The sequence below is a fragment of the Pradoshia sp. Z6_59 genome (assembly GCF_058267515.1).
The window spans coordinates 57672-115342 of sequence record NZ_JBZCPP010000004.1 but is presented as its reverse complement, the minus strand read 5'-3'; the positions used below and the strand labels follow the sequence as shown (position 1 = coordinate 115342).

The window sequence follows — 57671 nt, the reverse complement described above, 5'->3', positions numbered from 1 at the left end:
ACTTTTTCTTTCATGGAAAATAACAATTGTTCCAGCTGCAGAGGTTCTAAAGCAGATGGAGTACCTCCTCCAATAAAAACGGTGGATAATGGTTCATTTTGAGACAGATTATATAAATCCATCTCAGTCAATAACGTTTGGATATATTCATCCACCGGCTGGTTCTGAATAAAAAATTTATTAAAATCACAGTAGTGACATATTTGTGTACAAAATGGAATGTGGATATATAAACTTTTAACCAATTCCAACACCCCTTTCTAAGATCAAAAAAACGTTATATCTATCATAATAAAATAGAGGCCAGAACAAAAATGTCTGGCCTGCTTTTCTTACTATTTTATTTTTTTGAATTGGAATCATCCATCTTCAGAACTGCCATAAACGCTTCTTGTGGAACTTCTACAGAACCAACTTGTTTCATGCGTTTTTTACCTTCTTTTTGTTTCTCCAATAATTTACGTTTACGTGAAATATCTCCACCGTAACATTTTGCAAGTACATTCTTCCTCATTGCTTTAATCGAAGAACGTGCAATAATTTTATTGCCGATCGCTGCCTGTATAGGCACCTCAAATTGTTGTCGAGGAATAAGCTCCTTCAACTTTTCTACAATAATTTTTCCACGCTCATATGCAAAGTCTCTATGAACAATAAAGCTCAATGCATCAACGGTTTCACCGTTTAATAAGATGTCCATTTTAACCAGTTTGGATTCTTGGTAGCCAATTAACTCATAGTCAAAAGATGCATATCCTTTTGTATTGGATTTTAATTGGTCAAAGAAATCATAAACAATCTCGGATAATGGCAGTTCATAAATGATTGTTACGCGGTTCTCATCAGCATATTGCATATCGATGAAATTCCCACGCTTCATTTGACAAAGCTCCATAATCGCACCGACAAAATCATTTGGTGCCATCAAGGTAGCTTTTACATATGGCTCCTCAATACTTTCAATCTTTTGCGGGTCAGGCATGTTAGATGGATTATCGATATTAATCTCACTGCCATCTGTCATCTTAACCTTATAAATTACGCTTGGTGCCGTTGTAATCAAATCAATATTAAATTCACGTTCAATTCTTTCCTGGATAATTTCCATATGCAATAATCCAAGAAATCCGCAACGGAAACCAAATCCAAGCGCCTGAGAGGTTTCTGGTTCATATTGCAAGGAAGAATCGTTTAGCTCAAGTTTTTCAAGCGCTTCTCGTAAATCGTTAAATTTTGCTGTATCAATTGGATATAGACCGCAATAAACCATCGGATTCATACGACGATACCCCGGTAATGGTTCTGTTGCACCATTTTTGGCATTGGTGATTGTGTCCCCGACTTGTGTATCGCCGACATTTTTAATGGCAGCTGTCAGGAAGCCAACATCCCCTACCGTTAATTCATCGCATAGAGTTGCTTTTGGAGTATGGACACCAACTTCGAGAACTTCAAATTCTTTACCGGTCGCCATCATTCTGATTTTATCGCCCGGTTTAACTGTTCCCTCCATCACTCGAATGGATACGATAACTCCACGATATGCATCATAGATTGAATCAAAAATCAATGCTTTCAGAGGAGCTTCGGGATCTCCAGTTGGTGCAGGTACTTTTTCCGCAATTTGTTCGAGGATTTCTTCAATCCCGATACCAGCTTTAGCAGAGGCAAGAACAGCTTCAGATGCATCCAGCCCAATTACATCTTCAATTTCACCACGAACGCGTTCCGGGTCAGCACTAGGCAAATCTATTTTATTAATGATTGGCAAGATCTCCAGATCATTATCTAGTGCCAAATAAACATTGGCCAAAGTTTGCGCTTCGATTCCCTGTGCAGCATCGACCACTAGCACAGCACCTTCACACGCTGCCAAACTTCTGGATACTTCATACGTGAAATCCACGTGTCCCGGAGTATCAATTAAATGGAAAATATATTCCTCGCCGTCTTTCGCCTTATATTTCAATTGAACAGCATTCAATTTGATTGTTATTCCGCGCTCTCTTTCCAAATCCATGGAATCAAGAAGCTGGTCTTTCATCTCTCTGGAAGTAAGAGCATTCGTTTTTTCTAATATTCTGTCCGCTAATGTCGATTTCCCATGGTCAATATGGGCAATAATCGAAAAGTTACGGATTTTACTTTGTCGTTTTAGCCGTTCCTGATTATTCATTCTGTTCACTCCTGTTACTTTCAAAACACAGATATTACTGATTATAGCAGAAATAAATTCAAACCGTAAACGGTTTAGGAGAAATGAGGGAATTAAATATATAAATAAAGAAAGCTCGCGGAGTTTTATTCAGCTCCGTACGAGCTCGCTTGGATTATATTATTCATCTGAAATCATTCCTGCCATCCCTTTAAATAAACTTGTTAAGGTATCAGATATGCCTTTCCCTACACTGGATAAAACATTAAATGCCTTCCATTCTTCCATTTCCTTTTTCTTTTCCTCCAGGTCAGTTGTCGAAACCTGATTTCCAAGAACCGTAGCGTTAATGTCTCCGTCATCCTGTTGATCAATTGTAAAGGCTTCATACATTTTTGGATCATCATATCCCTGCATTTTTTTCATATTTTGATTGGCCAGCTGCATCCCCAGGATGACCCCGAAGAGAAGGAGGAAAAGAAGCATACTTATTTTTAAAATAAATTTACCCATCATGACATTCTCCTTTAATTATTTCTCAATCCCGAGCATTTCCCTGTACTGGCTCGGCATCCCAATAATGCTCAGCTAATGCATCAGCCAACACTTCCATGGAAGCATTTAATTCGTCCAATGTATTATCCACCCCACCAGCTTCAACTAACATAGCATTTCCGGATAAATCCTGATTAAACTTCCCATTCGTCCCCGCACCTCTTTTTTCAAAAACACCGCGACTTAAACCAGGATATTTTTCTGAAATTTTCTTGTGCATCTCCTCTGCCAGCTTTAAGTTCTGTTCATAGTTTGGGTTTTCTCCGCCAATAATGAAGCATAATCTAGCATACGCTTTTCCATTTATCGTAATAGTCGTCACTTTTTTTCGCTGAGAATCACGGTGAACATCAATAAAATATTTTATGTTTTTATCGTTAGCCATAACCTCTTGAACAAGACTTCGCGACTGACTGTATGAACTGCCGTATTGCAGCCCTTTCTTGTTCAATATGGCATTAACATCTGTTTTATCTACCTTTGTCCCAATACCTTTCGCTTCAAGCGACTTCTTTAGTTTTTCACCAACAAGCGTTACATTTGCTTTAGAATGGAAGGCTGAATTAATATCTGTCACACCTTTTAATAAAGGAAGATACGATTCCCTTGTATGTGAGAAATAGATATACATCACTTCTTCTTTCGTTTTCTGAGTACCAGCCTGGTCTGTTTTAACAGGTTCTTCTTCATCCACGATTTCCTCAGTCTCTGTATCTTTTTCCATAGCTTCCTCTGATGGAGGAGACTCAATTGGCATATTTGTGTAATTAGTACCCTCACCTGCCACTAAAATCTCCCCATCAAACAAGGAATATCCCGGTAGCTCATGTCCCAGTAGACTCCGTGGATCATTTAACGAGATATTTGTCAATGAGTGGAAAATCTGCCTCGAAACAGTCTCTGTCTCCTCTTCGGGGAATGATTGCAAAAAGTACTTATTCCCTTGTCCTAAATATTTATATAAAATTTTACCAGGAACTTGTCCGGTCGCTTCATTCACCGAATCTGAACTTGGTCGAAATTCTGGTTTAAGCGATGTCAATAATCCGGTTATTAAAAATATAAAAACCATCGTAACAAGTATGATTAGTATGAAACGAATAATGGTGGCTGCTTGAAGTGCAACTACGACAAAACTAGGTTTTTTTGCTTTCATGGTTCCACCCTTTCAGAAGCATTCTAGTAAATTGTATGCTTTGATAGAGTAACTAGAACCGTACTTGGAGATTAATGTGTGTAATAGCCTGTATTATCTTGATTTATAGCCTCATGCAGAGCTGCATTCATACCATTGGCTATCAAGTTTGCCATTTCCTCTATGAATACATCCACTTCCTTAGGCGTAACCATCAAATTATGTCCCAAAGGAGCGAGCACTTCACGGATTAACATTCTCTTTTCCTCATCGGATAGTGTACCTACAATACCAAGAAATGTCTTTTTGTGCTCTTCTTCCGGTAAGTCTTCTTCCGTTAATTTACGTTTCTTTCCAAATGTCATCCCAGCCGGAGCAAGAGCACGGCGAGGACGGTCCCCCTCTTTTAATTCACGTCCAAAATGCTTCAATATATAATCAATTGTATCAGAGGTAATCGATACAGCATCCACCACTGTTGGTACACCAATCGAGATAACTGGCACTCCCAATGTTTCCTTACTAAGTTCTTTCCGTTTATTGCCCACACCAGATCCAGGATGGATTCCGGTATCTGTAATTTGAATGGTAGTATTTACACGTTCAATAGAACGAGCTGCCAATGCATCAATAGCAATGATGAAATCAGGATGAATATTGTCTACGATTCCTTTAATAATATCGCTGGTTTCAATTCCCGTCACACCCATAACCCCTGGGGAGATGGCACTGACCGGACGAAAACCTTCAGAAACAGATTCAGGCTGAAATTTAAACAAATGCCTAGTTACGATTAAATTATCCGTTACCGTCGGACCAAGAGCATCCGGTGTTACATGCCAATTGCCCAATCCTACAACAAGACAATGTGCATCTTTTTTTAATCCAACCCTGTCTATTAAATAGGCCAGTTGTTTAGCAAACACAACCTCGACTTTTTTTTGCAGCTCAGAATCCTGCTCACGAATTCCTTGAACTTCCAGTGTTATGTAAAAACCAGGCTTTTTCCCTACCTGTTTTTCGCCTTCTTTCGTTATTTCAACATGCGATAATTTAATCCCATCCATCTCTCGCTCTTTAAAAATTACACCTTCGATATTCGATGTGTCCGGTGCGTCAGATAGCGGAATAGCCAGTTCCCTAGCCTCAATAGCCAAATCAGTCCTTATTTGATACTGACTCATATCTAAATCTTTATTCAAATGATTACCCCCATGAAATGATCTATAGGAGCTATTTTCCCCGTATTTCTTTCTTCTCATTCTTTTAATATGTAAAGAGCTTTGTTTAAACAGAAAAAACTACTTATCACTATGGTTTTTTTTGATTTGATGCATCTGAGTATTGCATAAAGACATACATTTTGATAGAATATCATATGTTGTGAATGTTATTTGATTAGAATATCGAGTTGACATAATCTCGGTTCTTCTGGAGGTGAAAAGAATGGCTAATATCAAATCAGCTATTAAACGCGTTAAAACTAACGAAACTGCTAGAGCTAACAATATTGCTCAAAAATCTGCTGTACGTACAAACGTTAAAAAAGTAGAATCTGCAATTGCTCTTAACGATGCTACTGCTGCTAACGAATCTATCGTTGCTGCTGTTAAAGGACTAGATAAAGCTGCAACTAAAGGCTTAATCAGCAAAAATGCTGCTGCTCGTAAAAAATCTCGTCTTATGAAAAAAGTAAACAAGTTGAACGCTTAATGAAACGTACCCTCTAGAGGGTCGTTTTTTTTTGTGATTTATTATGAGAATATAGATTATTTTATTGATAGGAAATCACTATAGAGATAATTACCAGTTGAATTTTCGGAGCGCGAAAGAAATTAGTACATAATAGAAAGCTGCAGGAGCAGCATCGCAGCTTCCATTTTAACTTTTATAAAGATTAACCCTGTATAACAACCTCACTTCTTCAGGCCAATAAAAAAAGGAGCCTGATAGCTCCTTCCGATAAAATCTCTATTTAACCTTCAACACTGTCTTCTACAGTATCTGTTTCCGGTTGCTTTGCCTGCATATATATAACTGTTGCACAAACTAGTAATAAGATTCCAATTAAGCTAAATTGCGTGGATATAGAAGCTGGTATTAATCCGAGACCTGATGATCCAGCAACAACCCCTAATGAAAATAACGCATAAAAATATCCATACGCCTTCCCGCGCATTCTTTCAGTAGTCGATTGAACCAGTAATGAATTTACGGCAGGAAATAAGAAAGCAAACCCAATCCCGTATAAAACCATTATAGAATAAAGAACTATTAGTTCACTCGATTGCCCTAGTAAAACTTGACTGACCCCCATACATGCCAATCCAATCGAAAAGCTAACCAAAGGCGGAATTCGATCAAAATATTTATTCGTCGGCAGAATAAAGATCGCAACAGCAACCAATCCAAATATACTCATTAACGTACCGCTTAATCTTGAAGTATAGCCTAACACATCAATGTGCAAGGGTAACAAATAGGCAAGCGCCCCTTGTGAAAACATTAAAAAGAATGCTCCAGTGTAGGCTTGGAGTATTCCTTTATTAAAGGTTAGTTTTTCCCTCTTCTCCGTCTTTTGCTGTTTCGAATCAGAATGAGTTCTCAAAAACAACAATGTTGCAAGCAATAGAATAATCCCGCACGCAGCAATGGTCGTAAAAACAAATGGCACAGATGTCCTGCTAGCCATAATACCGCCATATGCAGGACCGCAAATAGCTGCAATTCCAATAAATGAACCTGTCACAGCACTTTGGCTGCCTTGCTTCTTACTATCCATTTGGTTAGCTAAGTAGGTAAAAGCAGCAGGTACAATTAATCCACCAAGAAAGCCATGGAGGAAACGCACGATAATCAGTTCAGGTACATCATTTACAAAATTATAAAGCAGTAAAGAAACGCTCGTCATAAGCAAACCTGAACAAAGCACAATAAAAGATCCATATTTATCCGTAAAAATCCCGGACAATATGTTCCCAAAAGTATTGGTCAATGAATACATCCCCACAACAAACCCTGCAATCATTACACTTGCGCCAAGCGAAGTAGCATATGTACTCATAACTGGCAGCTGTGTAAATAAATCGATAAACGTAAACATGATAATGGCATATACAATCCACAGCTTCGGTAAGGGTTTTACATCGTACAATGATTGATGCTTTTTCAACCAAACATCAAAACAAAAATTACCGAATGGGATAAAAGCAACAAAAAAGGCTAATAAGGACCAGCCTATGTTCCACTGTATTCGAATCTGCGTATAAACAATCGCTGCTACATACCCCATAAATATACCGCCGTGTATTGAACCAGCAACAGTGACGGCAAAAGGTAAATCTCCCCAGTATTTAAGCGGCATGGCAATCCCCAATAATAAAAGCAGTGAGATACCATCCAGTATTCCCGTAATCCGTAGTATGGTAATGGGATGCAATCCCTTATACTTCCTTTTCAAAATGATTCCACTCCTCAACGATGCAACAAACTCTTCATTCAAATTATAATCTATTCTTTATACCAAATTGAATTAATTAGTAAACTTTCAGCTTCTAAAAGTGGACAAATTACGAACTTTCTATTTTATCCTCTTGCTTAGGGCAATATCCATTTTGGTTATTCTTATTCCTTCCTCTACATACATTTAATATAATAAGCCACCGAAAGGAGAAAAGAAATGCAAATACATGTTGTCAGACAAGGAGAAAGCATCTACTCCATTGCGCAGACCTTTAATACTACACCTGAACAGATTATCTCTTCAAATCAATTAGAAAATCCAAATGATTTGGTTATTGGTCAGGCACTTGTTATTCCGATTACAGGGAGCTATTACTTTGTGCAGCCAGGAGATAGCCTATATACGATTGGCCGGAAATTTGGAAGGACTGCTCAAGAAATTGCAGAAATAAATAATCTTTCTTTAAATACCCCATTAACTGTTGGATTAAGACTGTATATCCCCCCAATCCCTAAACGCGAGGCTGAATTTAATGCATACGTGGAACCAAGAGGAAATACTGTTTCTCCCAATCTGGAACGAGAAGCAAGAATTGCAGCACCTCACCTTACATACTTATCACCGTTCAGCTATCAAGTTCAACGCGACGGTACGCTGAAACCGCCTCTATTAGGTGAATTTCCGGCCATAGCCAGGAGCGCGAACAATGTACTGGTCATGGTTGTGACAAATTTAGAGAATGATGCATTCAGCAGCGATCTCGGCGCTCTGATCTTAAACAATACAGATATACAAAATAAATTGCTTTCCACAATTGAGGAAACAGCCAAAGCTCAAGGATTCAGAGATATTCATTTTGACTTTGAAAGCCTGCGAGGCGAGGATCGGGAGGCCTATACAAATTTCTTAAGAAAGGCAAAGGAGCGGTTTTCACCGCAGGGCTGGCAGGTTTCAATTGCGCTGGCTCCTAAAACAAGCGCCACTCAAACTGGCAAGTGGTATGAAGCACATGATTACAAAGCACAGGGGGCAGTTGTCGATTGGGTGCTCATTATGACTTATGAATGGGGTTACAGCGGCGGGCCGGCTCAGGCTGTATCCCCTATAGGACCAGTTCGCCAGGTGCTTACCTATGCGATCTCGGAGATTCCTTCACGTAAAATTATGATGGGGCAAAATCTGTATGGCTATGATTGGACACTCCCCTTCGTACAGGGCACTACGGCCAGAGCGGTATCCCCTCAACAGGCCATTGACCTGGCACGACGTAATAACGTGCCCATTCTTTATGATAATAATGCTCAGGCACCTTATTTTAGATACAGGGATGCCGAAGGAAGAGAACACGAGGTCTGGTTTGAGGATGCCCGCTCCATACAGGCAAAATTCAATCTCCTAAAGGAATTGAATCTTCGGGGGATGAGTTATTGGAAATTAGGATTATCGTTTCCACAGAACTGGCTCTTAATAGAAAACAACTTCACTACCATTAAAAGATAGCATTGCAAAAAAGGTATCATGTACTTGCCATGATACCTTTCGTTTGCCAGGTACTGTTATGATTTTAATATAAACAGCTCTAACAGAATTTCTTTGTCTCCGGCACCGCTCTTCATTTTATAGTCCAGCTCTGCCAATTCAGAGAGAGCACGCATTAATTTCATTTCTGTAAAATCATTCACACGCTTCAGTGCAAGTTTAACCGGATAAGGGCTCATTTTTAATTTAGATGCTATTTGCTGTGCATTGTAGCCTTGTCCTGATAGCTTTTTAACCTGAAGTATAATCCTGTATTGCCGTGCAATGGCTGCTAATATACGAATTGGTTCTTCCTTTAAAATCAAAAGCTCCTTATACAACTGGATAGCTCCCTTTTTTTGACCATTCATAATATAATCAACCAAATCAAATACATTCTGATCAAAGGTCTTGGGAACAAGTTTATTTACCATTGCCTTGTCAATTTCCTGTTCAACCGTCGCATACAAAGCGAGCTTTTCCAACTCATTTGCAGCCATCATTAAATGATTCCCCGTCAAGGATAACAAGGTTTCTACCGCCTCAGGTGTAATTTTCACTCCTAAAGATTTAGCGTTGGCAGTAATCCATTTGGATAATTCCTTTTCGTATAACGGTTTTGCTTCCAGCACTGCAGAATGTCTCTTTAATTCCTTCGTGATTTTCTTACGCTCGTCCAGCTTTGGATATGGGGCTATAAAGATGGCAATTGATGTTGGTGAAGGATTAGCCAGATAGCTTTCCAACCTTTTCAAATCATGCTCAACCTTTTCCTTTTTTCTTTCGGCTGTCAAAAATACGGGATTATGTAATATAACAACCCTGCGCTCCCCGATAAACGGTAAGGTTTCTAATTCCTCAATCGCCAGCTCTATAGGTGTTTCCTCCAGATCAATAGTAGCTAAATTAAACTCCGCTTCATCCTCCGAAAGAGCATGCTCGCAGATTAAAGCCTTTGTTTTTTTTATAAAATACTCTTCTTCACCAAATAAAAGATAGACAGGACTAAACCGTTTACTTTTAATTGTATTCCATAAATCCATTACCAATATAATCGCCTCTATTTATAAATTCCTTCTTTCATCCTAATCTTCGCCATCCATTTTGACAAGTCTTTCAAGAGGAACCGGAAAAAATAACCGGTTCCCAGAATCTATATCAACGCCTTCTTGCCGGACCCGGGATACCTAACAAGAAAGCGAAAAAGCGCTATAGATCAATTACCATTTAAATGACTCTTTCATGTACTGAAATGTTTATTTGGAAAATAGAAGGATAATAATTATATAAATTTGGAGATTGTGGATTTTTTTTACTAAATGTTCTATGATAAAAGAGGTCGGGGGGTGGATTAATGAACGAGTTTGAAAAGAATGTACAATCAAAGACAAATGACGTATCAGATTCCATCATGGGATTTGTTGTATCATTTGGTTTTTTCGCTACCATGTTTATTATTGCCATGGTCATCCAATTAATCGGTGCATAATTCATTTTTTCAAGCGGCCTCATGGCCGTTTTTCATTTCTTACACATACTATGGACTTTGAATAGAAATCGTTCCATCTTTTTTGTGAGTATACGTATATTGAATACTGCCCTGCAAATCTGTTCTATAAATAATAATATTTTCTTTATCAAGCAAATGAATGACTTCCTCATGCGGGTGGCCAAAACGATTATCTCTGCCCGATGAAATGACTGCTATTTTAGGATCTACCTTTCTTATAAATTCTACTTGGGAAGAGTTTCTGCTGCCATGGTGTCCCACTTTTAAAATATCAGCCCTTAGGTTCATTTCATTTTGCAAAAGCTTGTCTTCTCCGGGTTCACCTAAATCTCCAACAAATAACCAATCTAGCTGATTGATATGTGCTTTTATAACAATGGAAGACTCATTCTTTTCCTCGACTTTCTCTATCGGTGATAAAATGATAAATTTAGCATCACCTGCAGTCCACCCCATTCCTGCCTGTACTTCTTTAACGGGGATTTTCTGATCAATCGCTTCCTTTATTACTTCCGTCTCTCTAAACTCCTCACGCTGTTCAAATGGTATCAATATCTCACCTATCTTCAATTCTTTTACAATAGCTCTCGCACCTCCGACATGGTCCTGATCAGCATGTGTAAGGACTAGTTTATCAATGACTTTAATTCCTTTGCTTTTTAAAAATGGCAATATAGTATCTTTTCCAGGATCGAACTGGCTATCTTGTACTGTCCACTCCTCCTTTCCAAACAGAGTGGCTCCACCTGTATCAATAAGATATGTTCCATTATCACCAGGTAATTGAATGAACGTTGAATCCCCCTGCCCCACATCTATAAAGGTTATCTCTCCATTTCGCGAAATAAGCTGACTATTATATTGATAAAAGAGCATTAAAATCGTGATTAGACACGCATTAAACAGGCGTTTCGAGCGGATTTCTATTCCAATAAGAATAGAGATAAAACAAACCACAATACATACCATTACCAGTTTGGAGGGCTTCCCAAAAATAAGTGTGGAGACAGGCAAGGCAGACATAAGCTCTGTAGATTTCTCCAATAAGGAATAAATAAAATTGAGCATCCATAATCCTGGCTCAACAAATACATCAAGGATTATCAGCAAATAAACACCAATGGTTACAGGAAACAATAAATAAGTAAACAACGGTACATAAAGTAGGTTAGAAATAAAACTAATGAGGGAAATTTCATAAAAATGATAGATTATGATTGGCGTGGAGATGATTTGGCATATGGCTGTCATAATAAAAAGACTGAAAACAGGTGAATGTGGCGATTTTTGAAGGATTTTCGATGAAAGTATTAACCCATATGTCAGCAAAAAAGATAACTGAAAACCGATTTGGAAGATTTGATACGGATTAATAAGTAGAAACCCCATTAGACAAATCGTTATTGTTTTAAAAGCAGTCAACCGCAGTCCGATATATTGACCTAACATAAAGATGGAAGCCATCATACTTGCTCTGACAATCGAAGCAGACAATCCGGTGATAACTGCATAAAAAGGAAGTAGACAAGCTAGCAGCAAAAAGGTTTGCCTCCGAGTAAATCCTATTCTTAAAAAGCCATAAAATAAAATAGCTGCCACTAACGCAACTTGCATCCCTGACAAAGCTAAAATATGGACAATCCCCAGTTTCTTAAATTGGTTATACATATCCTCTGATATCCCACTTTGTTCACCAAATATGAGTGCTTTAGTAAAGCTGCCAGCCGTACCTGAGTATAAACGATCAATCCGCTTAATTTCCTGCTCCCTCATTTGAGCCAGTTTCACAAACAAATTGCGGCTTTCTTTGGATATATCTTCTTTATTTTCGATTTCCAAAATCCAATGCGCTCTATTAAACCTTAGATAGGACCCAAAATCAAATCCATTCTCGACCGTTGCACGAGTTGGTTTTGTCAGATTTCCGGTTACGCGAAAGGACTTTCCGGTTAGAATCATATTTTTTAATTCATTTGCCTCCTCTTCGTGGTTAATTCGATATGTAATCCATATTTTCTCGTTATCTGAGAGTTCAGCAAGACCGCTAACACGGTCCCCATTAATTTCTGGATAGAATGTAAAATGGATTAAAAGCTGAGTTTCAGCCCCGGTCAACTGACTGGTATTTGAACGATCCCAAAAAAAGCTATGGACACAAAATATTGAAAAGATCACATATAGGAGAATCGATTGTTTAATTGGAAATTTGTTTAGAATGTAACAAAATACGAGGAATAGTAAAAGAAGAAAGGTTTTATTTGAATAAATGGGTGCTGTAATCCCTAAAACAGCAATTACAGCACTATAAAATAAAAATCGGTTGCTCATATCAGTCAAATTGCGGAAATAAACTTGCTGCATCTTTTAGATAGCCAGCAAGATCAGAGTCAGAAGCTCCTCTTTCTTTTAGCTCATTAATAAGCTCCATGACAAAATTCATTTTCTTTTCATCATGGAAATCAACCCATTTTTCATCAACAATCACCTGTTTAACGCGCACGCCTGCCTGCTCGAATAATTCTTCAGCATATGGATGATTCTTATAGGCTTCGGCATAATAGATTGTTTTAATTCCTGCTTGAATTAAGGCTTTACAGCACTGCAAGCAAGGGAAATGAGTAACATAAATCTCAGCACCCTCAGTTGGTACGCCAAATTTAGCACATTGCAACAAGGCATTCATTTCAGCATGGATGGTTCGAACGCAATGGTTATCAATAACATAGCATCCTTCGTCCACACAATGCACACCCCCAGCAATTGATCCATTGTACCCGCCGGCAATAATGCGATTATCCCTTACGACTGTCGCTCCAACCATTAACCTTGTACATGTGCTTCTTAATGCAAGTAAGTGGCTCTGCGCCATAAAATACTGATCCCATGAAATACGTTCCATTTCTCTCTCCTCTTTCTAATTACAATGAACTTTCCTTCACTTTAACAAGAATTCGATCCTTCATTCAACTATTCTTTTCTTACTTAACAGTTATTAATTCCCTGAGCTTTTCAAATGTCTTATCTCCTATACCTGTAACTTCTTTCAAATCTTCAATTGTTTTAAACGATCCAAGTTCTTCCCGTTTTTGTAAAATCGCTGTCGCTTTACTCGGACCGATTCCCGGAAGTTCCTGCAGTTCTTCAGATGTTGCTTTATTTAAATTAATTGTACCATCCCCCTTGGCCGCCGAGACTGTATTCCCCGAACTTTCCCCAGCAGTCTGATTAGAGGCCTCTACCGCCTCACCCTTGTTTGGAATATAGATGACCATTTCATCCTCTACTAATTGCGCCATATTCACCTGCTTACTATCAGCACCTTCTTTCAATCCACCTGCTTTCTGAATGACATCCGTTACTCGATCCCCCTTTAAAAATTCATATACACCGGGTTTTTGAACGGCACCCTTCACATCAACCTTATAAGTAGCTGTCACCTCGGATTCCTCCAGCAGTTTTTCCGTATCCTCATTCTTTTTTTCTGTTACACTTTCTTCCGTCCAATTTATTTCACTTTGTTCCAATTGCCCTTCTTCAGATTGCATATTCCAAAAGAAGAGTGCAGCACAGGCTACACCTGCACCTGCTAACAGGATTCCATTTCGGCTGATAAACTGTACGATTTTCTCATTCATTTAATTTACGCTCCTCTTCATATTTGATATTTGCTTGCATAAATTTGTTATAAGGAATAGTGGATATCGTGATATTTATCCAATAAGGAGGATTTATAATGATTACCGGCATAATTGGCACAGGTAATATGGGAACCATCTTAATTCAAAGTTTAATTGGGTCTTCTGCTGTTGCAGCAAAGGATGTAATCATCATGAACAGGACTTTACACAAAGCTCAATCCCTGGCTGTTGAATTACCAGGGGTCCATGTAGCCCACACAAGTATTGAACTTGCAAAACAAGCGGATTTAATCTTTTTATGTGTAAAGCCGCATGAAATGTATCCATTGATTGAAATACTTGAACCTCATCTAAGTTCAGATAATTGTATTGTTTCCATCACAAGCCCGATCTCCATCAAGCAATTGGAAGCTGTCGTCCCCTGTTCATGCGCCAGATTTATTCCATCTATCACCAATCGCGCCTTGGCAGGCGCAACACTGCTGACATTCGGTGAATCCTGCAGTCCTTATTGGCAGAACCAACTTCAGCAGATGGCAGCAGCTATTTCAAAGCCGCTCGAAATCGACAACAAATATACCAGAGTATCCTCAGATATCGTTAGCTGCGGTCCGGCTTTTTTTAGTTATATTGCAAGGAACTTTATCGAAGCTGCAGTTAACCATACGGGAATAAGCACTGAAGAAGCCACCCAGCTAACTGAATCTATGCTGATTGGGCTCGGTGAATTATTACGTCAACAGCATTTTTCATTGCCTGCTTTGCAAGAAAAGGTGTGTGTGAAAGGCGGTATTACAGGTGAAGGGATCAAAGTGCTGGAAAGTGAATTAGGAGAGGTTTTTAGTCATGTTTTTCAGGCTACGCATCGAAAATTCGAAGAGGATTTAAAGGGAATTGAAAATCAATTTGGGGTTTCATATCATTAATTAATTCTAATCATATAATAAAAGTCCTTTACGAAAACAAAGGTATTTATGAAAACATTGTGTCAATTTACTAAAAAAACCAGGAACATGACGTTTCCTGGTTTTTTACATTATTTTCTTTTACAAACAAAGAAGATTCGATCGGCCTCATCAAGGGAATTTCCTCCGAAGTCACCCATCAGCTCCACAAGCTCAAATCCAATTTCATCAAGCCACGTTTTATACATATCGATTGGGTATGTACGTTGAAAATGGTCTTCATCAAATCGATTATATGCATCAAGTTCATGATCATATACAAAGAAAGTCAACTCATGTACGACACTGTGAGGAATCTCGGTTCCTTTCCATGCATTCCAGATAAAGGAGATATCATCTCCGTTATCCGCATAGGTTTGATCATTAAAAAAAGTGGACATTTTTTTCACAGAGTGAACATCAAAGATAAATAAACCATCCTCTTTCATATGGTTCAATACACCTTTAAAGGTATCCTTTACATCATTTTCATCAGCCAGATAATTTAAAGAGTCACAGAAGATGACAACGATATCATATAGATTCAGTCCTTCTAAAGCTCGCATGTCCTGGTGATAAAACGGGATGTCGTACTGATTCTCGTTTGCTTTTTGAATTGCCACAGCCAGCATTTCTTCCGATAAATCAACTCCGGTTGGCTGGAAGCCCGCTTCTTTTAAGCGGCGGGCAAGCTCACCAGTCCCACATCCAATATCAAGAATCGTTTTTTCATTCAATTGATATTTTCGGGCAATTTTTTTTACAAACTCAACCCATTCCTGATAGGGAGCATCTTTCATTAAGTAATCATAAACATAAGCAAAGTTTTGATAACTTACATTCATATATTAAGTTCCTGCAATGATACTTCTGGGGCATCTCCCCATAATCTTTCCAATTTATAGTATGAACGATCATCTTTATGGAAAATATGCGCTACAACATCGCCCATATCCACTAGAACCCAACGCGCTTCATCAAAGCCTTCCATTCGGCGGACTGTTGCTCCATTTTCTTCGACTTTTTCCTTCATTTCGCGTGCAATTGCTTGTACTTGTTTGTCTGAGTTACCGTGGCAAATAATGAAGTAATCAGAAATCAACGAAATTCCCTTCATATCCAATACGAGAATCTCTTCTGCTCTTTTGTCATCAGCTGCTTTTGCAGCTACTTCTAATAATTCTTTACCATTCATTTAATTGTTCCTCCCTATCTGCTTTGCAAGATCGTTATAGGCATGGAAGGTATCTGGATAGATTGTTTGATTTTTTTTAATCAAAAATGTGATTGTATTTCCCATTGCCTGGAGCACAGCTTTATCCAGGCTTAGTAAGGACAATGCTCTCACTTCATCTACTCCAGGGAAACTTCTCCCAGGCTCTATATAATCAGCCAAATAAATGATCTTATCAAGCATACTCATACCGACACAGCCCGAAGTATGGTTTTTGATTGCCGAAAGAATTTCCTCATCATAGAGATTTGCTTCTTTCTTAACTAAAACCGCTCCAACCGGTGCATGCCATAATTCAGTATTATATTCCAATAAATCCTGCGGTAATTGCTCATTCTTAATGATTTGTTCCATCTCATCCAGAGGACGATATTTGGCATAATCATGGAAGATTGCTGCCAATTTAGCTTTTTCTATATCTGCACCGTATCGTTCTGCCAATTCCTGAGCACTTTCCAATACACCCAATGTATGAATATATCGTTTATCAGGTAGTTGCCTCCTAACGATCTCCAATGCTTTGCGTTGATCCATATAACTGATTCTCCTCAATATATATCTTTACCGCATCAGGTACCAAATATTTGATTGTCTTCCCATTGCTTATTTTTTCACGAATCCACGAAGAGGAAACAGCAATTTCCGGGATATCCACCAATGTGACAGGATAGGATGTCTCAGTACTGTAACCAGGACGTTTAACACCTGTAAAGTGGACTAATTCACTCAATTCATCTATTTGTTTCCACTTCGGTAAATATTCAATCATATCAGCACCGATAATGAAATAAATTTCTGAGTTTATTTCCCGTTCCTTCAGGAGTTTAATGGTATCTATCGTATAGGATGGTCCATTTCTTTCCCATTCTATTGTATCAATCGTAAACCATGGGTTACTATCAATTGCTAATGTAAGCATATCCAAGCGCTCTTTATTAGATGTTGAAGTTTTGGTTTTATGAGGGGGCACATTATTTGGCATAAAGCGGATCTCATCCAAATCTAATTGCTCCCTAACCTCATTTGCAATAATTAAATGACCGATATGAGGGGGATCGAATGTTCCGCCTAGTATACCAATTTTCTTCATATAAAGTGCCCCCTTCCCTGAATAAGAATTTAATTATGATGGAAGAATAATTTGTTTGTTTTCTCTTGATTCTTTGTATAAAACAATCGTATTACCAATGACTTGAACCAACTCCGCACGCGCACCTTTAGAAAGCTGTTCAGCCACCGTATCACGATCCTCTTCGCAGTTTTGCAGGATGCTGACCTTGATAAGCTCACGAACTTCAAGCGCCTCACCAATTTGTTTAATCATATTTTCATTCACTCCGCCTTTTCCAACCTGGAATATCGGTTGAAGAGAGTGTGCCTTTGAGCGTAAAAATCTTTTTTGTTTACCTTTTAACATTTATGATCCTCCTAATTGTCGTAAAACTAATTGTTTCATTCTTTCTGTATCCGGCATAACACCAGTCCATAACTCGAAAGCCAGCGCCCCCTGATTTACAAACATATCCACACCGTTTTGAACCTTATTACCACGTTCTTTTGCCTCTTTTAAAATTTTGGTTTCAAGAGGATTATAAATAATATCACACACAACTGCATTTTGATTTAGTTCTGTCAGAGAAAGTAGTGATGCATGTGCATCCGCTAACCCAACTGAGGTTGTCTGAATAATAATATCATATTGGGCAAGAGAGCTCTCCGCTTCTTTCAGGCTGATTGCTCTCGAATTTATATTGCCATGATAATCGACCAGCAGCTGTTCTGCTGAAATAAGAGTCCGATTGGCGAGATCGATTTTTGCAACACCTGTTTTAGCGAGTGCAAAATAAATTCCTCTTGCCGCACCGCCCGCACCGATAATTAAGACATTTTGACCTTCTATATGGTCGGTTATAGTCAGCAGTCCTTTAATAAATCCAGGGCCATCCGTATTGTACCCATATAAAAGTCCATCTTTTATCACAACAGTGTTAACAGCACCAACTTCATTTGCAAATTCGTCCAAGACATCGATATAAGGAATAATGCGACTTTTAAAAGGTACTGTTACATTAAATCCTCCGGCTCCCAAAGCCTTCAACCCTTCGACTGCCTGTCGTAGCTCATTATCCCGAACGCCAAACGGCAAATATACTCCATCAACTGAATATTGATCAAATGCATCGTTATGAATAAGCGGAGACATTGAATGCTTAATTGGATTTCCTAATACCCCGAACAGCTTCTTCATTTTACTCTCCTTTAAATCAATGATTTACGGATTGTCACTTGCACTCCCTTAGGAACATGCGCAGAAATTACTGCACCCGGCTTATTGATCGTTACCCAACCCAGACCAGAAAACACGATGTCTGTCTTCCCTTCTTTTATAGAGAATTGGTGAGCTACTAGCGGAGGGAAATCATCTAATTCAGAAGGACGCGGCGGCACCAATAATTCGCCTGCATGTGTTTTGTACAGCTCGTCCGCTTTTTCTAATTTCGTCCGATGGATATTTAGCTCATTGGACAAATAACAAGTAAATGAATTCCGTTCTCCCTGAATAAAGTCAAATCGAGCCAAGCCACCGAAAAATAGAGTTTGCCCAGCATTCAATTGAAAAACTCTAGGTTTAATCTCTTTCTTTGGAGTAATCACTTTTAAATCTTCTTTACCCACAAAGTGAGCCATTTGATGGTGATTAATGATTCCCGGCGTGTCTATTAAAGCTCTTTCATCATCCAATGGGATTTCAATAATATCAAGAGTTGTTCCTGGGAAGTATGAAGTCGTAATCACATTTTCTTCTCCGCTGCCCTGTTTAATAATACGGTTGATAAAGGTGGATTTTCCGACGTTTGTACAGCCTACGACATATACATCACGTCCTTCACGCAATTCCTCAATACGCTCCATTGCTTCTTCAATTCCATGTCCTTTAGCACCGCTGACAAGCATAATATCCACAGGATGTAAGCCAAGTTCAGCCGACATGTGCTTCATCCAGGTAATTAGCTTATTAGGCTTGACTGATTTTGGTAATAAATCACTCTTATTACCGATTAAAACAACTGGATTGTGACCGACAAATCTTTGAATACCCGGAAGCCAGCTTCCATTGAAATCAAATATATCTACTAATTTTACAATTAAAGCATCTTTACTTCCAATTCCGTTCAGTATTTTTAAAAAGTCGTCATCCGTTAGGGATACATCTTGTACTTCATTATAGTGTTTAAGTCGAAAACATCTTTGACAAATGATTTGTTCTTTTTGAAGTGAGGAAGCCGGTGCATATCCTATTTTGTCAGTATGCTCTGTTTGAATAGTGACACCGCATCCCACACAGCTAATTTGATCCTTTTCCAATTCTAGTCCTCCCATGTTATCTGTCCTTTTTTACGGAACCATGTTAATATTCTGCGTTCAATTTTACGATTTATTTTAGTAGTCCAGCCATCTGTTTGAGCAACAGGAACTACAAGAATTGTTTGAAACCCATTACGATTACCGCCCAAAACATCAGTTAAAAGCTGGTCACCGATCACGACTGCTTCTTCTCTTTTAATATCCATAATCTCTACAGCTCTTCTGAATGCAGCTCCCATAGGCTTTTTTGCTCTAAAGATAAAGGGGATTTGAAGTGGATCAGCAAAGGACTTTACACGCAGCTCACTGTTATTGGACACAATGGTCACTTTAATCCCATGTTGCTTCATCATTTCAAACCAAGCAATCAGTTCTGGAGTGGCAAGAGGACGATCCCATTCCACAAGGGTATTATCAAGGTCAGTAATAATCCCCTTTATACCATTATCTTTTAATTCCTGAGGTTTGATTTCATAAATACTTTTAACATGCTTGGAAGGTAAAAATGCTTTTATCACTCTATACACCTCTATTAATTCTTTTTCACCGCTATCCATCATAACGGATATTTTAATTTATGTCATAGCCAAATAGCTAAATTTGATGAAAAGTGCAGTCGAAATATAAAACCTTTCGACATATTGCGTCATTATTTAAATCTGTGGATAAGTTTATACACATCGCCAACAGACCCTTTACCTTTTTAGACAATACGTTTTCCTAAAAAGAATCACAGATACACACATTTTACCCACAAGTTATGCACCTACCCCTGTGGATAACAGAACGGTTGTTCCATTCTCTTGATTCTGTTAAATTAAGGGTACACCAAGGCAAACTACTAATATATTGTCGTTGCCACCCATTTAGAACTGTAAATTGGAGGTGAAGCCGCAAGGCAAAATGATGCAAAAACTACCAGATGACCTTTTAATTGAATCATATTACAAAGCCAGGCATTTAAAACTTAGTCAAGAATTTATCCGTCTAATTGAAAGAGAAATTGACAGGAGATCCTTATCTTATAAAATATTTTAAACAGAGCCAAACTCATTTGTATCATGCGCCCTGGTTAAAAATCCAGGGCAATTTTTTGTTTTATTTATTTTATATACCCTATTGTCTCACCAACATGTACCGGTTGCGGTAATGTACCTGTTATGTATGGAGTATAGGTTTCCTTCTCAAATAATAGAACCACGGTTGAACCGAATGAAAAATATCCGATTTCTTCCCCTTTATGGAGAGTATCCCCCGAATGTGTTCTCTCTATTGAATTAACAAACATGGCACCAACCTTTACGACAGATAAGGATCCCCCGGCATGCTGGATTTCTGTAATTTCACGATAATTTTTTGATAGAGGGTATTTTCCTAATGTCATCCCCCACTTGTTGACTGGATATGACTTTTGTCCAAGCGTACATTTCCGTGTAACTTTTCCCTCAACCGGAGAGTGAATACGGTGGTAATGGCTTGGACTTAAATATAGTACCATATATCTGCCGCCTAAATATTTTTCTGTATCTCTTGTGTTCCCAAGCATTTCCTCAACTGAATATACCTTCCCTTTCACTTGGAAAGAAGAATCTTCATGAATGAGCCCACTGTCCTCTAATACGGCATCTACAGGACTGACAACTGTCCCCTCATCATTATTAATTTCGCGTGCTCCATTCATTAAAGCCCTTGTAAAAAAATCATGCAAGGATGTGTATTCCTGAATGGGACGATCCATCTCGGCCAGATTTATTTTGTATTGCTTTGCAAAAGATGGGATTATCCGCCTGCTTGCTTTAGAGTTTGCAAATTTTCTTAAAAGGGAAGAAGTCCATCTGCCATTTGTTAATTCAATTAATAATTGATATACCTTTTCCTTCACGTTCTTCACCTATTTTCTTTTTATATGGCTACTAACACTTAGCTATCCTTCGATTGAATATAAAATTAACAAAAACACCCCTGACGATTTAAGGGTGTTTGTCTCTACCTAGTTTACTATTCCTTTAAAGGAAGGGAAAGATTTTTCTTACTGATACAGTCAAGTATATCATCATTTCAATTTCCATCGCCTCTTCACCATTGGAAACCACCAATTCCATTTCCCCATCATTTTCAATAGGATTGGAACAAGGACTAACCTAATAATCGTCGCATCTAATAAAACAGCAATCGCTAAAGTAAAGCCCAGCTGTTTAATTTCTAATACGCGTGTTAGGGTAAATGAAATAAAAACAATCATCATGATTAAGGCAGCCTGTGTGATAAAAGGACCTGTAAATTCGATTCCCCTTGCTATGGACTCTTCATTATCGTGGGATGATTCCCATTCTTCTTTAATCCTTCCGACTAAAAACACTTCATAGTCCATGGATAGTCCAAACAAAATTGCGAAGGTTAATACAGGCAAATAAGACTGTATAAATCCTGGAGAAGTAAATCGAAAATACTCTTCTCCCCATCCAAATTGAAAGACTGCCACTGTCATTCCACATGCTGCTGTTACACAAATAATATTTAATAGAATTGCTTTTATTGGAATAAAAATGCTCTTAAAGGCAATTACCAAGAAACAATAAGAAATCATTAAAACAACCAAGATGACGATGGGTGTTTTTTTTACCGTTTCTTCATGCAAATCATTTACTTGAGCTGTAAGTCCTCCAATATAAAGGCTCCCTTCATTCACTTGTTTTTCAAACCGCTCGTTTAACTTAGAGACAAAGGTTTTCGCTTCAGTAGAATCAGGGGCATATTTCAACGTTATCATCACAAGGGCTACATTAAAATCGTCATTAATCAAAAACTTGGTATACCCTTTAATTTCTGGCAGTTTGACTAATTCTGGCACCTCACTATATGTATCATTATCACCCAAAAGATCAGTCAATTCTGTAATAGATGAGACCATTTGGACCTCCTCATAGGCTTTGAGGATAACTCCAACAGCAGCAATTTCCTGAAGTTCTTCCATACTAAACCGACTCCCTGATGCTTTCTTTACCAGGAGAACCGGTGAGTATAATCCGGACACAAACTTATTCTCTAAAAGTGTATTTCCCCTTCCAGATGGATAATCCTTTAAGGCATCTTGATTAAGCCCTATTCCCAAATGCATCTGCAGTAATGGCGCAGTGAAGGCTGCTAGAAGAAGCAAACTCCCAATTAAATAAGGAAGTGAATACCTCATGATATGCTTTGTCCATCGATACAGGTATTTTCTCTGCTTAGTCTTCTTTGTGAATGGTAGAGAGAAGCTATTCAGACGATATCCAAGCAAACACAATAATGAAGGCAAAAAGGTAAGTGTCAGCAGCAATAATATAAATAAAACAGCAAAAGTGCCCACTGTTAAATTCAAAAATAATTTTGCATGAACAAGAGGCAATCCAATTAACGAAATCATTACCGTCAATCCAGATAAAAATACAGACTTTCCGCTTGTGGCAACTGCTATGGCGATTGCCTGATGAGGATCATGTTGTTGAAGTTCCTCCCTATATCTCATAATCAAAAATAATGAATAATCAATTCCTATTCCCAATCCGATCATCGTGACTACACTAGGTACAATAATGTCAAAATCCTGATATCCCGATAGACTTAAACAGGCAAAGGTAATGACTACAGCCATTCCCCCCATCATAATCGGGATTAAAGCTGCTGTAAGTGAACCAAATGCCAGTAAAAGTACCACTAGAACAAACGGCATACCCAGTTTTTCCGCATAGGTAAGATCCCGCTTTTCCATATGGGTCAAATCCTTTATCGTTGGAGTGGCCCCTGTCAAATATAGTTCAAGCCCATCCTTCTGCGCATCCAAATATCCACTGAGTACATCAATCGTTTCTAAAACCTGACCTTTATCCCCCTCAATAAAAAGTAAAGCGTAACAAGTGTGCAAATCCTTTGAAATTTGATTTTCCCCTTCCAGCAAAGAATTCTCCATCGGGTTTGCAACGACAGTTACTCCTTCGATCGTTTGGATTTCAGCCAGAACTTTATCTACCGGTACGTAAAATTTTTGTTCATTAACTTTCCATTGATTTGAATGGAAAACAAGAAAATTTTGTTCACCCATATCATCTGCAAAGTTATGCTCCATTAATTTTTGAGTTAGGTCTGATTGTGAACCTCTTACATTTAATTGCGGTGGTGAAAGATGGCTAAAAAAAGATGGCATTAGCATTATTCCGCCAAGGAACAGCAATCCCCAAACAAGCAGGATAATTTTATAATATTGAGTGACCTTACAGCCAAAACGGTAAAAATAAGAAGAATTTTGGGGTTTAGATTCATGCATATTGACACCTCAATTTTTATGAGCGTGACAATATTATTTCCTTTTAACGAAAAAAACGGACAAGTATCTTTTGCCCGTTTTGACTATTTTTTCTTTCTTTTTTCTTTCTCTGCTCGATAAAATTCATGGAACATTTTCATTAATGCTCTCTTTTCAATTCTTGAAACATAGCTGCGAGATATACCCAGTTCTTTCGCTATCTCTCTTTGTGTCTTTTCCTTTTTTAGATCTAGGCCAAACCTGCCAACAATAACCTCCTTTTCACGGTCCTCAAGCACATCAATATACTTCTTCACTTTTTCAAGTTCCATATTAAGCTGAATTGTGTCAATTACATCCTCAGACTCAGACTTCAATATATCAAGCAATGAAATTTCATTTCCCTCTTTATCCTGGCCAATCGGGTCATGCAACGAAACATCTTTTTTTGTTTTTTTAATCACTCTTAGATGCATCAAAATCTCATTTTCGATACAGCGGGCCGCATATGTAGCAAGTTTCGTGCCTTTACCTGAGGAATAAGATTCGATTCCCTTGATTAAGCCAATCGTTCCGATTGAAATGAGATCCTCAGTATCTTCCCCAGTATTTTCAAACTTCTTTACAATGTGAGCTACAAGCCTTAGGTTATGTTCAATTAATAAATTCCTTGCTTCCGCATCTCCTTCCGCCATTCTTTCAATACATTCCCTTTCTTCCTTTGCTGATAATGGTTGAGGAAATGCATTGTTTTTAACATAGGAGACGAGAAAAACCAATTCTTTAATAAAATAGCCAAACGTTGCTAAAACTCCTGCCAATTAAATCAGCTCCTCACTGTTTCCAACCAGTTAGACTATTAGATATGTATGACAGCAGCCTCTATCCCTTGCCTGTCCTTCTGAAAATAAGATATTTGATTTATGCCCAACCCAAATAAGCAATCATCCCATATTATAATAATATCTATGGTATATAAGGGAGGTGCACCTATGTATCCTTATCATTTCGGAGGAGCCGGTTGCGGTTGGGGTTACCCTCCTCCACCCTGTCGCAGTGGGTATGGCGCCGGATTTGCGATCTTAATTATTCTATTCATTTTATTATTTATCTTTGGCTTTTGGGGTTTTTGGAGCGGAGGATACTTTGGTCCAAAATGAAGAAAAAACTTATGCATAGCATAAGTTTTTTCTTCATTTACGATTCTATGGTTGTAATATCAGCTACAATGACAAATGTGATTGTAACAGCAGTAGCAACCCCCATTACGAATAATAACATGGTAACCAACCCCTTATTCATCCTATTTACCTAAATTTAACATAGCAAAGGGGCGTCCCAAGCAACGTGATGTGAAGAATAATTGACTAATTCTTTACAGGAATGTGAACAGTTCGTTATGCACTATCCTTATTAATCCAGAAAAATTTTGATATCTTTACTATTATATAATTTGTCATATCGATCGCCTTCCTTCCGATTGAGTAATTTTTTTATCAGTGGTCAACCTTCGCATAATTGAGTATGGAATATAATTAATAAAATTTATTAATTATAGTTGTTTTTCGATCAAGCATTTCATTTTCCGCCTGACGTATTGAAACGTATTCAGATCTGCCCAATTTATTTGACTTGATTGTAACTGTGAACAGTATCATATTAAAGGTCATGCAATTACCTCCTTAAGCTTCAAATCATCGGTTTTTTTAACACACTTTGTCAATATATTCATCACACCACCAGAATAGAACTAAAATTTATAAAAATCCTATAGTTTTATTTACCATTTTCACGATAATACAGACCATTAAAGACCTTTAGAAAACCAGATTGGGAAAAGTACCTATATCTCGAGGATTTTAAAAGCAAAAAAAGCCGCAGAGATAATTTTCTGCAGCTCTAATTGCAAGGCTTATAGTATTGCTCCGATTTGTTCATTGACCAACAAATGTATAAGCGATTCTATCTATCTTCCCACCGCCCATATTCCCCCAAGGAATTATAGGTTACGTGTGGTTATGCATTCTTATAATGTTGGTATCCCATTTCGTTTATTTGTCCATCTCTTACTTCAAAAATACGGTCTGCCATATCCAGTACCTCCGGATGATGGCTGATGAGAATAACAAGTTTATCTCCCGCATGAGCTTTAATTGCCTGAAGAATGGCGGATTCGTTCAACGCATCAAGATTGGTCGTAGGTTCATCCAGGATAAAAACCGAGGCATCATCCAGGAACAATCTGGCCAACGCTAAGCGTTGGAGCTGCCCACTTGAAAGATTTTCACCGAATTCCTGAAGATGTGTATCCAAACCTTCTGGAAGACTTTTTATAAATTGATACAATCCTGCTTTCTCACAAGCATCCCATATCTCTTCTTCCGTATATTTCTTATACATTGTCAGATTCCGGCGCAATGTATCCGAAAATACGATGGTATGAGCATCAACCATACTGAAATGCTTCCGATAAGAATCAGCATTATATTCCTCGACTGGCGCCCCATTTAATAATATGGCACCTTTCGTAACTGGAATATCCCGCAGCAACAATGAAATCAATGTTGATTTCCCCGTACCATTATCTCCCCTGATGCCAATAATTTCTCCTATTCTCCATTCAAAATTAACATTTTTATATAAATGTTTGCCTTTTTCATACTCAAATTGAACATCACTATATCTAATATTACTTATATGGACGAGTTCACGACTGCCTCCCTCATTTACTTCAGGAATAATATTCATGATTCCTAAGATACGTTTAGCACTGGCAAATGTATGAACAAGGCTCGCGCTAAGCTGCGATAAAGCTAGTGCAGGACCAAAGGAAGAATAAAGCAACAGCATAGCTAAAAGCCCTGTACTTGCATCCACTTTACCAATTCCATATAAATAAATAGATATGCCAATTTGTATAAACACAGAGAGGTATAAGGCCCCATCCGTCAATGCCTTAAGCAGACCTTCGTGTTTCTTAAGGGACAAAGTAGAATGATTTAATCCCTCACTGTACTCGTCAATTTGATTAATGGTCTGATTCTCCTGTCCAAAAATATACAATTCCTTCAATCCTTTTAATCGATCAAGGATATATTGACTTTGCATACCAAATTGAACACGATAATCGTCCCCTGCTTCTTGTCCGCTTTTATACACACTTTTCGGAACAATATAGCTTATTAACACATAGGAGAACAACGCTGCAACAGCATAAAATGGATGAAAGGACCAAAAAATCGACAGATAAACAATTCCTGTTGTAAAGCTAATACATACAGGAGCTACTGTGTGCGCATAAAACACTTCAAGCATTTCTACATCCTTAGTGATAACATTCATAAGCTCCCCTTTTTGAAAGCTCATTAATTGTCTATTCCCAAGCTTTCCAAGGGATGTAAAGATATGAGACCGGATAGTAGCCAGAAGCCTGAAGGCAATATAATGGGTCATATATTGCTCGCACAGACGAAAAACAGTACGCATTATACCTGCTGCAATAATCATAATCAGCAACAGTCTTCCATTGCCAAAGTCTTTAAGGCCCATTACATCCAGGAAAGCCATACCGCCTATAAGGCTTATGGATGAAACCGCCAAATAACCTAATGTACCAAGAAGGATTGTCAGCAACATATGGGGAATAAGCGGTTTTAATATTTTCATTAATTGAATCAAGTTTTTTCCGCTACTAATCATAGTGCACACCTTCCGATTGATTGTTGTACTTCAAATAGCTCTGCATAAATGTTCCCATTATCCATAAGTGTTTGATGATCACCTTGCTCAGCTATTTTTCCATTGGAAAATACATAGATATGATTAGCATCTACTAAACGCTGCAACTGATGGGTAATCATGATAACCATTTTCCCCTGGCGGCTGATTTCCTGAATAATATCAAGAATATCATCTTCACTATTACGGTCGATATTGGCAGTAGCTTCATCAAAAATAAACACTTTAGGATTCTTTAACAGCATTCGGGCAATTGCTAATTTTTGGCGCTGTCCGCTTGAAAGATTCGTCCCTCCACTTTGAATTTTATAATGAAGGTTTGCAGCAAATTGATCTAGCTTCACAAACCTAAGAATCTCTTCTGCCTCTTCTTCCTCCAAAGTTGGTTTAGCCATCCTTAAATTAGTGAGTATCGTGCCTTCAAAAATATAGGAACGGTTACTGACACAGCCAATCAACTGATGCACCTGATCAATAGGTATATCCGCCAAAGATGTCCCACCGATTTCAATTGTTCCATTTTCCGGTTCAATGAAACGTTGCAGAATATGTGTAATAGTTGTTTTTCCTGCACCAGAAGCACCTGCAATTCCCGTCACCTCACTTTGCTTGATGACAAGATTGCAACCCTGCAAAGCCGGTTTATCAGCGTCTGGATAAGTATAGGTAATATTTTTAATGCATAAATCTCCTGTGATATCCTTATGAACAGCTGGTTCTTCTTTTTGCGTTTCAATTTTTAAAATGGAGGATAATAAATTCAAGGCACTCGTACCATTCATACCTACATGGAAATAGGATCCCAACAGTCTAAATGGTACAAAAAATTCGATCGCCAGCAGAGAAAAACAGATAAAGCCAGTTAAACTTAAGTTTTCATTTTTATAGGCAATCACTGAGCAAACGATCCCCAAAGCTGCTCCTAAGTAGGCAATTAAATCCATAATGGTAATGGATTGCAATTGCATCCTAAGCACCTTCATCGTCATACAGCGGAATTCCTCTGCTTCCTTATTCATAACTTCTCCGTATGCCTTTTCTCCGTTATAAATTTTTAAGGTGCGTAGCCCCTCTACACCTTCAACGAACTTTTTACCAACATCCAAGTACTTATTCCAATATGTTTTAAAAATTCTCTTTCCAATTTTTACGCCGGCCACAATGGCAACTGGAATTAAAAAACCACTAATCAACAACATAAGCGCAATTTTCCAATTCAATTTTGCCATTACTACAAATAGTAGAACCGGAGTCAACAGGCTATAAAAAAATTGCGGCAGATAACGACTGTAATAAACATCGATATTCTCGATACCTTCTACCGCAAGCTGGCTGATTTTACTGATTTCCAGTTTAGTTATCTCTTGAGGGGTCAGTGAAAGAAGCTTTTCAAACAGCTCTCTCCGCACCTTATGCTTTAGCTCAAATGATGTATAATGCGTGAGCTTTGTCGAGTAATAATGACAACCGAACTTTATAGCTATAATCAATCCAATATATAAAATGTAGTACATATCCATAACGATATTATGAACATAGAACAAGGCAGAAAATAATTCCGCAATCTCAAATGCAATCACTATATTTATAACAACATTCAATAATTGCAATAATGTAACTTGAACCAAAACAGGGATGATTCCATACTTTTTTGCGTACATCAACATTTCTTTTTGAATCATATATGTTGCACTTCCTCTTGATTAATCGTAGGAATTTTTATAAAAACAATCAATTTGACAACTGCCAACACGCATAGAACAATGCGAACGTGTAAATGATCGATCATTAAACCGCTGATTAGAAGTAATAAATACACGGTTAGCAAAATCGTTAATTTTCTTCTTAAAGTAAGACCACCATCCCTTTGATAGCTCACTACATATTTTTCGTAAAATGACTGTTTTTTCAGCCAGTTTTCACATTTAACTGAATTACCAGCGAATAAAATTGCTGTCAGTAACAGTAAAGGTGTCGTTGGTAAAATAGGCACTGCGATTCCAATTAAACCAAACAATAGAGATATCCATCCCAATCCCAGTAACATTATTTTTTTCATCTGTCTTCCCCCACTAAATATGTATCAGTACAAGCCATACGATAGAGCCTAGCCCTCCCAAAATATGAACGGCCGTACATTTTTTCTCACTCTTTAAAAAAGGAATTATTGCTGTCAGAGCAATGATAAGTATATAAATGATATAACCAAATAAATTAGAACTCATTTGAAATAGATATATAAATATACTTATCAAGGATATAAAACCACTCCATCTATGAGTAAGTTTTATCGGTCTATTCTTTTTAAACAGGTGTAAAACCCCAAATAATAAGCAAATAAAAAAATAAAGTTTATGTAAAGTTAACAATATCATCAGAAACCACCTACACATTATTATTTTGATATAATTATATTATTGATAATGATTATCAATGTCAACGGTAAATTTATTAGATTCTTGATTAAAAGATTATAAAAAAAGCCAACTCATTATATGAGTTGACCTGAATTTTATAGAATCTATTCTTCGTCTTGTATTAACTTCCCGTATTTCCTGGATAAAGCAAAAAATAATGCGGATAACGCCAATACTCCGGCAGTAGCAAAAGTTAAGTATTCCTTTACTACTTCACTCATACCTTCCTTTGGCAATATGGATCCTAAAAAAAGAAATACAGCAAACATGAGGAGAGTTGTACCAAAACGTTTATAATCTATCATTTTCTCTTTCAAGGAAACTACCACCTTTCAAATAAACTAGTAATACAGTAACATGATATTTCTTCCTAAGCTAATGTAAATAGTGGCAGGCGAACCACTGAAATAGATGGACAAAATGGTATTAATAGTTATAAAACAGTCACATTATTTTCTTAAAGAAAACAAAAAAAGTTCTGCCTCAGTAATTCGACAGAACTTAAAAAGTTTATTTTAATTCTTTTACAATTCCCATTGCCAATTGAGCTGAATGCAAAGCAGCCTTTTCCAGGAATTGATCAAATGATAAATCTGACTCTTTTCCAGCAATATCACTTAATGCGCGTGTAACTACAAATGGAACATTAAACTGATAAGCCACCTGCGCAATAGCGGCTGCTTCCATTTCAACTGCCTGCAGCTGTGGAAACTTTTCTCTTACAAATCGAACACGTTCAGGATCAGACATAAATACGTCACCGGTTGCGATTAACCCTTTACCAACTCCAACCCCGTCAATGCCTGCAGCCACTTTCTCTGCAAGTGATACAAGCTTTTCATCAGCTATAAATGCTGCAGGTAATTGGGGAACCTGTCCGTATTCATAATCAAATGCTGTAACATCCACATCATGGTGACGTACCTCAGTCGAAATAACCATATCTCCTACATTTAGTTCTGGGTTGTAGCCACCTGCTGAGCCTGTGTTGATAATAAAATCAGGCTTGAACTTTTCAAGAAGGACAGCTGTTCCCATAGCAGCATTCACCTTGCCAATACCAGATTTCAGCAAAATAACATCCACACCAAACATCTGTCCAGTTGTATATTCCGTATTAGCAATGACAACAGACTCAGCACTTTCTATATTCTCACGCAAATAGGCAACTTCTTCTTCCATTGCGCCAATAATAGCAATTTTCATCAGTATAACTCCTTTATATTACAAAAATTAAAATGCAGTACCATTTTACCATAAATCATCTGCATAAACAGACCTCTAATCCTTTATTGGAACTAGAGTATTTCAGGCATTTTTGGTAGACTTAGTTTGAAAATGAAGGAGGCAAAAAAAGTGGAATTTAAATTAGATCTAATTGAAGACAAAGTTGAATTTTTCGAGGCATCCTCAATTCAAAACCTCGAAAAACAAATCCAACAAAAAATAGAACAAAACAAAGCAATCATGCTATCCGTACACCACATATCCCACCAAATCCACACCACCCCCGAAGGCAAACCCATCTACACAGCAGTAGTACACTATAAACTAAAAAGCTGAGACGACTGTTCAGGCCCGAAAAGCATAAGACGAATACTCGGAGGGAGACGTTCTTCCCTCCCGTAGAGTATTTGCTTATGACTCGAGGGACTAGGAGTCGAAGCTGGATTAAATAAAAAGCTGAAGGGCCTTGCTCAGCCGCGACAAGCATAAGAGGAGGCACGGAGGGAGGTGCTCTTCCCTCCCGCAGTGGCTACACTTATGACTCGAGCGGTTAGGCCCTGAAGCTAGATTAAATAAAAAGCTGAAACGGCTCATTTTAAGGAACGAAGACTAAAATCGCCACGTCCTGTGGCAACGTCTTCATGACCAACATCCTGCTGGCCCGCGAGGAGCATAAGAGGAGTTGCGCAGGGAGAACGCTTTTATCTCCCGTAGCAGCTACACTTATGACTCGAGCGGCTAGGCCCTGAAGCTGGATTAACTAAAAACCCAAAAACGGGTATATTAAGGAACAAAGACTAAAAACGCCACGTCCTGTGGCAACGTCTTTGTGACCAACATCCTGTTAGCCCGCGACAGGCATAAGAAGGTACCGTAGGGAGCTTATTAAGAATCAAAGGCTCAGTACACGACTTAGCACGGCAAAGTCTTTATAACCTACAGAAATGAATAATAGGAGGTGCTTTTTTATGGGGAGAGTAATAAAGTTTGATGACGAGAAGCAGGAACTGGTTTTAACTCTTACAGGTTTGACAACTTTTTTTGCTTTAAAACGAAAGATTCAAATGCCCTACCCTCTAATAAAAAATGTTTTAGTAGATTATTTCGATGCTCCTACATGGATGATACGGATGCCTGGTTCTTCTATTTCATTCTTAAATATATATGAAGGAAGTTATAAATATCAGAATGAATGGTATTTTCTTTCATACAGCGGTCGGATACCGCTGGTCATCATAGAATTGGATGGACATAAAAAGTATAGATATATTATTTTTCAATGTGAAAATCCTACAAAAACCGCATCTGAGATTCGAACACATTTACGAGATATTGACTGACATGTTACATCCTTTTTGAAATGGCTACTATCACCTCTTTGTATTTCCACTCATCAAATTATCTGGATTTCCCTTACAAAATAACAATCAAAAAAGCTGCCAATCATGGCAGCTTTAAAAGTCTTTTATTTGATTAACTAGCTTTGTCATTCTTTATAAGTTTTTCTACCTTTGTCGGTTTCCATCCTTCACCATCAACCCATTCGATATATACACGATACGTGCTTGATCCATCTTTAGGTGACACAGTACCAATTGCCTTATTTGGTTCACCGCCATTTTGCAAATACCATAAGGTCATATTACTTTGATCGATACCTGCTCCATAGGCAATGGCTCGCTCCATTTCATTCCAATCAGTGGAACCTTTCTCGTATTGTGTAACATGCTCTCCACTTTGTTCCGTACCTACTGGCTTCCATGAAGGATCAGAATACGCTTCTTCCACATTTCCATCAGAAGCGGTTTCCTCAAGTTTCTCAGACTCTACTGTATCTTCAGATTCAGAGGATTCTTGATCAGAGTTCTGTTCTTGGTCTTGATCTTGGCTCTCCTCATCCGCATTCTCATTCTCGGTTGCTTGCTCATCTTCATCCATTGCATTTTCCTCTTTATCAGCTTCCTCTTCTTTATTGACTGCTGATTGATTACTTTCAGGATTGGTATCAGCCTTCTGACTTGCCGGTTCATCATTATTACCTAAAAATATAGTAGCTCCTACCACGACAATAAGGAGAACGACAACTGTAATCAGTATATTGTAGACTTTGTTTACCTTTTTATCCTGACGTTTATCCATACGCGAAGGATATTTATCTTGCCTATCCATATACACTTCCTCCTCAAATTTATAATAAAGATTATTTTAACATGGATAGGTAATCACTAAAAGTTATTAAATTTTTCGTCATATTTTTTATTCCAACCCTCTTTTTTGATTGATTGCATGTATCCCATTGACCATTTGCAAGTATAAAGGAGTTACCGCACCCGACTTGCTCGCCGTATCCAGATTAACAATCACCATCGCATATTTAGGTTTTTGAAAAGGAAAATAACCTGCAAACCATTTATTGTACTTCTGCTTTGTTTTATCTTCCTTTGTCCCAATTTCAGCTGTTCCCGACTTACCGGCAACCTCATACTTGGCTGTATGTAAATTACCTGCAGTCGCATATTTTCCTGTTGTCGTTACGACTCCTCTTAATAATTGCTGTAGCTTGCTGGCCGTTATTTTTGAAATGGTTTTACCTTCTACAGTCTGCTCTTTAAAGGTAGCAATGGTCAATCCATCATCATCCACGGCTTTAGTGGCAGCTCTAGCCACTATTCTTTCACCGCCTCTGGCAATCGTGGCCATCATATTGGCGATGGCAAGCGGAGTTACTTTTACATTTAATTGACCAATCGATGTATTAGCCACAAAATTCTCATCCTTCTTCATGGAGGATTCTGTCCATATGACCCCAGATTTTTCTTCCGGCAGTTGTTTAATGAGAGATGTATGAAAGACACTCCCACTCCATCCAATTGGTTGAATTAAGCCAAGCCGCTCAGCATACTCTTCAATAAGATTTGGATTTTTATCCGCCAATTCTTTACCCAGAACTCCAAAAACTTGATTGCTGCTTAATGCAAACCCTCGCTGAAAATCAACCAATCCTAGCAACCTTCCTGTATTTTTATCAACAGGTCGCCCTAAATGATCCAAATTCCCGTTAAATTCTCTTCCATTCAGGGTCAGACCTTCTTCTATAGCAGCAGCCGCTATAACCGTTTTAAATACGGAACCAGGAGTCTGCGGAATGATCATTTGATTATGGTTACCCTCATTGTTTACATCCTTATTTACATGCGGTGTGGAAACCATAGCTAGAATATCATTAGTCTCAACATCTAAAATAATAATTCCACCTTTTTTCAGCCCGTTATCATCAGCAACTTGTTCTGCAAGTTTTTGATAATCCTGATCCAAAGTAGTCTGTATATTAATTCTTTCACCAGATTGACTTTCATCCAAATAACGGATATCCACTCCAAACATTGGCAGTCCATTGGCTGCTTTATGATAAACCAGTTTTTTACTGCCATTCCCCTGGAGGAATATTTGAAAGGCTTTTTGCAATCCGGTTTTCCCTACTTTTGTTTGATAGTCAACCGGTGTATAGCCAATTTTATTAGCTTCATCTATCTCGTTTTTATTTAATGTCAGTGACCCCAGAAGATGGCTTGCTGAAGGAGTTGCTATAACCTCTCTCTTCTTTACACCAATGATACCCGGAATATGTAGATTGTTAATTTGCGTAATTTGGCTATCTGTTAATTCTATTACACCTTTATTTTCATAAATAAATGGCTCATCTTCATCCTTTAGCCTTTTTAATAGTATTTCTTTATCTATCCCAAGAATGTCTGCCAATTTATCTGCAGGCCAATCTATATGTTTAACAAATGGAAAGAGTACTAAAACCGATTTGTCCTGATAGGAAATCGACTTACCTTCTCTATCAAGAAATCCACCTCTTCCATCATCCAGGGTGATTTCGTCAATTCTTTGTCTCACACTATTCTCTAATAAATTTACCCGGTGTTTGGAATATTCCTTTGGCTTCACTATCTGTATATGTACCAGCTTGGCTATTAATAAAGTAAACAGCAATAGAAAAATAATTCCTGTCCCCAGTATTCTTTTTTTCATTTAACACACCCCTTACTGTTACCAGTTTCGACGGGGCTTGCCTATTTCAAACTATAATTGCACAAATAAAAAAGGCACCTAAAATAGGCGCCTTGCTGGTTCTTTCTTAAATTACAAATTATTGAACGGATACGATTACGACTTCCATATCTCCACCTGGAGTAGAAACCGTTACTTCATCACCTGGTTTTTTCCCCATTAAACTGCGGGCAATTGGAGAATCGTTTGAAATTTTATACTCAAATGGGTCAGCTTCTGCAGAACCGACAATTATATAAGTTTCTTCTTCACCATCAGGTAATTCTTTAAAGGTTACAGATTTTCCTAATGTAACCGTTCCATCCTGAGATGCACCAGACTCAATAATTTGTGCATTTCTAATCATATTTTCAAGTGTAGTAATTCTTCCTTCTACAAATGCTTGCTCTTCTTTAGCAGAATCATACTCAGAGTTTTCGGATAAGTCACCAAAACTGCGGGCAATTTTAATTCTTTCTACAACTTCTTTACGTTTAACCGTTTTTAAAAGTTCTAATTCTTTCTCTAATTTCTCTTTTCCCTCTTTAGTCATTGGGAATACTTTTTCAGTAGCCAAAAAATTTCACTCCTTCTGTACTTTCACCATGCAGCACGAACTGCTCCATGTGATCATGTGTATATATATGCACTTAATAACTATGTATATACCTTTATTGGTATAGGAATTGCGCGTTCTCAATCGAACGCGCAATTACACTCATTGTTAGCTTAATTTCTTTTTATCGATTTGTCTATTAATTTTATCAAAATTTTTTCAAAAATGAGTAACTTTTTTGTTATTTTTATGGAAATTGATGTAAAAACAAAAATTTCTATAAAAGGGATTTTTGCTCCAAAATTGTTTGGATTTTAGTACCGATTACATCAATAGCCACGTAATTGTGTCCGCCTTCAGGAATAATGATATCCGCATAGCGCTTAGTAGGCTCGATAAATTGGTTATGCATAGGCCGTACTACAGACGTATATTGTTCAATTACTGAATCAATTGAACGGCCACGTTCTTTTATATCACGCATTAACCGACGTATTATACGAAGATCTGCATCGGTATCAACAAATAGTTTAATATCCATTATATCGCGTAATCTCTCATCTTCAAGTACCAAGATTCCCTCGAGAATAATAACGTCCTTAGGTTCAACAGGAATTACATCCTCAGAGCGTGTATGCATAGCATAATCATAAACCGGCTTTTCAATTGCTTCATAACGAAGCAATTTGTTGATATGCTCCAGCAATAGATCATTATCAAAAGCCAATGGATGATCATAGTTTGTCTTTAGTCGTTCCTCAAAAGGAAGATGGCTTTGATCCTTATAATAATAATCTTGTTCTAGAATCATGATGGAATGACCCTTGAATTTTTCATAGATTGCTTTTGTTACACTCGTTTTCCCTGAACCCGAGCCACCTGCAACCCCAATTACAATTGGCTTAGTCATTTTTAGTTGTTCTCCTTCCTCATCATATCATATGGATGAACCGGTTGATCGACTTTTAAGCGGACAGTCATAAGCGGATGTCTTGCAGCATCTAATTCATTGCCGTCCTCATCCCAGATTGTTCCGACTGTTTGCGTAAAGTTTTCGATATTAGGACCGAAAAATTCAATTTCATCTCCCGGTTTAAAGTAATTTCTTTGCTGTAACGTGACTATAGATGTATTTTCATCATACGATAAGACAAGCCCGGCAAAGTCATGCGTTGTTTTGTTATTATGATTGCCAAACATTTGCTCCTTATGGCTTGGTACACCTTCAAAGAATGCGGGAGCTGTTTCCCGATTCGCACACTTATTGAGCTCTGTAATCCATTCCTCTTTGAAAACAAAATTGTCCGGATCTGCGCAATAAGTATCTATAACCTTGCGATAAACACTGACAACTGTTGCAATATAATGAATGGACTTCATACGGCCCTCGATTTTTAAGCTGTCTATTCCCATCTCTATCATGGTTGGGATGGATTCAACTAACTTCAAATCTTTAGGACTCATCGCAAACGGTTGGTCTTCATCTTCAAATAATGGTTTTTCACCATCTTCGGTATTAGCGAATAAATGATAATCCCATCTGCAAGACTGGCAGCAGCCGCCTCGATTAGAATCACGGGCTGTCATATGGTTGGATAGCGTGCAGCGCCCGGAATAAGCAATACACATCGCTCCATGAATAAAGGTTTCAATTTCAATATCCACCTTTTCTTTCATTAGCTTGATTTCTTCCCCACTTGTCTCACGTGCCAAAACAACACGATCCAGCCCTTCTTCTTTCCAAAATTGTACAGCTTTCCAGTTTGATAAGGATTGCTGCGTACTTAAGTGGATCTCCAGCTTTGGAGCAGCCTTTTTACAGGTCTCTATTATTAATGGGTCAGCTACTATAATACCTGTTACTCCAGCTTCTTCAATCCCTTTTAAATACTCCGGAAGTCCATCGATGTTCTCATTATGAGCAAAAATATTAGTTGTCACATATATTTTAGCGCCATATTGTTTAGCAAACTCCACGCCTTCTTTCATTTCTGCCAATGAAAAATTCCCGGCATTGGAGCGCAATCCATATTCCTGACCGCCAATAAATACGGCGTCGGCACCATAACGGACAGCGATTTTTAATTTTTCCAGGTTACCGGCAGGAGCCAGTAATTCCGGTTTTTTTACAATAACGCGTTTTCCGTCAATAATCTCGGAAATTTTATTTTCTGACACGGACATTCGGTCATCCTCCATTCCCTGTTAATAAACAGTCTCCTTGAAAAAGAAGCCTGTATCCAACGATCTGTTTGCCGGTTGAATTTCTTCGGCTTTCTGCAGCAGTTCGTCCTTCTTATCTTCGTATAGATCCGGATCCTCTGCATATAAATCAATTGCCTCGCGATACAATTTGGTTACTTCAATAAGATAGTCAGAATCCTTTAAGATTCCGTCAATTTTAAAGGAGTCCACCCCAGCATCGAGCATTTCTGCCAATTCATCAACAATACAAATATCATTCGGACTCATAATATGAGTACCGTTTTCATCTTCAAAGATTGGGTATTTAGCGTTACGCTCAGGATCATGCAGGAATAAGCTTTTTTGATCATCCAGGCTATCCACTTTCATATTGCGGCCTTGGTAATTAAAGTAATTCCCGATAAGCGTTCGTTTTGACTGAAACATAGCTGTCATTCCGTGCACTTGTACTTCAATCTCGACCTCGGCATGTTCTTTAATCTCAATGATGGCGTCCATATTAATTTCCCGGGCAAGGACTGCACGCTTAGCTCCTTTTGTTCCCCAGTAATTACACGTGAACCAGTTGGTCGCTGTTGTTTCTGTATTCCAATGCAGAGGCAGGTTCGGAGCTGCTTCGCGGGCAGCCATCAAAACAGCTGGATCTCCAAAGATGACAGCATCTGCTTGATTGGCATCTAAGAAACGCAAATAATCGGACAGCTCGTCCACTTTCTCATTATGGAAGATGGCATTCATAGCCACATATACTTTCTTTCCTTTTGAATGCGCTAGCTGGATTGCTTCTTTAACAGCCTCTCTGTTAAATTCTCCAGCCAGTCTCAGTCCATAACGTTGTTCCCCTATAACAAATGCGTCTGCACCTGCATCAATCAATGGGATGATATCTTCAACCTTAGTAGGTGTTAGTAATAGCTCAGGTTTTTTCATGCCTTTTCACCTCGTTTAATACTAATAGCCAAACCATCTCCGACAGGGATAATGACAGTATCAAATTTTTCCTTACTCATGAGCCATTCATTATAGCCTTTTATTTTATTAACTAAATTTTTTGTTCGTTTAGATTCAATCTCTTCTTGTTCAAGAGCCACTAAGCCTTTGAAGAGAACATTATCGGAAAGGATAATTCCGCCCTCTGCCAAAAACTTTTCATATATTTCAAAGAAACGTTTATATTGTCCTTTAGCTGCGTCGATAAATATACAATCAAAAGGTCCTTCCGGAGAGACAGCTGATTCTGTCTCAAGAGCGTCACCTTTTATAATTTTTATTCTACTCTTCATGTCCGCTCTTTCAATAAAATGATGAGCTTTTTCAATACGTTCCTCATCTCTCTCAATTGTCAGTATTGAAGCTTCTGGCAGCGTATGTGCCATTCGTAAAGCAGAATAACCAATTGCTGTTCCAATTTCTAAAATTTTTCGCGGCTTTTGGATTTTTAGAATCTGTAACATAGACTCCATACCGGTTAATTCCATAATAGGAACACCATTTTCCCTTGCATACTCTTCCATTTCACTTAATAAATCATTGCGGGAAGGTACAAGAGTCTGTAAATAGTGATCAAGATTCTTATTCATCCTTATTCCTCCAAACCCTGTACTTTGCTTAATTCAAAAAAATGAGAAAGCCAGGTGGCTTTCTTTAAATACATACACTATTTTTATGCACTTCGAATATTTTAGCATATTTAGGGGAAAGAAGCGAAACGTTTCTTCTCTTCCATAGTTCCCCTTCAAATGCTTAATTATTCGTTATATGTTTTGCCTTGTCTTTATTATGTTCTTCCAATGTTTTGTTAAAAATGACTTCTCCCGATTTAGTAGCAAGGAAATAAAGATCATCAATATTGGCTGGGTTTAATGCCGCCTGAATGGAGGTTTCACCTGCATTGGCAATTGGTCCAGGGGTTAACCCTTTATGTCGATAGAGATTATATGGTGAATCAACCTCTAAGTCTTTGTATGTCACCCGATCTTTATGCTCACCTAATGCATACAGAACAGTTGGATCAGTTTGTAATCGCATATCCTTCTCTATTCTGTTTTTAAACACAGCAGATATTTTATCCCTATCGACCTTCTCAGTTGCTTCTTCTTCAATTAAGGATGCCATTGTTAATAGTGTGTGCGGTGTCCATTTATCCTTGGACATTTCATCCTTATACTTCGCCAGGATTTCGTTCGTTTTTTTCACCATCTCGCTAACGATTGACTCTATTGTTGGATCTTCCTCATAAAATGAATACGTTGCCGGATATAAATATCCTTCCAATGGATATCTGATATTCTTGGCAAGAATATCATCCGTTAATAAATCCGGATACTTATTCATCATTTCTTTAATAAATCCGTTTTTATTTATGACGGCTAAGACATCTTTTGACTTTTTGCCTGTTTTCTTGGCAATAATTTCTGAAATTTGTTCTAGATCTCTTCCTTCCGGAATTGTAATTCGATAGGTCTCGGCTACAATTCCATTTTTGATTTGATCGATGATTTCCTGAATTGTCATAGATGGTGATAAATTATAGGTTCCAGCCTGGAAACCAGATTCATTTTTAAACTTGACGTAGTATTTAAATACTTTCGCATTTTTAACGACTCCATTATCCTCTAATGTTTGAGAAATCAAACTAATTCCTGAACCACGAGGGATTTCCACCTTAATTGCATCTTTATTATCAGGGTCAACAGGTTTTAATGCAGAGGAGATATACAAATACCCACCAAGTCCAACAAGCGCCATGACAAGGATGACAGCAACTAACGAAACAGTAACAATTTTTCGTACCACTCTAGCTTCACTCTGTCTTTCAAGTAGCTTTATTTTCATTTGCTCTTTCTTCCAATTTTTATCATTATCCAAAAGTGATGCCCCCCTAAGGCATTTTATTACAAGCCATCTTTATTTATTGCAAACATTAGCGGAATCTGTCAATGATTATCATAAAACTTTTTCTTAAACCGCTTGATTATATAATAAATTTCACTAATTGACCATTACTTTTTTATAACATGCTCTATTTTTCGGAGAATTCACCTAAAATCTCTTGAATACTCATCATTTTTACCATTCCTTGTAAAATCATCTCATCATTATTCCACAATATTTAAATCTACACATATAAAAAACTCCCCCGATAAAACCGGGAGAGCTATATTTTCAGTTTATTCTTCTTCGTCGAAGAACGTATTAATCACTTCTTCAACTAAAGCCCATTCTTCATCATCTTCTATATCATTTAATGTTCCGACTTCACCTGTTTCATCAGGAACATAAGAAGCTACATGGATGAGGTCTTCATCTTCTTCGCCTTCGTTTCCTACTGGTGCAAATACAACGTATTGCTTATCATAATCATCTAATTCGAATGTAAGTAATATTTCATGTAACTGCTCGTTACCATCTTCATCAACAATTGTTATCATATTTTCTTCCATGTCTGATCACCTCAAAATTATTTGCCGCCGCTGTCTAAATATCCTTGAAGAATTAAGACCGCGGCCATTTTATCTATAACTTTTTTGCGTTTTTTACGGCTTACATCTGCATCTAATAAAACCCGTTCTGCTGCCATTGTGGTTAAACGTTCATCCCACAAAACAACCGGAACCTTATATCGTTTTTCAAGCTTTGAAGCATAATATTGGCTTGCCTCGCCTCGCGGACCTACAGTTCCATTCATATTTTTCGGCAAACCTACGACAAATTTATCGACTTTATAAGGTTTAAGGATTTCATCTAAACGTTTCAGGCCAAGCTGATTTTTTTCTTCGTCAATTGCTATGGTTTCCAAACCTTGAGCAGTCCAACCCATTTCATCACTAATGGCGACTCCCACAGTTTTACTACCCACATCAAGACCTACAATTCGCATATTATCCCTCTCGTTGCTGCTCTAAATAAGATTTGACCAGAACTTCTATAATCTCATCTCTTTCAAGCTTTCTAATAAGATTTCGTGCATCATTATGACGCGGAATATAAGCAGGGTCTCCTGACAAAAGATAACCTACAATCTGATTAATAGGATTGTAACCTTTTTCATTTAGAGCATTATAGACTTCCATTAAAACATGGCTTACGTCATGCTCAAAAGAATCCTCCGGGAAATTAAATTTCATTGTTTTATCAAATGAACTCATTCCAACGCACCCCGCTTTCATTCAAAAAGCTATATTTCCATTGTTCCTCTTATTGTACACTACTTAAACCTAATAATAAAACTCGAATGATAGTTTTGGCTAGTCAGGACTATCTATGCCAAAATGATTAGATTCGAAAAGAAGGGGGGCAAATCCTTTGCCCCGTTTTTATTTGTTAACCAATTCTTTTACCAGCTCTAGCGCTGCTTCTAAATCAGCAGGGTTCTTACCGCCGGCCTGAGCCATATCAGGACGTCCGCCTCCACCGCCTCCGCAGCGTGCTGCTACCTCTTTAATGATTTTACCGGCATGGTATCCTTGGTCTATTAAGTCTTTTGTAACTGCAGCAATTAAGTTTACTTTTTCTCCTTGCGCACTTCCAAGGACAATAATGGAGGACCCAAGCTTTTGCTTTAAGTCATCAGCCATATTTCTTAAATTATTCATATCCTGAGCTTCTACCTTCGCTGATAAAACCGTTACACCATTAATTGTTTCAGCTTTGGATTGAATATTTCCTGCCTCGATATTGGAAAGCTTCGCTGCTAATGATTCATTTTCTTTTTGTGCGTCTTTTAATTCGCCTAATAGAGAATCAATTTTAGCAGGCAAATCTTTTGGATTAGCTTTAACTTTAGCTGCTGCCTGGCGAAGAACACCAATTTGTTCTTTTAATTGAAGATAGGCAGATTCGCCTGTTACAGCTTCAATCCTTCTGGTGCCAGCTCCAATTCCACCTTCAGAGACAATTTTGAACAGCCCGATAGCAGATGTATTAGGAACGTGGCAGCCACCACAAAGTTCAAGGCTGTATTCTCCTACTTGGACAACACGTACGATATCGCCATATTTTTCACCGAATAGAGCCATTGCCCCCATAGCTTTTGCTTCTTCAATCTGTTTATTTTCAATCGTTACATCGATACTCTTCCATATTTTATCATTTACAATTTGCTCAACCTGTTCAAGCTCTTCTTCGGTAACTTGTCCAAAATGAGAAAAGTCAAAACGAAGTCGATCTGGTCTTACTAAAGAACCTGCTTGATTAACATGCGTGCCCAGTACATCCTTTAATGCTTGATGCAGTAAATGAGTTGCTGTATGATTTTTAATGATTTTACGGCGATTTGCTTCATCTACAACCGCTTTACCATACGTACCTTCCTTCAGCAATCCATATTCTACGATAACAGTGTGTAAGTTCTGGCCATTTGGAGCTTTTTGAACATCCTTCACGAATACTCGTAAGTCTTCAGATTCAAAGAATCCTTTATCCGCGATTTGTCCGCCGCTTTCAGCATAGAAAGGTGTTTGGTCAAAAATAACTTGAACTTCTTCTCCCGCCATGGCATCGTCCGCTTTTTCACCATTTTTAATGATTACTTCCACTGTAGCCGGGCATTGAAGGGTTTCATATCCAACAAATTTACTTTGTACTTTTATGTCTCCCAAAATACCACTTTGTACTTGCATGGAGTCTACATCCTGGCGTGCAGCACGTGCACGTGTCCGTTGAGCTTCCATTTCTCTTTCGAAACCTTTTCGGTCAATTTTCATGCCTTCATCTTCTGCATACTCTTCTGTTAATTCAACTGGGAATCCATAGGTATCATAGAGACGGAATACATCAAATCCGTTTACTATATCGCTGCCCCTTTTCTTCTCAGCCTCAATAACTTCCGCAAGTATGGCTAAACCGTCATGAAGGGTTTCATGAAAACGCTCCTCTTCATTACGAACAACCTTCGCAATGAAATCCTGTTTCTGTTGAACTTCTGGATAATAATCTACCATGATATCCGCCACAACAGGAACCAGTTCATACATAAACGGCTTATTAATGCCAATTTTCTTAGCAAAACGAACAGCTCTGCGCAGCAATCTGCGTAGAACATAACCGCGTCCTTCATTGGATGGAAGTGCTCCATCACCTATTGCAAACGCAACCGTACGAATATGGTCAGCAATAACACGGAATGCTACATCTTTATCCGCACTTGTTCTATATTTTTGACCTGAAATTTCTTCAGTTTTATGGATAATCGGCAGGAATAGATCCGTATCAAAGTTCGTGTCACCATTTTGGAAAATGGATGCCATCCGCTCAAGACCCATTCCTGTATCAATATTTTTCTTCGGTAATTCAGGATACTCACTGCGCGGTATTTCTGGATTTGCATTAAATTGAGACAATACGATATTCCAGATTTCGATATAACGATCATTTTCGATATCCTCTTCAATTAATCGAATGCCGATATCTTCAGGATCAAATTTCGTACCGCGGTCAAAGAAAATTTCAGTATCAGGTCCGGATGGGCCTTCACCAATTTCCCAGAAATTGTCCTCAAGCGGAATTAAGTGACTATCCGGTACGCCTAAGCTTTTCCATACCTTAAGGGTATCAGTATCTGCTGGATAGTATGTGATATAAAGCTTGTCTTTTGGCATAGCAAACCAGCGTTCATCTGTTAATAGCTCCCAGCCCCATTTGATTGCTTCTTCTCTGAAATATTCTCCAATAGAAAAGTTACCCAGCATTTCAAAGAAAGTATGGTGTCGAGCTGTTTTTCCTACATTTTCGATATCGTTTGTTCTAATCGATTTTTGGGCATTCGTAATCCTTGGATTTTCAGGAATAACTCGTCCATCAAAATATTTTTTTAATGTTGCAACTCCGGAATTAATCCATAACAGTGTCGGATCTTCCACCGGTACTAACGATGCACTCGGTTCAATTCTGTGACCTTTTTCCTGAAAGAAATCTAAAAACATTTGACGAATTTCTGCCCCAGTCATGTACTTCATATGATTGAATCCTCCTTTTTTATACACAAAAAAGCCCTCATCCCCAAAAACAGGGACGAGAGCTTGACTCGCGGTACCACCCTGATTACGAAACCTCTAAAAAGTTTCGTCACCTCAGAAACCTTAACGCGGTTTAAACGGCGGGTTTTTGCCCGCACTCCGGACTAGCTTTCTGTTTCTCTTCTTCCAAAGTCTCTTTCAGCCGTGGAGACTTCTCTCTTTCATGTAAATAGGATTTACATTCGGAAGGGCTTAAACATACTCGGTCCATCAACATATTTCAATATATCCGTTATAAGTTGGATTATAGTCATAAGTGTTTTCTTTGTCAATGTTTCAGGAATTGTTTAAGGGTTATTCCTTAATATTTTACTATGTGTAATGGCAACCTTCAAAAAGGCTAAAATAGGTACAGCAAGAATCAGACCTAGTATTCCGCTAATCTCTCCACCGACAAGTAAAGCAAAAATGATAATAAGTGGGTGCAGCTTTAACGTTTTCCCCATGATAATTGGTGAAATGACATTCCCCTCTAGAAATTGAATCACAATAATGATAATGGCCACCTTGATGACCATACCAGTCGACATAGTGATTGCTACGAGCAATGCCGGAACCGCTCCAATCAGAGGTCCGAAATAGGGAATAATATTCGTTACCCCAATAAAAAGGCTCAGCAATAAAGGATACTTCATACCAAATAACCAGAAAAGTATAGCGGCAAAGGTTCCCACAATCGTACAGACCAAGAGCTGTCCGCGAAGATATCCGCCCAATGAATGGTCTATATCCTTCAAAAACTTCTTCATTGTTCCTCTGCTCTTTTTAGGAAATATACTTAATCCAAAGTCGATAATCTTTTCAGCATCCTTCAGTAAATAAAAAGATATGATAGGGACGAGCAACACAAAGATGAAAAAATCCGACAGTCCACTTAGCGCCTCTATTAATACAGTTATGGAAGAACTTAATTTCATTTCCATAGAGCTAATGATTTGTTCCAAACGATCATGCAGACCAAAAGGCCAACTTGAGGTTTGTGAATGAAAACGAGCTATGTAACCTCGGTATAACTCTGCCATTTCAGGCGCTCTTTCCGCAACGTCAATCATTTGATTAATGAATACTGGAATTCCTTTATACAATCCATAGCCGACTACCCCAAAAAACACCAGATAAATCAAACCAATTGCCAAACCTCTATGCAAACCTTTTTGATGTACTTTTTCCACCAAGGGATGAAGGAGATAACTAATAAGAGCCGCTCCAATGAATGGCGATAATGCAGTTAGAAAAATCTGTATAACAGGAAACCAAATTGGTCTGAGCAAGTAAAAAACAAATAATACGATAAATAACAATAATAGAAATCCAAGTCGATAAAACCACTTTATCTGTATGTTCAAAAATCCCACCTCTATACTATTTTCTTTATGTTAAAAGAAAATATGTATGGGGATTCTGAAGGCAAACACTAAAAAAAGGTTTAAAAGGTAGGGAATCTACCTTTTAAACCCTTAACTACCAATCAAAATGACTTCATGATTGTTCGTTTAATCTTTCTCATATTACGGCCGGATAGCATTCCATTATTGGACATACTCCGATAGATCGCCATTCCCGCTCCTAAGGTTATTAACGACGAAACCATTTTATTCATAGCAACTCACCTCATAATTTAGGAAGTACGAATCAAAGACTCATCTGTCGGTCTTCTTCGCTAAACAAATCATCTAAAGAACTTAACACTCCATCCTCTTCCACCTGATGGACATGCATAATTCCTTTTTGGATAGATAATTCCACAAAACAATTCCAGCAATAATATTGATTCACGCCAATCTTGCCGATATCTTTGCTGGAGCAATTCGGACATTTCATAGCAATCACCTCATAAAAAAATATGTGTAATTGCCAGTTTGTCCATTGTATGCAGAATTCATTCAGCTTAAAGACCAACATTTGTATTTTAACCCTGTATCATAAAATCATAAGGCGTAATGTTTTCCATCCCAATCATCGGATCTGTTTGGAATAATTTTTGCTCATACGTCAAGCCATCTTCGTTGGAACTTTCACCTTCAGTAACTGGATTTTCAGGTTCGGAGATAACTTCCTTATCACGGAACCCTTCCTGCAGTTTCTCAAGCAGAGTTGTTCGTCGTTCTTCCTCACCACTACGACCGACGCCGTATCGCAAGGCTTCCTCTTCACCGCATACAATCAGGAACTGTTTGCTCCTTGTTATGGCCGTGTAGATTAAGTTTCGCCTTAGCATACGGTGATAGCTCTTAACAACTGGCAAAATGACGATTGGGAATTCACTTCCCTGGGATTTATGAATGGAACAACAATAAGCGTGGGTTATTTGATTGAGCTCCTGGCGCGTATACTTCGCTTCAATAGCATCAAAGGAGACAAAAATTTGATCCTGTTTATCTTCATTTTCCTTTGCATAGATTATCGCTATAATTTCACCCATGTCTCCATTATAAATCCCATTTTCAGGCTGATTCACTAGTTGGAGAACCTTATCTCCAACCCGATACACCACATCCCCAAAAGCCAATTCCCTTTTCTTCTTATCGCGATTATCATTAAGAATGCCCTGCAGGAGGACATTGAGAGAATCAATTCCGGCACTCCCTCTGTACATTGGAGCTAAAACCTGAATATCTCGGGCTGGGAACCCTTTTTGACGGGCATTGGTTACAACCTGCCTAATCACATCAGCTACTTGATTAGTGGAACAAGAGAAAAATGAACGATCTCCCTGCGGTTTACGAATATCTGGCGGCAGCTGTCCGTTTTTTATCGCATGTGCGAGCTGAATAATGGAAGAACCATCTTCCTGTCTGAATATTGATTCCAGACGGGTTACAGGAATAACGGAAGAGGCAAGTAAATCCTTCAATACCTGACCCGGTCCAACCGAAGGCAACTGATCCTCATCACCAACGAGGATGACTTGCATATCATTCGGCAATGCTTTAAAAAGCTGATTGGCCAGCCAAATGTCTACCATCGACATCTCATCCACAATTAAAATTCTTCCGCTGATTGGATTATCTTCATCACGCTGAACATCCGATCCATTCCAGCCCAGCAAACGGTGGATGGTCACGGCGGGAAGCCCTGTGGATTCCTTCATCCTTTTTGCTGCACGCCCTGTTGGAGCTGCTAAAACAAACGGAAATGGATTTTCATTATTATAATCTTTTGGATTAAGGGACAACCCATGTAATTCCGAGTATAATTCAACGATTCCTTTAATAACGGTTGTTTTCCCGGTACCAGGACCACCTGTCAGTATCAGCATTGGAGAATGCAAAGCTTTAAAGATTGCATCCTTTTGCTCCTCGGCATACTCCATCCCAATTCGCTCTTCTAGTTTACCTAGCTCTAATAAAAATTCAGATTCAGGGAATTGATCAGCATATGAGTCCTGAGACATAATCCGTTTAATATTCGTTACAATCCCTTTTTCAGAAAAGTAGAGGGACGGCATATAAAATCTTTTATCTTCCCCAATGATCTTCCCTTCTTCACCGAGCTGGATTAGTTGATCCGTAATTTGTTCAAAAGTAATGGTCACATTTTGATTTTGTTCCAATAGGCTTTTTACACTGATCAGCAGCTCTTCTGCCTCCGTATACGAATGCCCATCCTGTACACATGTTCTGTCAAGTGTATAGAGGATTGCTGCCTTGATCCTTGATGGATGGCTTCCTCCGATACCTAGCTGTAAGCCGATTTCATCTGCGCGGGTAAACCCAATTCCTTCAATGGTTTCGACTAGCTGGTATGGATTTTGCTCAATGATGGATATCGTATCCTCTTTATAAGCCTGATAAATTTTCATGGATAGCTGAGGTCCAAACCCCAGGCTGGATAAATTAATCATGATTTGCTCCAGACCCTGATTGGCAGCCAGTGTATCATATAATTGCTTTGCCTTTTCACCGCTTAGCTTAGGAATTTGATCAAGCAATGATGGATTCGCTAAAATTTTGGAGATTGCCTTTTCACCAAGTTTATCAACAATCGATTCTGCAATCTTTTTACCAATCCCTTTGAAAAGAGATCCGGATAAATAAGCAATCACACCCTCCTTTGATTCAGGAACTTCACGCTGGAAGGTCTCTACATGAAATTGAATCCCAAAACGGGGATGTTCTTTCATTTTCCCATAAAACGTGTATATTTCTTCCTCATGAATAGGGGGAAAATACCCGGTAATAACAGCTTCTTTTTCATCGTAATTCAAATTCGTTTCTTTCACTCTGATTCGTACAACCGAGTATAAATTTTGTTCATTATGAAAAATGGTAACCAAATGTGTTCCTTTGATGAAAGGTTTGTCATTGTCGGAAAAGACGAACGACTCTTGTTCCACAAGAAGCACCTCCCGTTTATAACAGTTCTTTCATTTGTTTTAACCCATTCAAAGCAAGGATGTGATCAGGCTGGATTTCAACCGCTTTTTCAAAATAAGCGATTGCTTTATCTGCATCTCCCTTAATCCCACCGTAGGCCACACCCAGGTTAAAATACGCATCTGCATGTGACTCATCAATTTCAAGCGTCTTATTCCATGCATCAATCGCCAAGTCATACAACTCCGCACTGGCCAAAGCCAACCCATAATGGAACTGGGCCTCTGCATCACCAGAATTTAATTCCACACTTCTTTGGAAATAAGGTAAAGCAAGCTTCGGCTGGTCTAAGTGCAGTAAACAAAGACCAAGCATAAACATCACATCCGCTGTTTCAATTCCTTTTTTGATAGCCAGCTCAAACTGATCCTTCGCCTTCACTAAATCATCGAGCTCATAATAAATGCTGCCCAACCCATAATAGGCAGTCGCAGCTTCCGGATCCAGTTCAATGGCTCGTTCAAAAAATTTAATCGCACGTTGATTGTCGTTCATCGATGCCAATACATTGCCGAAATTGATAAACCCTACTGGGTCATTTGGATTTTCCTCAATCATTTCGGTAAATACTTTTGCAGCATCCTCCCATTTTCCTTGTTCCATATATTGAATACCTAATTTATTTTTATCCATACTATTCACTCCTACATTCCTAACTGAATGGAAATAGTATACCACAAAGTGATAGTCCGTTGTCCTAGAGACAAGCATCTGGACTAGCAGTGCGCCATCCATTATAAGTTATAGAAAATCCCACCAGTTTACCTTCCTAAATATGCCTAGATTACTCTCTTAATCACACAGTATAAAAATATTACACTTTTTGTTAAAATTAATTGGTTTTTGGGTAGAAGTATATTTATGGGAGTGAGAGATATGAAGAAACTACAATATGCCGCCGGACTTTTACTAACAATCGGACTGATTTATATCGGATATACCTTCTTTTTAGATGAAAAGATAAAAGCCAATCAGGAACATGTCATTATGGCTTTAGGTGATTCCTTAACCTATGGGGTGGGCGATCGCCATGAGGAGGGCTATGTCGGTCAGCTTGAAAAAATTTCAGAAAGCGAATCCTCCAATAAAAATTATAAAATCAATAATTATGGAATTCCAGGTCAGGAGTCAGAGGGAGTTATCAAACAATTAGCGAATCCTACAATAAGTGAAAAAGTGAATGAAGCGGACTATATTATCTTATTTATAGGCACTAATGATTTACGTACAAGTTTGGGCGGTGATTTTCAAACCATCAATCACGCTACTATAAAGAAAGAGAAAAAAGATTATCTTGATAATATAGATGAAATTTTGAAAAGCATTCGCCTGCTTGACAATGACGTCCCTTTTATTGTTGTTGGGTTATATAATCCATTTCCTAATGATGATCGCCTTGACCAAATTTTAGATGACTGGAATCACGATCTAAAAGAAACGGTCAGTAACTACTCATCTATCACCTTCGTACCAACAGATGATTTGTTTCAGGATAAAACAAAAAAAGACTATTTCAGTGATAGCCTCCATTTAAATAACAAGGGATACCGTCTGATTGCCAATCGGATCAGCGACGAAATCAAATAGGCTATGGAGTGTTTACTCCATAGCCTTTCTTTTTTCATAGAATCTTAAGAAGCCTTTAACAATTTCATTCACGACAATGGTTCCTATTGTACAGAAGAAGATTAGGATCCATTCTTTCAAGCCAATCGGTTCAATCTTGAGTAATTTGGCAAAAGGTTCGATATAAACAACTGCCAATTGCAACAAGATGACACCTATGACTGACCAATTTAAATATTTATTGCTGAACACATCTGTTTTCCAGATTGGTTTACGTAAATGCCTGACATTATATACTTGCATGTAACTAATAAAGGTTAGTGCCATAAAGGCAACCGTTTGTCCGACTCTCAATTCATGGTCTGTAAGCTCATTAAATTGTAAATCGAATATGGAATCAATTCCAGCAGCCCATTTCAACCCAATTAGGAAGGCTAAGAGAGAAGCTACACCAATCAACAAACCATTTAAAATCAGGAAGATGACTGAATCCTTCGTGAAAATACCTTCTTTTTTAGGCCTTGGTTTATCCAGCATAACATCCTTATTCTTATCTACACCAAGCGCAAAGGCTGGAATAGAATCACCAACTAAATTCAACCATAAAATATGGACGGTCAAAAGCGGTGTCGGCCAGCCAAGCAAGATGGCAAAGAAGAGCACTAACACTTCACCAAAGTTACTTGTAACAAGGAAAAGAACAGATTTTCGTATATTAGCAAAAATATTCCTACCCTCTTCAACCGCTTTTATAATCGTGGTGAAATTATCATCCATTAGAACCATATCAGAGGCACCCTTGGCAACATCTGTGCCTGTTTGTCCCATAGCAACTCCAATATCAGCTGTTTTTAAGGAAGGAGCATCATTCACACCATCACCGGTCATCGAAACAATATGCCCATTTTCTTTAAAGGCCTGAACGATTTGGACTTTATGCTCCGGCGATACCCGGGCGAATACACGAGTATCGACTGCTGCTTCCTTCAATTCTTCAGGTGTCATTTGATTCAATTCTGCACCCGTGATCACTTTATCAGATTCCGTTATCCCCAAACGGTGCGCAATCGCAATCGCTGTTTGCGGATGATCACCTGTAATCATCGTTACTTCAATTCCTGAACGATGAGCTCTTTCAATTTGAAGTTTTGCCTCTGGACGAGGAGGATCCATCAAGCCTACCATTCCATAAAACGTTAAACCATTCTCTATTTCTTCTTCATTCAGTTCAGAAACCGCTTCAGCTGAAACTCTTTTTCCTGCCAAAGCCATTACACGAAGAGCACGGTTGGACATCTGCATCACAGCTTGATTAATTTTAGTTATGTATTCCGGAGTCATTTTTACTATTTTGCTATCTAGTTGAATAGTGGTTATTCTCTCTAGCAGGATATCTACTGCACCTTTTGTCAGTACAATGTATCCATCGCCATCTTTATGTATAGTAGTCATCCTTTTTCTAGTTGAATCGAACGGAATTTCAGCTACACGCGGAAATTCTTTGTCCAAATCAGACTTTGTGTAACCATTCACATGTGCTGCTTTAACAAAAGCCACTTCTGTCGGGTCGCCGGTTTCTTCCGGTTCATAAGTGGCATCCGAGCATAATGCAAATTGATTAATTAACCTTTGGTCATCCGCAGTATATGGTACATCTTCCTCGATAACTTTTAAATTAACATAACGCTCAACGACACTCATTTTGTTCAAAGTCAGTGTTCCTGTTTTATCTGAACAAATCATGCTAACCGAACCCAAAGTTTCAACTGCCGGAATTCTCCGTATGATTGCCTTTTGTTTAATGAGACGCCTTACCCCAAGCGTTAAAACAATTATGACCATTGTCGATAAACTCTCAGGTATAGCCGAAACAGCAAGGCTTGTGGAAATCATAAACATTTCTCCAGGATTTCGTCCCTGTATTAATCCTACCATGAACATAACGACACAGACGATAATGGCACAATAACTTAACTTTTTCCCGAGCTGATCAAGATTTTTCTGCAAAGGAGTTTTGCTGGTTTCAGTACTATGAAGCATTTCAGCTATTCTCCCCACCTCTGTATTCAACCCGGTTGCGGCCACAATTCCAATCCCTCGGCCATTTGTAACTTGAGTAGACATGAATGCCATATTAAGATAATCACCAAGTGGCTGATCAGGATTTTCCAGAGTCCAATTCTCATCCTTATCTACCGGAAGGCTCTCACCCGTTAAAGCAGATTCTTCAATTTTCAAGGAATGGGATTGAATGATACGAATATCAGCCGGTACTGTCCTTCCAGCTTCAAGTAAGACACAATCACCAGGTACGAGCAAGGATGCATCAATTTCCCTGACATTCCCTTCTCTCTTTACCAAGGCTTTCGGTGCTGCTAACTTTTTTAGTTCGTCCAATGCATTTTCTGCCTTTTTCTCTTGGACTACACCAATAATGGTGTTGATAATAATCACAAATGTAATAATTAAACCGTCACTCACTTCACCCACTATAAATGAGAATAAAGCGGCAACCATCAATATGTAATTAAGTGTGTTATGTAATTGCAGGGCAATCATTTTTAACAATGAATTTTTTTGCTCTACTCCGAATTCATTTTTTCCATAGTCTTTTAATCTTGCTTCTGCTTCTTTTTCTGTTATCCCCCTTTCTGCATCTGTATCAAATACTTCGAGAACTTCTTTTTTGGAAAGTGAATAATCGTACTTCTTCACGTCCATCTTTCATCACCTGCATATGTATATTTTTACAGAACATAAATAGCCTGTTTCTCTACGAAACAGACTATCCACATTCAATTGGCTATTTTATTTACCCAACATAATCAAGTTTTAAACCTTTTTTATAAACTTTATCGATGGTACCTCCACCCAAGCAGACTTCACCATCATAAAATACTGCGGCTTGCCCAGGAGTCACCGCTCTGATTGGTTCAGCAAAAATTACTTCTGCCTGATTGTCATCCAATACTTTTACTGTTACTTTATTATCTGCCTGGCGATATCTGAATTTAGCCGTACACTCAAATGTATCACCTGGTTTCCTTTCAGAAATCCAGTTCATTTTGTCAGCGATAATAGAATCGGAATAGAGGCTGTCATGGTGAAAGCCTTGCTCTACTAATAGAACATTGTTTTCTAAATCTTTCCCAACCGCAAACCACGGTTCACCGCTTCCGCCAATTCCAAGTCCATGACGCTGTCCCAATGTATAATACATAAGGCCGTCATGCTTACCCTTTAGTTCGCCACTCATCGTTCTCATCTCACCAGGTTTAGCCGGCAAATATTGCCCAAGAAATTCCTTGAAGTTACGCTCGCCGATAAAACAAATACCTGTGGAATCTTTCTTAGTAGCTGTTGGCAGGCCAGCCTCCAAGGCGATTTCTCTAATTTTTGGCTTATCATACTCACCAATTGGGAACATAACCTTGCTTAATTGCTCCTGAGTTAATTGGTTTAGAAAATAGGTTTGATCCTTATTATTATCCAACCCTCTAAGCATTTTATATTCTCCATCATGGTAAGCAACACGCGCATAATGGCCTGTTGCCAAATAATCTGCGCCCAGATTCATGGCATGCTCAAGGAATGCTTTAAATTTAATTTCTTTATTACACATCACATCGGGATTTGGAGTACGTCCCGCTTTATATTCCTCAAGGAAATACGTAAACACTTTGTCCCAATACTGCTTTTCAAAATTGACTGCATAGTAGGGAATCCCAATATGATTGCAAACACGGATGACATCTTCATAGTCCTCCGTAGCTGTACAAACGCCATTTTCATCTGTATCGTCCCAGTTTTTCATAAAAATTCCTACAACGTCATAGCCCTGCTCTTTTAAAAGATAAGCTGCAACAGAGGAATCCACTCCACCGGACATTCCGACAACAACTCTAGTTTCCGCCGGGGATTTCATTATACACTTCACCTCATACCTATTTACTTCACTAATCGATTTATCACATTTACAGCAATCTTCGCTGCTTTTTCTACTTCTTGTTCCGTATTACCCTGCCCAAAGCTGAAGCGGATTGAATTCTTTGTACGCTCTGAATCTTTTCCAAACATCGAGACAAGAACATGCGATGGTTCAATCGATCCAGCTGTACAGGCAGAACCACTTGAAACAGCCACACCTGCCAAATCCATATTGACTAAGAAAGCCTCAACACTCGTTCCTGGAAAACTAATATTCAGTACATGCGGCAGTGAATCATGTAGCTTTCCATTGATGGAATAATTAATACCTGCTTCGTCAAATACATAAAGCATTACTTCTTTAAAGGCTCTATACTGCTTCGCCTTTTCCTCACGTGTATGTGACATCAGCTCAGCCGCCTTTGCAAAGCCAGCTGCACCAGGCACATTTTCAGTTCCTGCCCGGCGTTTTCTTTCCTGCTCACCACCAAGCAACAACGGCTTAAATGGTACGCCTTTTCGCACATATAAGAAGCCAATACCTTTCGGACCATTAATTTTATGTGCAGATACACTTAAGAAATCGACAGCTAAATCCTGAACCGATATAGGAATAATTCCATAAGCCTGTACCGCATCTGTATGGAACAATGCCTGATGGTCAGCCAAAAGCCTACCAATTTCCTGAATAGGCTGAATGGTGCCCACTTCATTATTTCCGAACATGATCGTCACTAAAATCGTATCATCTCGTAATGCTTCCCGAACGGAACTTACAGTTACCTGTCCTTCTTCATTGACAGGCAAATACGTAACCTCATACCCTTCTTTTTCAAGAGCCTGGCATGTATGCAATACAGCATGATGTTCAATTTCCGAAGTGATAATATGTTTGCCTTTATTCTTCATAGCTTGTACACTGCTATAAATTGCTGCATTATCTGCTTCTGTACCACCGCTTGTGAAGATAATTTCATCTATTTGTGCACCAATACTTTCAGCCAACACTCTTCTTGCATCATCAATAAGCTTTCTCGATTCTCTTCCGAATTGGTGAATGCTTGATGGATTCCCGTAAGTATTTTTCATAACTTCCGTCATCACATCAATAACTTCTGGATGCATAGGCGTTGTCGCTGCATGATCCATATAAACCCGTTCCATGGCCTATACCTCCTTTGCCTAAACAAAATTACTTTATATTAAATGTAGAACATATATGATTGAGTGGAGTCGTCCTCTTCTTCATAGGATGCCAAGTCTTCCAAAGTTGTATTATCCAAAACATCCTTTACAGCATCTCTGATTTTAATCCACAATTGTCGTTTAACAGGTTCTTCATCCTCAATGCCTTCAACCGGTGTAATTGGGCCTTCAAGCACCTTGATCACATCACCTGCTGTAATTTCATGTGGATCTTTCGTTAGTTTATAGCCGCCATAGGCACCCCTGATACTTTTTACAAGTCCTGCATTACGCAAGGGGGTAACCAATTGTTCCAAATAGTGTTCGGACAAATTATTTGATTGTGCTATCGATTTTAGGGAAGTAGGACCTTCTCCATGTTTCTTAGCTAAATCAATCATAATGGTAAGTCCGTATCTTCCTTTGGTAGATATTTTCATTACTTAGCACCTCAGCCTTACATTTAGTCTACAAAAGTATACCATACATTAAATCATTGCCTATTTTCAATGACTCAGTACAATTCTTCTTAATTTTTTATTTTCTATTTAATCATAGTAAAAAAAACCAGTTTCGACTACAGGAAATCTCATGAAAGGATAAAATTCCAGAGCTCTTACGCAAAAACGAAAATATAGGAATGTGAAGCGTTTATCGATATAATGAAAGCATCCTGAAGCTTATTTGTGGAGGTTAGTTAGTTGAATACTGAACCACTCGCATTTCGAATGCGACCTAAGAACTTAGATGAAATTATTGGCCAGAACGAAATCATCGGTAAACAAACCAGTTTATATAAAATGATTAAAAACGGGCATGTCCCCTCTATGTTATTATACGGTGAACCTGGCATTGGAAAAACATCCATTGCTTATGCAATTGCGGGAACCACCAAGATACCGTTCATTGCCTTAAATGCAACAACAGCCGGAAAGAAGGATATCGAAGCAGTTGTTGATGAAACACGTCTGACCGGGCAGGTTATCCTCTTTCTTGATGAGATCCACCGATTCAATAAAGCTCAACAGGATTATCTTCTGCCACATGTAGAACGAGGCGATATCATTTTAATCGGAGCCACAACGGAAAATCCTTTCCATGATGTCAATCCAGCAATACGGAGCCGTTGCGGCCAAATCAAGCAGCTTACCCGCTTATCTGTCGAAGAAACCATCATACTCCTTCAAAGAGCCCTTTCTGATGAAAAAAATGGTCTGGGAAAAATGGATATCCGAATCACCGAGGAACAAATTAAAAAAATTGCCCTTCACTCAAATGGAGACGCAAGAAAATCATTAACACTGCTGGAATCAGCGGTTTACTCGTCAACCAGGGATGAGGATACGTATATCATAGAAGATGAAGTCATTGACGATTTAGGTGGAAATGTAGGAGTTTATGGAGATAAAAAAGGTTCAAACTTCTATAACCTTTTATCCGCCCTGCAAAAAAGCATAAGAGGAAGCGATGTTCATGCTTCTTTATATTATTTAGCTCACCTTCTTGAGGTTGGTGATCTGGTTGCAGTCAATCGGAGACTTTTAGTGATTGCTTATGAAGATATCGGACTGGCAAATCCTTCTGTCGGAAATAATGTGTTGG

Annotated in this window: 58 protein-coding genes (2 of these 58 cut by a window edge); 10 read left to right on the top strand and 48 right to left on the bottom strand. The window is 38.4% G+C overall.

Annotation, left to right across the window (positions count from 1 at the left end; genetic code table 11):
* From hemW to gpr, 5 genes are all read right to left on the bottom strand, one after another.
* Positions 1–245 carry the start of a radical SAM family heme chaperone HemW gene (gene hemW / locus AC4D4B_RS05985; RefSeq protein WP_490999415.1) on the bottom strand. Its footprint begins 886 nt before the window's first position, so 245 of the gene's 1131 nt are visible here — the first part of the coding sequence; the start codon lies at positions 243–245; its stop codon lies beyond the left edge, outside the window.
* A 95-nt stretch (positions 246–340) separates the two neighbouring features.
* Complete coding sequence (lepA, locus tag AC4D4B_RS05980) at positions 341–2176, bottom strand: translation elongation factor 4 (RefSeq protein ID WP_066105279.1); 1836 nt, start codon at positions 2174–2176, stop codon at positions 341–343.
* 159 nt (positions 2177–2335) lie between these two features.
* On the bottom strand, positions 2336–2668 hold the full coding sequence (locus AC4D4B_RS05975) for a DUF3679 domain-containing protein (RefSeq protein ID WP_490996616.1): 333 nt from the start codon (positions 2666–2668) through the stop codon (positions 2336–2338).
* Between the two features lie 25 nt (positions 2669–2693).
* Positions 2694–3866, bottom strand: a complete 1173-nt coding sequence (spoIIP, locus tag AC4D4B_RS05970) for a stage II sporulation protein P (protein ID WP_490999414.1) — start codon at positions 3864–3866, stop codon at positions 2694–2696.
* A 71-nt stretch (positions 3867–3937) separates the two neighbouring features.
* Positions 3938–5029: a GPR endopeptidase gene (gene gpr, locus AC4D4B_RS05965; RefSeq protein WP_175354282.1), complete on the bottom strand. Its 1092-nt coding sequence runs from the start codon at positions 5027–5029 to the stop codon at positions 3938–3940.
* A 262-nt stretch (positions 5030–5291) separates the two neighbouring features.
* Between gpr and rpsT the strand changes: the two genes are divergently transcribed.
* Positions 5292–5558, top strand: a complete 267-nt coding sequence (rpsT, locus tag AC4D4B_RS05960) for a 30S ribosomal protein S20 (protein WP_066105290.1) — start codon at positions 5292–5294, stop codon at positions 5556–5558.
* Between the two features lie 262 nt (positions 5559–5820).
* Here rpsT and AC4D4B_RS05955 read toward each other — a convergent pair whose 3' ends face one another.
* Complete coding sequence (locus AC4D4B_RS05955) at positions 5821–7305, bottom strand: MFS transporter (protein ID WP_490999413.1); 1485 nt, start codon at positions 7303–7305, stop codon at positions 5821–5823.
* Between the two features lie 219 nt (positions 7306–7524).
* Here AC4D4B_RS05955 and AC4D4B_RS05950 point away from each other — a divergent pair, with 219 nt between their 5' ends.
* Entirely contained in the window at positions 7525–8808 is a 1284-nt protein-coding gene (locus tag AC4D4B_RS05950) for a LysM peptidoglycan-binding domain-containing protein (protein ID WP_490999412.1), read from the top strand.
* Between the two features lie 56 nt (positions 8809–8864).
* On the opposite strand, the gene holA is transcribed toward AC4D4B_RS05950, so the two are convergent.
* Positions 8865–9869 (bottom strand): DNA polymerase III subunit delta, encoded by a 1005-nt coding sequence (gene holA, locus AC4D4B_RS05945; protein ID WP_490999411.1) that lies wholly within the window; start codon positions 9867–9869, stop codon positions 8865–8867.
* 311 nt (positions 9870–10180) lie between these two features.
* On the opposite strand from holA, the gene AC4D4B_RS05940 reads away from it, so the two are divergent.
* Positions 10181–10315 (top strand): YqzM family protein, encoded by a 135-nt coding sequence (locus AC4D4B_RS05940; protein WP_066105296.1) that lies wholly within the window; start codon positions 10181–10183, stop codon positions 10313–10315.
* 48 nt (positions 10316–10363) lie between these two features.
* Here the strand turns inward: AC4D4B_RS05940 and AC4D4B_RS05935 are convergent, their stop codons facing one another.
* The 3 genes from AC4D4B_RS05935 to AC4D4B_RS05925 form a co-directional block, all read right to left on the bottom strand.
* On the bottom strand, positions 10364–12697 hold the full coding sequence (locus AC4D4B_RS05935; protein ID WP_490999410.1) for a DNA internalization-related competence protein ComEC/Rec2: 2334 nt from the start codon (positions 12695–12697) through the stop codon (positions 10364–10366).
* On the bottom strand, positions 12666–13235 hold the full coding sequence (locus AC4D4B_RS05930) for a ComE operon protein 2 (RefSeq protein WP_490999409.1): 570 nt from the start codon (positions 13233–13235) through the stop codon (positions 12666–12668). Before AC4D4B_RS05930 ends, AC4D4B_RS05935 begins: the two co-directional genes overlap by 32 nt.
* Positions 13236–13314: 79 nt before the next feature.
* A complete protein-coding gene (locus AC4D4B_RS05925; protein WP_490999408.1) occupies positions 13315–13971 on the bottom strand; it encodes a helix-hairpin-helix domain-containing protein in 657 nt (218 codons plus the stop codon).
* 98 nt (positions 13972–14069) lie between these two features.
* Between AC4D4B_RS05925 and comER the strand changes: the two genes are divergently transcribed.
* Entirely contained in the window at positions 14070–14900 is an 831-nt protein-coding gene (comER, locus tag AC4D4B_RS05920) for a late competence protein ComER (protein ID WP_490999407.1), read from the top strand.
* A 110-nt stretch (positions 14901–15010) separates the two neighbouring features.
* On the opposite strand, the gene AC4D4B_RS05915 is transcribed toward comER, so the two are convergent.
* The 8 genes from AC4D4B_RS05915 to AC4D4B_RS05880 are packed head-to-tail and all read right to left on the bottom strand — an operon-like array spanning position 15011 to position 20078.
* A complete protein-coding gene (locus tag AC4D4B_RS05915; protein ID WP_490999406.1) occupies positions 15011–15763 on the bottom strand; it encodes a class I SAM-dependent DNA methyltransferase in 753 nt (250 codons plus the stop codon).
* Positions 15760–16113, bottom strand: a complete 354-nt coding sequence (rsfS, locus tag AC4D4B_RS05910; protein ID WP_066105311.1) for a ribosome silencing factor — start codon at positions 16111–16113, stop codon at positions 15760–15762. Before rsfS ends, AC4D4B_RS05915 begins: the two co-directional genes overlap by 4 nt.
* A complete protein-coding gene (gene yqeK / locus AC4D4B_RS05905) occupies positions 16114–16686 on the bottom strand; it encodes a bis(5'-nucleosyl)-tetraphosphatase (symmetrical) YqeK (RefSeq protein WP_490996607.1) in 573 nt (190 codons plus the stop codon). It abuts the gene before it with no gap.
* Positions 16655–17242: a nicotinate-nucleotide adenylyltransferase gene (locus AC4D4B_RS05900; RefSeq protein WP_490996606.1), complete on the bottom strand. Its 588-nt coding sequence runs from the start codon at positions 17240–17242 to the stop codon at positions 16655–16657. Before AC4D4B_RS05900 ends, yqeK begins: the two co-directional genes overlap by 32 nt.
* Positions 17243–17275: 33 nt before the next feature.
* Positions 17276–17569, bottom strand: a complete 294-nt coding sequence (gene yhbY / locus AC4D4B_RS05895; RefSeq protein WP_066105322.1) for a ribosome assembly RNA-binding protein YhbY — start codon at positions 17567–17569, stop codon at positions 17276–17278.
* Entirely contained in the window at positions 17570–18400 is an 831-nt protein-coding gene (gene aroE / locus AC4D4B_RS05890; protein WP_490999405.1) for a shikimate dehydrogenase, read from the bottom strand.
* Positions 18401–18411: 11 nt separating this feature from the next.
* Positions 18412–19533: a ribosome biogenesis GTPase YqeH gene (yqeH, locus tag AC4D4B_RS05885; protein ID WP_490996604.1), complete on the bottom strand. Its 1122-nt coding sequence runs from the start codon at positions 19531–19533 to the stop codon at positions 18412–18414.
* Positions 19521–20078, bottom strand: coding sequence for a YqeG family HAD IIIA-type phosphatase (locus AC4D4B_RS05880; protein ID WP_490999404.1), 558 nt, complete (start codon positions 20076–20078; stop codon positions 19521–19523). Before AC4D4B_RS05880 ends, yqeH begins: the two co-directional genes overlap by 13 nt.
* A gap of 346 nt (positions 20079–20424) precedes the next feature.
* On the opposite strand from AC4D4B_RS05880, the gene AC4D4B_RS05875 reads away from it, so the two are divergent.
* Positions 20425–20556 carry a sporulation histidine kinase inhibitor Sda gene (locus tag AC4D4B_RS05875; RefSeq protein WP_490996676.1) on the top strand — a complete coding sequence of 44 codons (132 nt, stop codon included), beginning with the start codon at positions 20425–20427 and terminating at the stop codon, positions 20554–20556.
* A 64-nt stretch (positions 20557–20620) separates the two neighbouring features.
* Here AC4D4B_RS05875 and AC4D4B_RS05870 read toward each other — a convergent pair whose 3' ends face one another.
* The 3 genes from AC4D4B_RS05870 to sigK form a co-directional block, all read right to left on the bottom strand.
* Positions 20621–21400: a phosphatidylserine decarboxylase gene (locus tag AC4D4B_RS05870; RefSeq protein ID WP_490996603.1), complete on the bottom strand. Its 780-nt coding sequence runs from the start codon at positions 21398–21400 to the stop codon at positions 20621–20623.
* Positions 21401–21571: 171 nt separating this feature from the next.
* On the bottom strand, positions 21572–23821 hold the full coding sequence (locus AC4D4B_RS05865) for an MMPL family transporter (RefSeq protein WP_490999403.1): 2250 nt from the start codon (positions 23819–23821) through the stop codon (positions 21572–21574).
* A gap of 83 nt (positions 23822–23904) precedes the next feature.
* The gene (gene sigK / locus AC4D4B_RS05860; protein ID WP_066105338.1) at positions 23905–24621 is read right to left on the bottom strand and encodes an RNA polymerase sporulation sigma factor SigK; all 717 of its coding nucleotides are present in this window, start codon (positions 24619–24621) and stop codon (positions 23905–23907) included.
* 171 nt (positions 24622–24792) lie between these two features.
* Between sigK and AC4D4B_RS05855 the strand changes: the two genes are divergently transcribed.
* The gene (locus tag AC4D4B_RS05855; protein WP_490996601.1) at positions 24793–24960 is read left to right on the top strand and encodes a YjcZ family sporulation protein; all 168 of its coding nucleotides are present in this window, start codon (positions 24793–24795) and stop codon (positions 24958–24960) included.
* A gap of 375 nt (positions 24961–25335) precedes the next feature.
* On the opposite strand, the gene AC4D4B_RS05850 is transcribed toward AC4D4B_RS05855, so the two are convergent.
* From AC4D4B_RS05850 to mtnN, 6 genes are all read right to left on the bottom strand, one after another.
* Positions 25336–25470 (bottom strand): YrzI family small protein, encoded by a 135-nt coding sequence (locus AC4D4B_RS05850; RefSeq protein ID WP_490996600.1) that lies wholly within the window; start codon positions 25468–25470, stop codon positions 25336–25338.
* Positions 25471–25816: 346 nt separating this feature from the next.
* A complete protein-coding gene (locus AC4D4B_RS05845) occupies positions 25817–27466 on the bottom strand; it encodes an amino acid ABC transporter ATP-binding/permease protein (RefSeq protein WP_490999402.1) in 1650 nt (549 codons plus the stop codon).
* Between the two features lie 29 nt (positions 27467–27495).
* On the bottom strand, positions 27496–29220 hold the full coding sequence (locus tag AC4D4B_RS05840) for an ABC transporter ATP-binding protein/permease (protein WP_490999401.1): 1725 nt from the start codon (positions 29218–29220) through the stop codon (positions 27496–27498).
* Positions 29217–29597, bottom strand: a complete 381-nt coding sequence (locus AC4D4B_RS05835; RefSeq protein ID WP_490996597.1) for a DUF454 family protein — start codon at positions 29595–29597, stop codon at positions 29217–29219. Before AC4D4B_RS05835 ends, AC4D4B_RS05840 begins: the two co-directional genes overlap by 4 nt.
* A 462-nt stretch (positions 29598–30059) precedes the next feature.
* The gene (locus AC4D4B_RS05830) at positions 30060–30272 is read right to left on the bottom strand and encodes a YrhC family protein (RefSeq protein ID WP_490996596.1); all 213 of its coding nucleotides are present in this window, start codon (positions 30270–30272) and stop codon (positions 30060–30062) included.
* Positions 30273–30465: 193 nt separating this feature from the next.
* Positions 30466–31161 carry a 5'-methylthioadenosine/S-adenosylhomocysteine nucleosidase gene (gene mtnN / locus AC4D4B_RS05825; RefSeq protein ID WP_139892605.1) on the bottom strand — a complete coding sequence of 232 codons (696 nt, stop codon included), beginning with the start codon at positions 31159–31161 and terminating at the stop codon, positions 30466–30468.
* A gap of 150 nt (positions 31162–31311) precedes the next feature.
* Between mtnN and AC4D4B_RS05820 the strand changes: the two genes are divergently transcribed.
* Both AC4D4B_RS05820 and AC4D4B_RS05815 read left to right on the top strand, forming a co-directional pair.
* On the top strand, positions 31312–31518 hold the full coding sequence (locus AC4D4B_RS05820; protein WP_490996594.1) for a DUF2536 family protein: 207 nt from the start codon (positions 31312–31314) through the stop codon (positions 31516–31518).
* Positions 31519–32150: 632 nt separating this feature from the next.
* Positions 32151–32522, top strand: a complete 372-nt coding sequence (locus AC4D4B_RS05815) for a hypothetical protein (protein WP_490999400.1) — start codon at positions 32151–32153, stop codon at positions 32520–32522.
* A 133-nt stretch (positions 32523–32655) separates the two neighbouring features.
* On the opposite strand, the gene AC4D4B_RS05810 is transcribed toward AC4D4B_RS05815, so the two are convergent.
* The 17 genes from AC4D4B_RS05810 to AC4D4B_RS05730 all read right to left on the bottom strand — a co-directional run bounded on the left by AC4D4B_RS05810 (position 32656) and on the right by AC4D4B_RS05730 (position 50024).
* Positions 32656–33351 (bottom strand): YrrS family protein, encoded by a 696-nt coding sequence (locus tag AC4D4B_RS05810; RefSeq protein WP_490999399.1) that lies wholly within the window; start codon positions 33349–33351, stop codon positions 32656–32658.
* 87 nt (positions 33352–33438) lie between these two features.
* Positions 33439–35220, bottom strand: a complete 1782-nt coding sequence (locus tag AC4D4B_RS05805; protein ID WP_490999398.1) for a peptidoglycan D,D-transpeptidase FtsI family protein — start codon at positions 35218–35220, stop codon at positions 33439–33441.
* Positions 35221–35338: 118 nt separating this feature from the next.
* Positions 35339–35815, bottom strand: a complete 477-nt coding sequence (greA, locus tag AC4D4B_RS05800; RefSeq protein WP_066105374.1) for a transcription elongation factor GreA — start codon at positions 35813–35815, stop codon at positions 35339–35341.
* A 256-nt stretch (positions 35816–36071) separates the two neighbouring features.
* A complete protein-coding gene (gene udk / locus AC4D4B_RS05795; protein ID WP_066105382.1) occupies positions 36072–36704 on the bottom strand; it encodes a uridine kinase in 633 nt (210 codons plus the stop codon).
* A 2-nt stretch (positions 36705–36706) separates the two neighbouring features.
* On the bottom strand, positions 36707–37978 hold the full coding sequence (locus AC4D4B_RS05790) for a peptidase U32 family protein (protein WP_066105385.1): 1272 nt from the start codon (positions 37976–37978) through the stop codon (positions 36707–36709).
* A gap of 21 nt (positions 37979–37999) precedes the next feature.
* Entirely contained in the window at positions 38000–38929 is a 930-nt protein-coding gene (locus AC4D4B_RS05785; RefSeq protein ID WP_490999397.1) for a peptidase U32 family protein, read from the bottom strand.
* Positions 38926–39579, bottom strand: a complete 654-nt coding sequence (locus tag AC4D4B_RS05780) for an O-methyltransferase (protein ID WP_490999396.1) — start codon at positions 39577–39579, stop codon at positions 38926–38928. The genes AC4D4B_RS05785 and AC4D4B_RS05780 overlap by 4 nt, the downstream gene beginning before the upstream one ends.
* A 163-nt stretch (positions 39580–39742) precedes the next feature.
* Positions 39743–40834, bottom strand: a complete 1092-nt coding sequence (gene mltG / locus AC4D4B_RS05775) for an endolytic transglycosylase MltG (RefSeq protein WP_490996675.1) — start codon at positions 40832–40834, stop codon at positions 39743–39745.
* Between the two features lie 335 nt (positions 40835–41169).
* Positions 41170–41442, bottom strand: a complete 273-nt coding sequence (locus AC4D4B_RS05770) for a DUF1292 domain-containing protein (RefSeq protein ID WP_490999395.1) — start codon at positions 41440–41442, stop codon at positions 41170–41172.
* Between the two features lie 17 nt (positions 41443–41459).
* The gene (ruvX, locus tag AC4D4B_RS05765) at positions 41460–41879 is read right to left on the bottom strand and encodes a Holliday junction resolvase RuvX (RefSeq protein WP_066105397.1); all 420 of its coding nucleotides are present in this window, start codon (positions 41877–41879) and stop codon (positions 41460–41462) included.
* 1 nt (position 41880) lies between these two features.
* Complete coding sequence (locus AC4D4B_RS05760; protein ID WP_066105399.1) at positions 41881–42147, bottom strand: IreB family regulatory phosphoprotein; 267 nt, start codon at positions 42145–42147, stop codon at positions 41881–41883.
* A 168-nt stretch (positions 42148–42315) separates the two neighbouring features.
* Positions 42316–44955: an alanine--tRNA ligase gene (gene alaS / locus AC4D4B_RS05755; RefSeq protein ID WP_490999394.1), complete on the bottom strand. Its 2640-nt coding sequence runs from the start codon at positions 44953–44955 to the stop codon at positions 42316–42318.
* A gap of 347 nt (positions 44956–45302) precedes the next feature.
* On the bottom strand, positions 45303–46370 hold the full coding sequence (locus AC4D4B_RS05750) for an AI-2E family transporter (RefSeq protein ID WP_490996587.1): 1068 nt from the start codon (positions 46368–46370) through the stop codon (positions 45303–45305).
* Between the two features lie 113 nt (positions 46371–46483).
* A complete protein-coding gene (locus AC4D4B_RS05745; protein ID WP_077248072.1) occupies positions 46484–46615 on the bottom strand; it encodes a YrzQ family protein in 132 nt (43 codons plus the stop codon).
* A gap of 32 nt (positions 46616–46647) precedes the next feature.
* Positions 46648–46836, bottom strand: a complete 189-nt coding sequence (locus tag AC4D4B_RS05740; protein WP_066105409.1) for a YrzR-like zinc ribbon domain — start codon at positions 46834–46836, stop codon at positions 46648–46650.
* 88 nt (positions 46837–46924) lie between these two features.
* Entirely contained in the window at positions 46925–49351 is a 2427-nt protein-coding gene (recD2, locus tag AC4D4B_RS05735; protein ID WP_490999393.1) for an SF1B family DNA helicase RecD2, read from the bottom strand.
* A gap of 16 nt (positions 49352–49367) precedes the next feature.
* Positions 49368–50024: a tetratricopeptide repeat protein gene (locus AC4D4B_RS05730; protein WP_490996585.1), complete on the bottom strand. Its 657-nt coding sequence runs from the start codon at positions 50022–50024 to the stop codon at positions 49368–49370.
* 243 nt (positions 50025–50267) lie between these two features.
* Here AC4D4B_RS05730 and AC4D4B_RS05725 point away from each other — a divergent pair, with 243 nt between their 5' ends.
* Positions 50268–50978, top strand: a complete 711-nt coding sequence (locus AC4D4B_RS05725) for a GDSL-type esterase/lipase family protein (RefSeq protein WP_490996584.1) — start codon at positions 50268–50270, stop codon at positions 50976–50978.
* A gap of 12 nt (positions 50979–50990) precedes the next feature.
* Here the strand turns inward: AC4D4B_RS05725 and AC4D4B_RS05720 are convergent, their stop codons facing one another.
* The 4 genes from AC4D4B_RS05720 to cymR all read right to left on the bottom strand — a co-directional run bounded on the left by AC4D4B_RS05720 (position 50991) and on the right by cymR (position 56509).
* Positions 50991–53678 (bottom strand): cation-translocating P-type ATPase, encoded by a 2688-nt coding sequence (locus AC4D4B_RS05720; RefSeq protein WP_490996583.1) that lies wholly within the window; start codon positions 53676–53678, stop codon positions 50991–50993.
* 91 nt (positions 53679–53769) lie between these two features.
* Positions 53770–54885, bottom strand: coding sequence for a tRNA 2-thiouridine(34) synthase MnmA (mnmA, locus tag AC4D4B_RS05715; protein ID WP_490999496.1), 1116 nt, complete (start codon positions 54883–54885; stop codon positions 53770–53772).
* 20 nt (positions 54886–54905) lie between these two features.
* A complete protein-coding gene (locus tag AC4D4B_RS05710; protein ID WP_490999392.1) occupies positions 54906–56048 on the bottom strand; it encodes a cysteine desulfurase family protein in 1143 nt (380 codons plus the stop codon).
* A 38-nt stretch (positions 56049–56086) separates the two neighbouring features.
* Positions 56087–56509 (bottom strand): cysteine metabolism transcriptional regulator CymR, encoded by a 423-nt coding sequence (gene cymR / locus AC4D4B_RS05705; RefSeq protein WP_140461985.1) that lies wholly within the window; start codon positions 56507–56509, stop codon positions 56087–56089.
* Between the two features lie 261 nt (positions 56510–56770).
* Between cymR and AC4D4B_RS05700 the strand changes: the two genes are divergently transcribed.
* Positions 56771–57671 carry the 5' portion of a replication-associated recombination protein A gene (locus AC4D4B_RS05700; RefSeq protein WP_490996581.1) on the top strand. The gene runs 386 nt beyond the window's last position, so 901 of the gene's 1287 nt are visible here — the first part of the coding sequence; it begins with the start codon at positions 56771–56773; its stop codon lies beyond the right edge, outside the window.

Coding starts and splice junctions, on each gene's coding strand:
- lepA (WP_066105279.1), bottom strand. CDS start 2,176: ATGAATAATCAGGAACGGCTAAAACGACAAAGTAAAATCCGTAACTTT.
- AC4D4B_RS05975 (WP_490996616.1), bottom strand. CDS start 2,668: ATGGGTAAATTTATTTTAAAAATAAGTATGCTTCTTTTCCTCCTTCTC.
- spoIIP (WP_490999414.1), bottom strand. CDS start 3,866: ATGAAAGCAAAAAAACCTAGTTTTGTCGTAGTTGCACTTCAAGCAGCC.
- gpr (WP_175354282.1), bottom strand. CDS start 5,029: ATGAGTCAGTATCAAATAAGGACTGATTTGGCTATTGAGGCTAGGGAA.
- rpsT (WP_066105290.1), top strand. CDS start 5,292: ATGGCTAATATCAAATCAGCTATTAAACGCGTTAAAACTAACGAAACT.
- AC4D4B_RS05950 (WP_490999412.1), top strand. CDS start 7,525: ATGCAAATACATGTTGTCAGACAAGGAGAAAGCATCTACTCCATTGCG.
- holA (WP_490999411.1), bottom strand. CDS start 9,869: ATGGATTTATGGAATACAATTAAAAGTAAACGGTTTAGTCCTGTCTAT.
- AC4D4B_RS05940 (WP_066105296.1), top strand. CDS start 10,181: ATGAACGAGTTTGAAAAGAATGTACAATCAAAGACAAATGACGTATCA.
- AC4D4B_RS05935 (WP_490999410.1), bottom strand. CDS start 12,697: ATGCAGCAAGTTTATTTCCGCAATTTGACTGATATGAGCAACCGATTT.
- AC4D4B_RS05930 (WP_490999409.1), bottom strand. CDS start 13,235: ATGGAACGTATTTCATGGGATCAGTATTTTATGGCGCAGAGCCACTTA.
- AC4D4B_RS05925 (WP_490999408.1), bottom strand. CDS start 13,971: ATGAATGAGAAAATCGTACAGTTTATCAGCCGAAATGGAATCCTGTTA.
- comER (WP_490999407.1), top strand. CDS start 14,070: ATGATTACCGGCATAATTGGCACAGGTAATATGGGAACCATCTTAATT.
- AC4D4B_RS05915 (WP_490999406.1), bottom strand. CDS start 15,763: ATGAATGTAAGTTATCAAAACTTTGCTTATGTTTATGATTACTTAATG.
- rsfS (WP_066105311.1), bottom strand. CDS start 16,113: ATGAATGGTAAAGAATTATTAGAAGTAGCTGCAAAAGCAGCTGATGAC.
- yqeK (WP_490996607.1), bottom strand. CDS start 16,686: ATGGATCAACGCAAAGCATTGGAGATCGTTAGGAGGCAACTACCTGAT.
- AC4D4B_RS05900 (WP_490996606.1), bottom strand. CDS start 17,242: ATGAAGAAAATTGGTATACTAGGCGGAACATTCGATCCCCCTCATATC.
- yhbY (WP_066105322.1), bottom strand. CDS start 17,569: ATGTTAAAAGGTAAACAAAAAAGATTTTTACGCTCAAAGGCACACTCT.
- aroE (WP_490999405.1), bottom strand. CDS start 18,400: ATGAAGAAGCTGTTCGGGGTATTAGGAAATCCAATTAAGCATTCAATG.
- yqeH (WP_490996604.1), bottom strand. CDS start 19,533: ATGGGAGGACTAGAATTGGAAAAGGATCAAATTAGCTGTGTGGGATGC.
- AC4D4B_RS05880 (WP_490999404.1), bottom strand. CDS start 20,078: ATGATGGATAGCGGTGAAAAAGAATTAATAGAGGTGTATAGAGTGATA.
- AC4D4B_RS05875 (WP_490996676.1), top strand. CDS start 20,425: ATGCAAAAACTACCAGATGACCTTTTAATTGAATCATATTACAAAGCC.
- AC4D4B_RS05865 (WP_490999403.1), bottom strand. CDS start 23,821: ATGCATGAATCTAAACCCCAAAATTCTTCTTATTTTTACCGTTTTGGC.
- AC4D4B_RS05855 (WP_490996601.1), top strand. CDS start 24,793: ATGTATCCTTATCATTTCGGAGGAGCCGGTTGCGGTTGGGGTTACCCT.
- AC4D4B_RS05850 (WP_490996600.1), bottom strand. CDS start 25,470: ATGACCTTTAATATGATACTGTTCACAGTTACAATCAAGTCAAATAAA.
- AC4D4B_RS05845 (WP_490999402.1), bottom strand. CDS start 27,466: ATGAAAATATTAAAACCGCTTATTCCCCATATGTTGCTGACAATCCTT.
- AC4D4B_RS05840 (WP_490999401.1), bottom strand. CDS start 29,220: ATGATTCAAAAAGAAATGTTGATGTACGCAAAAAAGTATGGAATCATC.
- AC4D4B_RS05835 (WP_490996597.1), bottom strand. CDS start 29,597: ATGAAAAAAATAATGTTACTGGGATTGGGATGGATATCTCTATTGTTT.
- mtnN (WP_139892605.1), bottom strand. CDS start 31,161: ATGAAAATTGCTATTATTGGCGCAATGGAAGAAGAAGTTGCCTATTTG.
- AC4D4B_RS05815 (WP_490999400.1), top strand. CDS start 32,151: ATGGGGAGAGTAATAAAGTTTGATGACGAGAAGCAGGAACTGGTTTTA.
- AC4D4B_RS05810 (WP_490999399.1), bottom strand. CDS start 33,351: ATGGATAGGCAAGATAAATATCCTTCGCGTATGGATAAACGTCAGGAT.
- AC4D4B_RS05805 (WP_490999398.1), bottom strand. CDS start 35,220: ATGAAAAAAAGAATACTGGGGACAGGAATTATTTTTCTATTGCTGTTT.
- udk (WP_066105382.1), bottom strand. CDS start 36,704: ATGACTAAGCCAATTGTAATTGGGGTTGCAGGTGGCTCGGGTTCAGGG.
- AC4D4B_RS05790 (WP_066105385.1), bottom strand. CDS start 37,978: ATGTCCGTGTCAGAAAATAAAATTTCCGAGATTATTGACGGAAAACGC.
- AC4D4B_RS05785 (WP_490999397.1), bottom strand. CDS start 38,929: ATGAAAAAACCTGAGCTATTACTAACACCTACTAAGGTTGAAGATATC.
- AC4D4B_RS05780 (WP_490999396.1), bottom strand. CDS start 39,579: ATGAATAAGAATCTTGATCACTATTTACAGACTCTTGTACCTTCCCGC.
- mltG (WP_490996675.1), bottom strand. CDS start 40,834: ATGAAAATAAAGCTACTTGAAAGACAGAGTGAAGCTAGAGTGGTACGA.
- AC4D4B_RS05770 (WP_490999395.1), bottom strand. CDS start 41,442: ATGGAAGAAAATATGATAACAATTGTTGATGAAGATGGTAACGAGCAG.
- ruvX (WP_066105397.1), bottom strand. CDS start 41,879: ATGCGAATTGTAGGTCTTGATGTGGGTAGTAAAACTGTGGGAGTCGCC.
- AC4D4B_RS05760 (WP_066105399.1), bottom strand. CDS start 42,147: ATGAGTTCATTTGATAAAACAATGAAATTTAATTTCCCGGAGGATTCT.
- alaS (WP_490999394.1), bottom strand. CDS start 44,955: ATGAAGTACATGACTGGGGCAGAAATTCGTCAAATGTTTTTAGATTTC.
- AC4D4B_RS05745 (WP_077248072.1), bottom strand. CDS start 46,615: ATGAATAAAATGGTTTCGTCGTTAATAACCTTAGGAGCGGGAATGGCG.
- AC4D4B_RS05740 (WP_066105409.1), bottom strand. CDS start 46,836: ATGAAATGTCCGAATTGCTCCAGCAAAGATATCGGCAAGATTGGCGTG.
- AC4D4B_RS05730 (WP_490996585.1), bottom strand. CDS start 50,024: ATGGATAAAAATAAATTAGGTATTCAATATATGGAACAAGGAAAATGG.
- AC4D4B_RS05725 (WP_490996584.1), top strand. CDS start 50,268: ATGAAGAAACTACAATATGCCGCCGGACTTTTACTAACAATCGGACTG.
- AC4D4B_RS05720 (WP_490996583.1), bottom strand. CDS start 53,678: ATGGACGTGAAGAAGTACGATTATTCACTTTCCAAAAAAGAAGTTCTC.
- AC4D4B_RS05710 (WP_490999392.1), bottom strand. CDS start 56,048: ATGGAACGGGTTTATATGGATCATGCAGCGACAACGCCTATGCATCCA.
- cymR (WP_140461985.1), bottom strand. CDS start 56,509: ATGAAAATATCTACCAAAGGAAGATACGGACTTACCATTATGATTGAT.